Genomic DNA, 40,733 nt, shown 5'->3' with positions numbered 1-40,733 from the left:
TCACGTACGAGGTCGCAAGCGAGCCGAAGCCGCGTGGTTGCTCGCACTCGTCGCCCACAACCTCCTGCTCGCCATAGCGCAAGGCTGGTTCGACGAGTCGGAAGGCTCATTTCTTCTCACGCCCTGAGCCTTCGCGAGGTCAACCGGCCTTACTGGGCGTTGACGATGACCCAGAAGGCATCACCGAACTTGGTCCCGTTGTAATCCGCGACCTTGAAGTTGGCCGAATACTGCCCCGCGGTATTCGGGACGTTGCACGTCGCCCAGATCTCAGCGGTCGAGCCCGCGCTCATGCCGCTGGTGAGGGTGAAGGAGGTGCAGAACCCGGCGGAGCCACTCTCCTTCACCACCTGGTACGAGGTCGTCCAGTTCGTGGTTCCGCAGTTCTTGATCTTCCACTTCTTGGTGATGGTCGTCCCCTTCGTCACGTTGGAGTAGTCGAGGTAGTTGACGTCTGACACGTAATCGCTGCAATCACCCGCGATGGGTTGACTGTAGGTCTCCAATGACAGTGCATCATTGGGATCCGTGTCCGACTCGGCACCACAACCCACGACGGAAGAGAACAGCACGGCTGCCAGCACGGCCATTTGCTTTCGCATGTCTTGATCCCCTCAGGAGCAACGACGTGTCAGTTGCGGACGGCGTTGTCGCGCGAAAGGCCACAGAGAACGAGTTAAGCCGGGTTAAATCCGCGGCGGTCAGCCCTCCGAGAGGGTGAGCGACCCCGGCAGCTGTCCGCCGCCGTGGTTGAACTGGAAGGCGCTGAGCTTGGACATGCGCTCCGCCACCACGTCGGTGAAGTTGTTTGTCTCCGGCGTCAGCAGCAGGGCCATGGCCTCTTCAGGGGTCGCCGCGTTGGCGACATCCACCACCCAGCTCTCCGGCGTATTGCCCGCGTATCCGGGCTGGCCCTGCTCGATGGCCGTCAGCCAGTCCTTCGCGAGCTGCTGGACCTGCTGCGCCTCCGCGTGGGTGAAGGACACGGAGGCCGTGGTGCCAGTCCCCGTCGTGTTCGCGAAGGCGTCCTGGAGCCCGTTCGCGGATCCGGAGGCCAGGTCCGGCAGCGTGGCCGCGTAGGTGTACGTGGACGGGTCCTCGGGGTCCTTCCACTCGCCACTGACCGAGAAGGTGACGGGGCCCTTGGTGCCTGTGTACTGGAACTCCGTCGGGCCACCCGCGTCGTAGGTCGTGGCGACGTACACGTTGCTGTCGATCACGGCCGCGCCCAGGTCGATGGCGAAGGTGACCTCCCGCGTGAGCGTGTCGGAGGCAATCTGCACCGTCGCCGCGTTTGACGTGCCGTTCGCCGGGTCGTTCTTCGGCAGCTCGCCCGTGGCGAGGAATTGGTTGTAGGCCGCCTGTCCCGCCGGCGTGGAGATGTCGAAGTCCACCTGCCGTGAGCTCAGCTGTCCCTCCACGCGCCGCGTGTCCGTCGCTCCGAACGCGATATCGAACACGCCCAGCTTTCCCTCGAGCGTGCGCGACACCGCCTCCGTGGGACCGGCGGTGACCCGGACGGTCTTGTCGTCCAGCCGGGTGACGGCGAGGGACATGCCGCTGGCCTTCTCCGTGCTCATCCCCCCGATGGCGCCGAAGATGCCGGAGATGTTCTTGAACACCACCTCCATGCCCGTGCCCACGAAGGCCTCGCCGTTGAGCGTCACTGTGGCGCCCACCGGCAGGTTCTGGGGCAGGGACGGGTTGAGCTGCTGGGCGGCCTGTTCGGGCGAGGTGATGCCCGCCGCGGCCGCGGTCGGCAGCGTCACCTGGTAGCTGCCCCGCACACCCGCCTGGGCGGTGCCGGTGACGGTGACGTTCGGCGTGTCCGCCTGGAGCTCTCCCTTCACGCCGACCTCGGCGTCCACGCTGAAGGTCGTCATCTCCGCGTCCCGGCTGAAGCTCGCCCCCACCTCGGTGTACCCGGCCACCTTCATGGAGAAGATGCCCGCATCCACCTTCACCCCGGCCTCGAGGCTCGCGCTCCCGGAGATGCCATTGGGGCCCAGCATCACCGAGCCACTGGCGGCAAAGTCCTTGGCGGCGGTCGGCTTCGCGAGAATCGGCGTGTCGGTGGGGGAGGGCGCGGTGTCCGGCACGTTCAGCGGGTTGCGCTTCGAAGTCCCCGGCGTGCTCCCGCTGAAGCTGTCGGTGGACACGCCTCCCCAGGACGATGTGCCGCTCGACGGCCGAGGCGGACCTGCTGGCGCCTGCTGCGGTGCGCTCACGGCTCCGCTGCTGGACGGCTTCACGGTGTTGATGAACGGCTGAAAGCTCCGAATCGGCCACTGCATGTGGACTTCCCCCTCTGCGACAGTCAGAGGGGTTGTCGCGCGAACCGCCGCAGCGGACGAATTAAGCCGGGTTAAATCCGCGTCCGGCCGCGTTCTGGACAGCAGGGGCGGGTCGGGGCAGATGTAGGCGTACAGATGACATCCCGTCCGCCCCCTGCGCGCCCCTCCACCGTCCGGATGCAGAAGACGAAGCAGCCCTCCTCTGGAGCCCGGCGTCCCGCGGGGAAGCCCTCTGGAGGCCCGGCCTGGCGTCGCTGGGCGCTTGGCGGGTGGCTGATGCTGGCCCTCTGGTTCGGCGTGGAGGCCGCGCGGCTGCCCGACGTGGGCGCCCTGCGGACGCAGAACCCGCGCACCACCGCGCTCATGGCGCAGCGAGCCGAAGAGGCGCTCGAGTCGGGCACGAAGCCTCGCGTGCGCCAGGCCTGGGTGCCGCTCGGCGCGGTGGCCCCGCACGCCGTGGACGCCGTGTTGTGCTCCGAGGACGCGCGCTTCTACCGGCACGAAGGCGTGGACTGGACCGAGGTGGAGAACGCCTTCGAGCAGTCGGTGCGCGAGGCACGTCTGGGGCGCGGCGCCTCCACCCTCACGCAGCAGTTGGCGAAGAACCTCTACCTCTCCACGGACCGCAGCCTGCTGCGCAAGGGGAAGGAGCTGCTGCTCGCGCGCCAGTTGGAGTCACACCTGTCCAAGCAGCGCATCCTCGCGCTGTACCTGAACGTCGTGGAGTGGGGGGAGGGCGTCTATGGAATCGAGGCGGCGGCGCGCGAGCACTTCGGCGTCTCGGCGCGGTCGCTCAGCGTGGCGCAGGGCGCGATGCTCGCGGCCATGCTGCCCGCCCCGCGTCGCTGGCTGCCGGCGCAGCGGCCCGAGACCCTGCGCACCCGTGCTGGCGTCATCATCGGGAGGCTGGAGCGCGAGGGGCGCATCAGCGCGGCGCAAGCCCGCGAGGCCCAGGCCGAGCTCTCGCGCTTCTTCGGTGTGCAGCCCGCGCCCGGCCTGGTGGCGGACGCCAGCTGAAGAACTTTTCGCGGGGCCGTGCGTGGAAGGTGCCACGTCCTTTTCGTCGAGGTTCTCGTGCGTGCCCTCCGTCCGCTGTTCTGCTGCATTGCCTTCGTCCTGTCCGCCACTCCCGCCCTCGCGCAGTACAACAAGGCGGCAGGTGAAAACGCTCCCATGGAGAGCGTTCGCCGGGTGGTGACGCGCAACGACGGTTCCCAGGAGCTGCGCGAAACGGTGCGCCCCGCGGCCCGTGACGGCTTTGGCAACGCGAAGGGCAACCAGAACGACCTCGCGGTGGACGGCGCCTTCGAGGGGCAGACGGTGGCGGTGCTCCAGTTCTACACACAGGACTTCGACTTCTCGCTGCCGAAGGCCGCGCTGAAGGAGAAGGGCTTCTCCGTGTATCGCTGGGTCAACCAGGCGCCGGACCCCAAGGAGCTGCGCAAGGGGCTCCAGAAGGCGTGTCAGTTGTGGATCATCTCGGACCAGACGCCGCGCCTGACGCCCGAGCACGTGAAGGTCATCAAGGAGTTCTTCGACGCGGGACACGGCGTGTACATCTGGGGCGACAACGCGCCCTACTACGCGGACGCCAACGTGGTGGGCCAGGCGCTGCTGGGCACGGTCATGGTGGGCAACATCATCGGCGACCAGACGGTCGGCCTGCGCAAGGACGGGGAGGGCCCGGGCCTGCTGCGCCGGCACCTGCTCACCACCGGCCTGGAGTACCTCTACGAGGGCATCACCATCGCCACCATCCAGCCGAGCCAGCAGCTCACGCCGCTGCTCCATGGCTCCGCGGGCAACCTGGTGGCGGCCTTCTATGACAATGGCGGCAAGCGAGCCATCTTCGACGGTGGCTTCACGCGGCTCTACAACAAGTGGGACACGGCGGGCACCGCGCGCTACGTGAAGAACGCGGCGGCCTGGCTGACCAACGTGGAGCGCTTCGGCAACGCCGTGGTGCGCGCGGACCTGCGCAGCGCCCAGGAACAGAAGCCCGCGCCGAAGCAGTGACCCGGACTTGCTCCATACTGGAGCCACGATGCGACCCGACGAGCCTGGCCTGGTGGTGCTGCCCGCGAGGCTCGCGGGAGTGGAAGGGGTTCGCGTCACGGGTGACACGCGGCTGTGGTCCGGCGTCTCCACTCGCTACGGCGTCACGGTGGTCTACGCGGGCGCCTTCGACTTCTGGTACCGCGGGCGGGCCTGGACGCAGACCAAGGGCGTGCTGAAGCTGAAGGAACCGGGAGAGGTGCACCGCGACCTGCGAGTGCATGCGCCGGTGACCGCCCAATCGATGACCCTGGAGGTGCCGGTGGTGGAGGGGGCCGCACGCGAGCTCGGGCTGAGCGTGCCGCCCCACCTGCCCGCGCTCTCCGGCGGTGTCGGACGCGCCGAGGCGCTGGCCCTGCACGCGGCGCTGAGGGACCCAGGCAGTGACACGCTCGCGCTGCAAGGCCTGCTCGCCGGGCTGCTCGCGGCGCTGCTGGGGGCAAGCGCCAGTGCGTCAGCGGAGGCGGTGCCCCGGGCTCGCCGCGCGGCGCTGCGTGCACGAGACCTGCTGCACGCCTCGGTCGTGGAAGGCGTCAGCCTGGAGGCGCTGGCGGTGGCCTCGGGCCTGGGCCGCTTCCACCTGCTGCGCACCTTCCGTCAGGAGCTCGGGCTGACGCCGCATGCCTATCTCACGCACCTGAGAGTCTCGCGGGCGCGCGAACTGCTCGCCCGGGGCGTCCCCGCCGCACGAGCGGCCCTGGAGGTGGGGCTCTACGACCAGAGCCAGTTGCACCGGCACTTCGTGCGCATCGTCGGCACGAGCCCGGGGGCCTACGCGCGGGCCGTGCGCGGCAGGTCAACTTCGCCCAAGAAGGGCGCGGAGCGGGTGCCACATCCTCGTCGCTGAGCCCGCCGCCGGGTCGGTCCCGCCGCCGGAGCCTTCGCGAGGTCCCGCACCATGCTGCTCTCATTGTCCCTCCTGGCGGCGCTGCTCGGCGCCGCACCGACCCCACCGCCCCAGGAGTTCCGCGTCACCTGGCTCGGCCACGCCGGCTTCGAGGTCGTCTCGCCCGGAGGCACGCGCCTGCTCATCGACCCCTGGTTGAAGGAGAACCCGCGTGCGCCCGAAGCCTGGAAGGACCTCGCGCGCCTCGCGCGGACGCCGCCCGCGGCCATCCTGCTCACGCACTCGCACGGAGACCACGCGCAGGACGTGCACACCCTGGCGCGCCTGAGCGGGGCTCCCGTGGTCGGTACGGGGGAGACGCTGCGCTGGCTCAAGGTGCCGGAGGCCCAGCAGCTCACGGTGAACGTCGGCGGCTCCACGCGCATCGGCGACGTCACGGTCCACGCGGTGCCGGCCATGCACTCGTGCGAGCCCGACGGGCGGCCCCTGGGCTACGTCCTGGTGCTTCCCGGTGGGCGCTCGCTCTACCACACGGGCGACACCTGGCTGTTCGGCGACATGGCGCTGGTGCAGGAGCTGCTGCACCCGGACATCGTGCTCCTCAACGTGGGTGGTGGGCGCTACGGCATGGACCCCCGGACCGCCGCGCTCGCGGTGCGCAAGTACTTCCGCCCCTCCGTCATCGTGCCCATGCACTTCGGCACCTTCGAGCCGTTGGCGACCGAGCCCCAGGCACGCGAGGTCCTTGGAAGCGACCCGCGCGTGCGCTGGCTCACCCCGGGAGTCGCCGCGTCACTCTGAGGCAGGGCCTCCGCCGGAAATCAGGCGTCACGGGGAAGGGCGCGCAGGAACTGCGCATCCTTCCAATCCCAGACGCGCGAAGGATTCTTGTCCACGTCCACCGGCGAGGAGTTCCAGTTGTGGACGTCGTAGGAGTGCGAGGCTCGCCAGTGGACGAACACGCTGAACACGGCCGTCACGACGAGCGCGCCCGCGAGGACCCGGTGCCGTGAAGGGGCCTCCAGGACCGCCTGCACGGGGAACGCGAGGAAGTAGACGAGGTAGGGCAGCACGTCGGTGAAGAAGCGCGGGCCAATGGAGTGCCCGGCCCACCAGATGTAGAAAGAGGAGATGGCCGCCCAGTGCAGGACCAGGATGAGGGCGAAGAGGACCTCGTAGGGCTCCAGGCTTCGGCTGCGCCACCGCTGGACGAAGCCCACGACGCCCAGCACGAGGAACGGTGAGAAGGTGAAGATGCCTCGCGAGGGACTGACGAGGTTGGCGGCCAGAGCCATGAAGAACGGTCCGGCGAGCGGATCCACCGTGTGACGGTAGTAGGGCGAGAACACCGAGCCGTAGACAGACAGGTGGTACGCGCAGAAGGGAATCGCCACGAGCGCCGCGCCTGCGAAGTAGGCCGGCAGTTGGCGGCGGAAGCGCAGGGCCATGAACCCGGTGACCACCAGGATGCTGAGGGAGTGCGTGGGCCGGCAGGCATAGGCGGCCGCGACCCAGAGGCCCAACAGGAACGCGGTGCGCGCGGTCTGCGCGGGTCGGGCCAGCAACAGCATGACGCAGGCGATGGCGAGGAGCCCGGGGCCGTGCTGCCAGAGCACCCGGCTCGCGGTGGAGTACGCCGTGGTGCCCAGCCCGAAAAGCAGCACGGTGACGAGCGCCGCCCCCGGGGACACCCGCCTGCGCAGGGTGACGAGGAGCACTGCCGCGGCGGCGCAGACGTAGAAAGAGGCGATGAGCTGCTCGGTGAGGGCGAACGAGCCCAGGTACTCCCGCCCTGTGTGCCGGAACAGCGTCCGCCATGCCAGCGCATCGGCACCGAACGTCCCCAGGCGGGGCAGCACTGGCTCCATCAGGGAGATGAGTCCTTCGGCGGCGGCGAGGAACGGCAGCGCGGACACCATCACGCCCGGCGGGTACACGTAGTACGTGTGGCCGCCGGCCTCGTTGCGTGCATAGGCAGTCCCCGGGAAGAACCAGTGCCGGAACTCGTCCAGGTCGGTGTTGCCCTCGTGGAGGAGGCTGGCCGCGGAAGGGATGGACCACAGCGAGTCCGTCTGTAGCCGCGCCTCGCTCGTGGTGTAGATGCCGAACAGGGCCAGACACATCAACCCGAGCGCGAGCGTGGAGGACGCGAAGCCACCGCGCGATGAAAGGGATGGGGTCGGCACGGAGGGGTTTCTAGCGAATCCGACAGAAGAACCCCAAATCCTACCGCGATGGACCTCTACGACGGGGGGCGCCAGGCCGTGCCAGGCTGAGGGCGTGACATGAACAGGCTCAAGCCAAGCCGTGGGGCCAGGAATCGCGCGACGAGCTGTCCCTTGACGCTGTTGCCCGCTGTGTCGAGCAGCGGGGCGAAGGTGCCCAGCCCGCCCTTGCCCGGCGCGACGGCGACGATGCCGCCACCAATGCCACTCTTGCCCGGGACCCCCACGTCGTAGAGCCAGTCCCCGGAGGTCTCATACATCCCCGCCGTGGCCATCACCGCGAGCGTGTGATGACAGACCTCCTCGTCGACGACGCGCGTCCCGGTGAGCGGGTTGACGCCTCCGTCCGCCAGGGTCGCTCCCATCACGGCGAGCTCCCTGGCGGTTACCGCCAATGAACACTGGCGCGTGTAGAGCCCGGTCGTCAGGACCGGATCCGCCTCCAGGCGGCCCAGGCCGTGGAGCAGGAAGGCGAGCCCCTGGTTGCGGTGATGGGTCTCCATCGCGGAGGCATACACCTCTTCGTCGAGCGCGAGCGGGTGTCCGGCGAAGCGCGACAGCCCCTCCTGGATGAACCGCCACCGTGCCTCCGGACTGCTGCCTGGAACGAGCCCCGTGGTCGCCAGCGCTCCCGAGTTCACCATGGGGTTGGTCCGCCCGTCCGGGCTCAGGTCAAGGGCCATGGCCGAGTTGAACGGCAGGCCCGTGCCATTGACCCCCAGCTTGCGCCGCACCTCTTCGGGCCCCAGGGCCTGACAGACGAGCGCGAAGACGAACGGCTTGGAGACGCTCATGATGGAGAAGGGATGGTCCACGTCCCCGGCCCCATGGCTGCTGCCGTTGATGCCCACCACGCACGCGCCGAAGAGCCGGGGATCCACCCTGGCGAGCGCCGGGTAGACCTGGGAGCACTGGCCCTCGGTGTTCCCCTGGTGGCGCTGGTAGGCCTCGTCCACCAACGCCCGGACCTGCTCCGCCGCGGGGAGCTGCCCGGTGGAGATGAAGGGGGGCTCGCCTGTCGTATCCATGCGTGAAGGGGCTCGGCTTCCTGGAAGCAGGGGAGAAGCGCAGCTTCCTGTCTGGAAAGTTCGTCGCGCCCGGATGCGTGTCAACGTCACATGGACATCGGATTTGTTGCAGATTTCTTGTGTTGCAGGTTTCAGTGCTCCGGCACGCCGATTCGTGGGTGGTGTATGTTTCACCGAAACCGCCGGTTGAGACATCTCCCTCCATGTACACCCTCGACGAATCGCTCTGGCCCCTGGCCATTGTCCAGCGTAGCGACACCACGACGGACAGCGAGATGGAAAGCATCCTCCGAAGCCTTTCCAAGCTCATCCACCGGCGCGAGCCCTATGTCCTGATCATCGACTTCTCGCGGTCCCGCCCGCTGACCCATTCCCAGCGGATGCTGCTGGCGGATCATCAGGCGGAGATCGCCGACCTGGCTCGCGAGTACTGCAAGGGGTTCTTCGTGGTGATCAACTCGACCACCGCGAGACTCGCGAGGGCCGTCACCAGCTTCGTGCGTCCCGGCGCGGATCAACACGAGGAGGTCGCGTCGTTGACCGAGGCGCTCGAGCGCGCCGCGCTCCGCTTCGAGCAGGCCGGTGTGACGAGGGGGGCCATCATTGCCCGCGCCCAGGCGCGCCGTTAGAGGCGCGGTCCTGGCACGAGCCGCTCACGCCGCGGCTACAGAATCTCCTCGAGGGCGCTCTTCCAGCTGTAGTTCCCGGCCTGCTTGCCCGCGATGGAACTCTTCGCCGGGTCGATGTGGATGGTCAGCACGCTCCCGTCGAGCGAGACCTTGGTCCCTTCCGTCGACAGCTTGCAGACCGTCTGGGTGACGGCCTCCTTCACCGCCGCCTTGCCATCCGCGGTGCCGCAGACCTCGACCAGGGTGCCCACGGCCATCTGGCAGGCGCTCTGGGTCCGGTCCTTCATCGGGTCGAAGGCGGGGTAGGTCGACCTGTCGTAGCTGCTCTTCAAGGACGACCCGCAGGCCTTGTTGACCGCGTCCTCCTTCTTCTTCAGCTCCGTGTCGTAGGTGGCCCAGCCGTTCTTCTGGGCCACGGTGAGCCGCGCGGGCTTCGAGGACTCGTCGGCGATGGCGAGCGAAGCGAAGAGGCAGAGGCAGAGGGACGGAATCCGGAACATGAAGGCTCCTGGTGGAAGCGGCTCGCGGGAGTGCGAACCGCCGTTCCCCCAGGGAAGGAGCCCCCGGAATTCTTTTGCATTCTTCTTCGCGGGTATCAGCCCTTGCGCGCCGCGTTGATCGCCGCGATGTCGATCTTCTTCATCTCCATCATCGCGGCGAACACCCGCTTGCGCGCGGCCGGATCCGGATCGCTCATGCCGTCCGTCAGGGCGGCAGGGGTGATCTGCCACGAGATTCCCCACTTGTCCTTGCACCACCCGCACTGACTTTCCTGACCGCCGTTGCCGACGATGGCCTTCCAGTAGCGGTCCGTCTCCTCCTGGTCCCTCGTGCTGATCTGGAACGAGAAGGCTTCACTCTGCTTGAAGGTGGGACCGCCATTGAGGCCGATGCACGGAATGCCCAGCACGGTGAACTCCACTGTGAGGGCATCCCCCTCCTTGCCGTCCGGGTAGTCGCCCGGTGCGCGGTGCGTGGCGCCAACGGAGCTGCCGGGGAAGGTGCGGGCGTAGAATGCAGCCGCTTCCTCGGCATCGCGTTCGTACCAGAGGCAGATGAGGGTCTTGTTCACGCCGGTCGTCATGGTTGCGCTCCTTGGGCTCACTCGCCCTTGCTTCCTACAACACCAAATGCGGCTCCCGCAGGGTCCGTTGCGACGAGAACCCAGTCGCCGCCGGGCACCTCGTGCGGGCTTTGCAGCACCTTGCCCCCGTTGGCGGTGATGGCGCGCTGCGCCTCGGCGACCGAGGGCACGCCGAAGTAGAACAGCCAGCTGCCGGTGGGGCCCGGTTTCTCGGCGGACTTCTGCATGATGCCGCCAAGCCGAACGCCGTCGTGGTCGACGAAGCAGTAGTCGCCCATCGGGCCCATGGGCATCACTTCGTTGAACTGGAAGTGGAAGTGCTTCGCGTAGAACGTCTTGGCGCGCGCGAGGTCGGGGCTGGCCAGTTCGTTCCAGCGGATGCGCTGCGACGCCTTCACGTCGAAGACGTCGCTCTTCGCATCGGGCTTACCGGGCGGCGGAATGGGCGCCATCACGTAGAAGGGCGTGCCCATCGGGTCGGCGACCATCGCGATCTTGCCGACGGGCAGATCCATGCGCGGCATCAATACTTTGGCTCCATCGGCGACCATGGCCTTGATGGACGCATCGACATCGGCGACGTGCAGATAACCGAGCCAGCAGGGCTGTGCGCCGTGCTGCACCATGTCCTGTGAAAGGCGCAGCACGCCGCCAGCGGAGCCGCCATCGCCGCGCATGATCATGCGGTAGTCCTGTCCGCTCGGCATGGACTCGGACGGGGCCGAGATCTTCCAGCCAACGACGGCGCCATAGAACTTCGCGGCGGCGTCGGGGTCGTGGGTCATCAGCTCGTACCAGATGAAGCTTCCCGTGCTCATCGTGTCATTCCCTTCGCGAACGGATGGAACTCCGCACCGGACCGATGTGGAGGGTCCGCGCGTCCGCGTCGAGCAAGACCTTCGTTCCTTTGCATCCTTCCTAACGAAGCCGGGCTGCCATTGCGCAGTGCGGCAAGCTCTGCCGCGTCGGTGCGAACAGAGGAAACATTTCCTCTCGATGGTCGAGAATCAGGAAAACCATGCGAACCAACGCCCACCACCGCCCCCTCCACGTCGGCTCCACTGGCAACCGCGTTCAGAAGGTCGAGGAGCGCCTGAAATCGGCCGGTTACCTCAAGGGTGCCGCTGACGACCGCTTCGACGCCAAGACCGCCAAGGCGGTGGTCGCCTACAAGCGCGACAACGGCTGGGAAGGGAAGCCGCAGGGAGTCGTCGGCGAGCGGATGGACCAGTCGCTGAAGCGCGTCAGCGCCACCGCCACCCCCGGCACTGAAGGCACCACGACCGCCGAGGCCAGTGCGGCCGGTGGCAGCGACAGCAAGGGTAAGACCCCGTCGCAGCTCAAGGGCGCGACCTACAACGTCGAGCGCGACCGCAATCCCCAGGATGTGAAGAAGTGGCTGGGGGACTTCGCCAAGAAGAACAAGCTCGACTTCGTCCAGCTCCAGGAGATCAACGGCTACCACAAGGCCCTGGAGAACATCCCTGGCTACCACCTGGTGACCTTCCCTGGGGCCAAGGACCATGGCGAGACAGGCATCCTCGTGAAGGACAGCCTGCTCCAGGGGCAGAAGACGTCCATCCAGGGCGAGGGCGGCGGCTGGACCACCGTGCGCGGCGGCCATGCTCCGCCGCGGGCTGCCACCGCGGTCAAGCTCGCGGGATGGCTGCAGGTGGTCTCGGCCCACCAGCCGCCCTCGGTCGACTGGAAGGGCGGGGAGCCTGTTGGGCCGAAGAACCGCGTGAGTACCTACAAGTCACTCTCCGAGAAGCTGCTCGGCTTCGCGCAGCGGAAGATCGCGAAGAACCCTGACGAGGGTTTGCTCATCGGCGGCGACTGGAATGAGCCGGCGTCGACGAAGGGGAAGTGGTCGCCCGGCTGGATTGCCCAGCAGGCGGGCATGGCCACCCATGGCGGCGTGGAGAGCCACGGCCACGGCAAGATTGACTATGCGATGTCCTACGGGTGCAAGGTCTCGAACGTGAGGGCCGGTCCTACGGGCGGCTCGGATCACAACATCGTCATGTACACGGTGAGCCGCCCGAAGGGTAAGGGCTGAGACAGCCTCGGGAGCCCGTCTGGGCGGACGCCGTGACCGTCATCTTGGGTTTGATTTGAATTCTTGGCTGAGATCGAACCCGGGTTGCTCATTGATGCGCGAGCCGTCGAGCGCGACGAAGGCCGCACCGCCTGGGTAGGCGCACCAAGTGGCGCTACAGTGGGCGGGCAGATGCCCGAACCCACGTCACGGTTCTCCCGAGCACGGAGTCATCTCCCGAAGGCACTCCTGGTGCTGGCCTTGGCCTTGACGGCCGTCTGGTACCTCAGCCCCTGGTACTCTTTCTCGGTGGGCAGGACCTCCGCCCAGCCGCTGCGGTCTCCCCTCATCCGCGGCCGTTTATGGTGGGTGGGCTGGACCGACGCGCGATTGATCCGGCTTCACATCGCCAGCGCCATCGGGATCGGCCCCACGAAACCCGGGCCGACCTCGGATTGGGAGGTGAAGTTCCTCAGTCGCCGCGACTCCGCCAGTTGGACCTACCAGCTGCCCTTGAAGCGCCAGCTGAGCTTCTCCTTGGACACCCACCCCGAGCGTGGCAGTGCCGATGCGACGCGGCTCATCGTGGAGTTTCCAGCACTGCTGCTGGTCCTGCTTGCGTGGGTCGCGGTCGTCCGCGCCAGCAATCAACCCGACGCGCAGGCGTCTCCGGAGTCCGAAGCGTAGTGGCGCGACCTTGAAGTGAATGAGAAGGGAGCCCGTGCCCACTCCGCCCTGGAAGAGAGGCCGGAACAGCGTGGACTCGCGCAGGGACACGATGTCGGGAAAGGCTTCCTCGCTGTGCTGGACCTTCAGCCACCGCTCCTGGAGGAGCCTCCCCATGTCCTGGAAGATGCGCATGCGCTTTCCCCGCTCACCGGCGTGTCAGCATCCCATACGAAATGAGGCGGCAATCCTGGCTTGATTCCTTTCAAAAAAAGCCCTCATCGCGCTTGGGCATCCGAACCGTGTATAGGCTGGCGCGCGCATGACCATCCTCACGACGAAGCTGTGTGTCATTGGCGGCGGCCCCACCGCGGTGGCCGCCCTCTTCGAGGCCCGGGCACGTGGCATCCCCGCCATGGCCCTGGAGTCTGGCGCCACCCCGCTGGCCTCGCTGCATGCCCACATCGAGGGCCTCGTCTACCTGTCGCCCGCCTCGCACTGGGAGGTGGGCGGCCTGCCGCTGGACTGCCGCGACGCGCTGGAGTGCGAGCGCGAGGACGTGCTGCACTACTACGCACGCGTCATCCAGATGGGGCGCCTGGACATCCGCTGCCGCCACCGCTGCGTGGGCCTGCGCCCCGACGCGGATGGCGTGACGGTGGAGGTGGAGACGCCAGAGGGCCGCATCGAGGTGCGCGCCGAAGAGGTGCTCGTCACCGCCTGGTATGAGCGGCGGCCCCTGCCTCCAGACTCAGTGGAGCCCGGCTCGCATGTGGAGGTGCGGGAGGGGCTGCGCTCCGCGGCGGAGGTGGCCGGCCGGCGCGTGGTGGTCCTGGGCGGTGGCATCTCCGGCTTCGAGCAGGCCGGGGCTCTGATGATGGCGGGCCAGCCGGTGACGCTGCTGATGCGCGGCGAGGCGCGGGGCATGCACCGGTTGCCGCACTTCGCGCGGCTGGTGGAGGCGACGGGCTCGCGGCTGGTGCCGAACGCCAGCGCGGTGCGCGTCACCCGCGACGGCGTCACGTACCACGAGGGCGGCGAGGCCCGTCATCTGCCATGCGATGTGCTGGTGGCCGCGTGTGGCGCGCGCCTGTCCCCACAGGTCCTGGAACTGCTCACGCGCGCGGGTGTGCTGACGGGGGACGAGGTGCGAGGGCTGAGGGAGTCCGTCAGCCTGGAGGATGCGAAGCAGGCGCACCCGGATTGGACCGCGGCGGAGCAGGAGCGCCTGGCGGTGGAGTCCCGGCCGGACCTGTGGCCGCTCGTCTTCGAGGGCCGCCGCCGCGTGCGGCTCGCCGGTGGGCCCCTGCACGTGGGTGCCTCCAACGCGGGGGTGATGGTGTCCATCGCCACGGCCGTGTTCGCGGTGCGCGCGATGGCGGGCGCGCGGGTGCCTGCGGGCATGGCACCGCCGCTTGCGCGGGCCCTGCTCAACCTGGAGTCCCTCCTCCAGGTGCTGCGCGAGGACGTGCCGCCCGAACGTGTGGAATCGCTGCGCCCGCTGGCGGTGGGCTCCTGGAGCCGCGCGTGGGTGCACCCGCATCTCCTGGAGCGCCCCACGGCGCAGAGCGTGGAACGCACCACCGGCCTGGATCCGACCCGCTTCCTGCTGCCCCCCGGGCTCGGCGCCAGCGACATGGAGCGGGAACTGCTTGGGCTCGCGGATGGCACCACCAGCATTGCTGAGATTGCCGACGCCAACGAGATGACGGAACCCTCGGAGCGCGCAAAGCTTGTCGCCACCTTCCGCAATCTGTGGTCGCGCAACGTGCTCACGTGGCTGCCTCCACAGGACGCGGAACGCTGATAAGTGATTGGGGCAACGACCAGGAATTCCAGGTGGCTTCGTAATTCGTTTCGACCGCGCAATTCCGTGCGGCCTTACATCGAGAGACGAATCATGAAGAAGCCCACCAAGAAGCTGACGCTGTCGAAGGACACCCTGCGCGCGCTGAACGAGACCGAGATGAAGCAGGTTGCCGGTGGCGCCCCGACCTCCGTCGTCGCCTGCACTGGCACGGATCCGACCGAGGCCACCGTCTGCTACACGAACGCGCTCTGCCAGACGGGTGAGTTCTTCGGCTGCTGTTTCTGATGCGTGCGCCATGCGCTCGGAGGTGAGGTCCGCTTCCGAGCCATGGTGAGCGATTGCCCCGGGCCGGTGCTCGCCGGCCCGGGGCGTTTCCCGCACCTGATTCCGAGGTCCGCCGCGATGTCCCAGCTCCGCCGCCGCGCTCCCGAAGGGCAGCGCCCGCCTCCCGCCGAATTCCTGATGGACCCGGCGGACTTCTTCGTCCTGCGCACTCCGCTCCTGCCCTTCGACGCAATGGAGCACTGGAACTCGCGGCTGACCGCGCCGCACGCCACCGAATCGCTCGCGAAGGCGCTGGACGCGGATCGCGCGCTGTTGCGCACGAGGCTGCGCGCGTACGTGGAGCGGCCGGAGGTGCGTGAGGCCCTCTTCGTCGCGTCGCCTTCGCTGGAGGAGGAGCTGCCGCTCTGGTTCCAGGCGCCGGACAGCGAGTACGGCCTCAAGGTGGAGCAGGCCCTGGTGCGCTACTTCCTGCGCATGGCGGGGCGCTGCACGCCCTTCGGCCTCTTCGCGTCGTGCTCCGTGGGGCACCTGGGAGCGCGCACGCACCTGGCGGTGGCGGACGCGCGCGAGTGTCAGCGCGACACCCGCCTGGACATGGACTACCTCACGCGGCTGGTGGAGGCGCTGGTTCGTCACCCGGCCCTGCGCGACGTGCTCCGCTACCGCCCCAATGCCAGCCTGTACCGCGCGGCCGGGCGGCTTCGCTACGTGGAGACCCGGCACGTGGGCGCGGTGCGCCAGCACCACCTGTCCTCGGTGCGGCCGGATGTGTACCTGGAAGCGGTGCTGGAGCACGCGCGCGCAGGGGCCCGGCCGGAGCAGTTGGTGCGGACGTTGGTCGCGCTGGACGCGGAGGTGGATGCACAGGAGGCCGCCGGGTACGTGCGCACGCTCGTGGACAACGACCTGCTGGTGCCGGAGCTGGCCGTGCCCGTCACCGGACCGGAGCCGCTCCCGTACCTGGTGACGCGGCTGCGCGCGCTGGCGCATGAGGCGGGGACTGGCGAGGCCGCTCAGGTGGCGCTGGAGGCGGCCACATGTCTGGAGGACGTCGGAGATCAGCTGGCGAGACTTGATGCGGAGGGTCCCGGCCGGTCGAAGGAGGCCTACCTCTCCATCGCCACTCGGCTCGAAGCGCTTCCCGTGAAGGTGGAGCTCCCGCGCCTCTTCCAGGTGGACCTCTACCGTCCGGCGCCCGGCGCCACGTTGGGCCCGGAGGTGCTGGCGGAGGTGACGCGCGCGGTGGAGCTCGTCCGGCGCATGGGGCCCCAGGCGGGCCGCTCGCCGCTGAGCGCGTTCTGCGAGGCCTTCACTCGCCGCTACGAGGGCCGCGAGGTGCCGCTGCTGGAGGCGCTCGACGAGGAGTCCGGCGTGGGCTTCCAGGTGTCCAACGCTCCCGCCGCGGATGGGGCGCCGCTGTTGCGCGGGCTGGCCTTCCCCTCCTCGACGGATGCAGGAGGGACGTTTGGTGCGCGCGAGCTGCACCTGATGCGTCGGCTGACCGCCAGCCCGGGCGCCCGCGTGCTGACGCTGGGCGAAGAGGACCTGAAAGCGCTGTCCTCGGAGAAGCCCGTGCCGCCGCCAGACGCCATCTCCGTGGGCTTCAGCGTGTTGGCCGCATCGGACGAGTCCTTCGCGAGCGGGGACTTCTCGCTGGTGCTGCGCGGCGCGGCAGGACCCTCTGGCGCCAACACCCTGGGCCGCTTCTGTCATGGGGACCCGGCGCTGCGCTACGCGGTGGAGCGGCACCTGCGCGCCGAGGAGGCGCTCCGCCCGGACGCCGTCTTCGCGGAGGTGGTGCACCTGCCGGAGGGACGCATTGGCAACGTGCTGCTGCGGCCCCAGTTGCGCGGGCACGAGATTCCCTTCCTGGGGGCCTCTGGCGCGCCCGACGCGCAGCAGCTCCCGGTGGAGGACCTGCGGGTGTCGGTGGTGGATGGGCGCGTGGTGTTGCGCTCGAAGCGGCTGGGCCGCGAGGTGCTGCCGCGACTCACGACCGCGCACAACTTCGCCCGAGGCCTGGGCGTCTACCGCTTCCTGGGCATGCTCCAGCACGAGGGGCGCGCGGTGGGCCTGTCGTGGAACTGGGGCGTGCTGGAGGGCCTGGACTTCCTGCCGCGGGTGGTGTCCGGCCGGGTGGTGCTGTCGCTGGCGAGGTGGCGGCTGGGGCCGGACGTGCTGAAGCCGCTGGGCGCGGCGCGCGGCGAGGAGTGCTTCCGGGCCGTGCAAGCGCTTCGCGAGCGGCTGGGCCTGCCGCGCCACGTGGCCTTGGTGAATGGCGACAACGTGCTGCCGTTGGACCTGGACAACGTCCTGTGCGTGGAGACGCTCGCGTCGCTGGTGAAGGACAGCGCCCGCGCCGTGCTGCGCGAGCAGCTCGTCGGGCCGGACTCGCTGTGCACTCACGGTCCGGAGGGGAGATTCGTCCATGAGCTGTTCCTCCCCATGGTGCGGCGCCAGGAGCCCACGGCTTCCGTGCCTGCCCCGCGCGGTGGTCCATCCGCCGGTGTCCCCCGGCACTTCGCGCCGGGCTCGGAGTGGCTCTACGCGAAGCTGTACGCGGGCACCGCTGGCGCGGATGACGTGCTGTGCGACGCGGTGACGCCGTTGGTGGAGCAGCTCGTCCGCGAGGGCGTGGTGGACCGCTGGTTCTTCATCCGCTTCGAGGATCCGGACTGGCACGTGCGCCTGAGGCTGCACGGGGATCCGGCCCGCCTTCACCGCGACGCACTGCCGGCGCTCTCCGCCGCGGTGGCACCGCTGGCGCGGGCCGGTGTGGTGTGGAAGGTGCAACTCGACACGTACGAGCGAGAGCTGGAGCGCTACGGCGGTCCGGAGGGCATGGCCCTGGCCGAGGAGCTGTTCCACGCGGACAGCGAGGCGGTGCTGAAGCTGATGGCACTGTTGGATGGGGACGCGGGCGCGGAGGCCCGGTGGCAACTCACCCTGCGGGGCATGGATCTGCTGCTGGAGGACCTGGGCCTGGATGCGCGCGCGAAGCTGACGGTGGCCGAGCGTTCCCGCGACTTCTTCGGGCGGGAGTTCCGCATGGACACGGCCTTCACGCACCAGCTCGGTGCCCGCTACCGTCAGGCCCGCGCCGCATTGGCGGCGGCCTGGGCGCCGGACGCGGAAAGAAGCCCGCTGCTCAGTGAGGGGCTCGCCGTGCTGCGCGAGCGCTCGGAGCGGCTCGTCCCCGTGCGGCGGCGCCTGGAGGTGGCCTTGCGCGAGGGCCGGCTCGGCGTGTCCCTGCTCACGGTGGCCGGCATCCACCTGCACATGCACGCCAACCGGATGCTGCGCTCCGCGGCGCGCGCGCAGGAGCTGGTGCTCTACGACTTCCTCGCCCGGACCTACCAGTCCCAGCTCGCGCGCGCCCGCGCGCAGGAGCCACGCCCATGATTGCCCATTCCATCCGTCCCAATCAGGAGGCCCCCCGGTGGTGGCCGCTGCTCACTGGATCGCTGGCGGACCAGGCCGCGGAGACGGTGCGTGCCATCACCACCGAGCTGCACAAGCCCTTCACTCACAAGGGCATGCGCATCGCGGAGCGCTTATCGAGTCAGGCGCTGCTGCACGGCTACCTGGCGCGTGTGTGGCCCGGAGGGGATGATCCGGAGCACGCGGCGCGCTTCCTGGACGGGGCGCTGGAGGAGGTGGGGCGCCAGTGGATGCGCCCGGCGCTGCACGGCGGCTTCGTCCAGGTGTCGTGGGTGATGCACCACCTGGGCGCGCACCTGCTGCCGGATCAGCTGGGCACGGAGGAAGATCCGCTGGAGGAAGTGGAAGCGGCGCTGGAGGACGCCCTGGGCGTCGAGCATTGGGTGCAGCACTACGATCTCATCGCCGGGCTGGTGGGGTTGGGCGTCTTCGCGCTGGAGCGGCTTCCGGGGGCCCGGGCGCGCCGGTGCCTGGAGCGCGTCGTCCACCACCTGCTGGCCGTGTCGGAGTTGGGGCCGCAGGGACGGGCGTGGCGGACCCCTCCGGAGCTCATCCCCACGACCACCCGCAAGAAGCAGCAGGATGGCGGCTACAACCTGGGCGTGGCCCACGGCAACCCGGGCGTGGTGGGCCTGCTGGCGGCCGCGTGGGCGCACGACGTCGACCGGGCGCGGGTGGGGCCCGCGCTGGAGGAGGCGGTGCGGTGGCTGCTCGCGCAGCGGCAGCCCGCGAGTTCGCTGTCCGCCTTCGCCTACTACGCGGACAACGAGGTGCGGCGCTCCCAGGTGTCGCGGGGGGCGTGGTGCTACGGGGATCCAGGTGTGGCCGCGACGCTGCTGATGGCCGCGCGCGCGGTGGGCAACGCGGAGTGGGAACGGGTGGCGGTGGAGACGGGCCTGCGCGCGGTGCGCCGGCCCGAGGAGACGCGCGAGGTGATGGATGGCGGGCTGTGCCACGGCGAGGCGGGGCTGGCGCACCTGTTCCACCGCATGTACCGGCTGACGGGGGAGGAGGCCTTCGGCCGCGAAGCGCGCGAGTGCTTCGCGCGGCTCGTGGCGCGGCGCGTGCCCGGCGAAGGCGTCGGTGGCTACGCGGCGTGGTTCCCTCGCGAAATCTACACGGACCGGGTGGAGGACAACGCCAGCTTCCTGACGGGCTCGGTGGGCATCGCGCTCGCGCTGCTGGCGGCCATCAGCGACGAGGAGCCGGCGTGGGACCGGATGCTGCTCGCGTCCTTCCGCACGCCGCTGGAGTCACGACATGTCCGCTGAGGAAGGGAATACGCCCTTCAGGCGCGAGGCCCTGGAGCGCCATGCGCGCGGGCCCGCCGCGGAGCCGGTGCGGCTGGAGCACCCGAGCTGGGTGCGCTGGCTGCCGCTGCCGTTGGAGGTCGCGATCGCGCTCCTGGGCCTCTTCGTGACGCGCGTGCCGGTGGCCCGCGTGGTGAGCGTCCCAGGGGTGGTGGAGGTGGTGTCCCTGGGCTCGCCCACGGCTCCATCGCCCGGGAGCGACATGCGGACGCGGCTGTTCTTCACCGTGCCCGAACAGCACCAGGGCACGCTGCGTCCGGGGCTGCGAGTGCGCGCACGGACGGCGCAAGGCATGCGCGACTACGAGGTGGAGTGGGTGGATACGGGGACGCGAGTGCCAGAGGCGTTGAGCGGGAGGCTGGCGTCGGGCGTGCTCGTCCGTGCGCACGACATTTCGTCGGCCGGCGGCGACGCGCCGGGCACCCCGAACACGGTCGAAGTGCAGGTGGGAACGGAGTCGCTGGCGGCCGCGCTGTGGGCGCAGGCTCGCGGCGGGCGGAGGTGAGGCATGGGCGCGTGGCGTGAGCTGAGGCGGCGGTGGCGCCGGGTGCCGTTGCTTCAGCAGTTCACCGCGGCGGACTGCGGCCCCACCTGTCTGGCCATGGTGCTGGCGTACCACGGCGCCCCGGCGCGGCCGGCGGAGGTGCGCGAGGCGGTGGGGGCGGGGCGCGGAGGCGCGCACGCGCTGGCGCTGGTGGAGGCAGCGAAGCGCTTCGGCCTGGACGCGCGTGGCGTGAGCCTGGGCATGGACGAGGTGCCCGTGCTGGACCGCGGCTCCATCCTCCACTGGGAGTTCAACCACTACGTCGTCTTCGACGGGCTGTGGCGGGGTGGGGTGGACGTGGTGGATCCGGCCCTGGGACGCCGGCGTCTGTCCTGGGACGAGTTCCGCGACGCCTTCACCGGCGTGGCCCTGCTGTTCGAGCCCACGTCCGCGCTCCGGGGAGGCCACACGCGGCCGGCCCTGCTGCGCCGCCTGCCAGCCCTGCTGCGCGGGCACGCAGGCAACTGGACGCGCATCTTCGCGGTGTCGCTGGTGCTGCAGGTGCTGTCCCTGCTGCTGCCCTTCTTCATGGGCATGGGGGTGGACCGGGTGGTGCCACGGCAGGACACGAGCCTGCTGGCGGCGCTGGGGGTGGGCGTGGGGCTGGTGTTGGTGTGCCACGTCCTGGCCACGTCGCTGCGCTCGGCCCTGCTGGTGCGGCTGCGCGTGGAGCTGGACGTGGGCATGGCGGGCCAGCTGGTGCGGCACCTGCTGTCGCTGCCGTATGCCTTCCTCCAGCAGCGCTCGTCGGGCGACCTGATGATGCGCATCAACAGCCTGGCCATCATCCGCGAGGCGTTGGGCGCGGCCACGTTGGCCGTGATGTTGGACGGGCTGCTCATCCTCTCCTCGGTGGGAATGCTGGCGGGCTTGAGCCGGCCGCTGCTCCTGGCGGTGGGGGCCGTGGCGGCGGCGCAGGTGCTGGTGCTGCTCTCGACGCGGCGGCGGCGCGAGGAGCTGCTGGCCAGCGAGATGCACGCGCAGGCCAAGTCCCAGGACTTCACGGTGGAGATGCTGTCCGGCCTGGAGGTCCTGAAGTCCTCGGGCGCGCAGGGACAGGCGGTGGGGCACTGGGAGGAGCTCTACACGCGGCAACTCAATGCCTCCTCGCGCAAGCGCTACTACCAGGGCGTGGTGGAAGCGCTGGCGGCGGGGCTCCAGGTGGGCGCGCCCTCGCTGTTGCTGGGCACGGGGCTGTGGCAGGTGCTGCGCGGCGAACTGACGCTGGGGGCCATGCTGACGGCGCAGGCGCTGGCCCTGGGCGCGCTGGCCCCCCTGGCCTCCCTGGTCGCGGTGGGCGGGCAGTTGCAGTTGGCCGGCAGCTACATGGAGCGCATCGACGACCTGCTGGAGACGGCTCCGGAGCAGGACGCGCGAAAGGTGCGGCCCGCGCCGAAGCTCAAGGGTGGCATCACGGTGGAGGGCGTCCGCTTCCGCTACGGCGCGCTGGAGTCACCGTCGCTGCAGGACGTGTCGCTGAGAATCGCCCCGGGGCAGTGGGCGGCCATTGTCGGCCCCTCCGGCGGTGGCAAATCCACGCTCGCGCGCGTGCTCCTGGGGTTGTACCGGCCGGAGGCGGGGCGGGTGCTCTTCGACGGGATGGACCTGACGGAGCTGGAGAGCGACTCGGTGCGCCAGCAACTGGGCATCGTGGTGCAGGACACGCGGCTGTTCAACGCGTCGGTGCGCAGCAACATCGCCTTCGCGGATCCGTCCATCCCGCTGGCGGCTGTGGTGGACGCGGCGACGCGCGCGGGCATCCACGAGGACATCCTCGCGCTGCCGCTGGGCTACGACACGCCCATGGGAGATCAAGGGGCCAGTCTCTCCGGAGGGCAGCGGCAACGGCTGGCCCTGGCGCGCGCGTTGGTGCGCCGGCCCTCGGTGCTGCTCCTGGACGAGGCGACGAGCGCGCTGGACGCCGTCACCGAGCGGCGCGTGCAGCAAGCGCTGCAATCCCTCTCATGCACCCGCGTCACCATCGCCCACCGGTTGAGCACCGTGGTGGGCGCGGACATCCTCTTCGTCATGGAGAAGGGCCGCATCGTGGAGCAGGGCACGCACGCGGAGTTGCTCGCTCGAGGCGGGGCCTACACGCGGCTCGTGCAGGCCCAGCTCGAAATGCCCTCACGCCCTCAGGCCCGCGCTCAAGGCGCGTAGGTCTCCGTGTGGTCGAGGGGGCCGCCATTGAAACCTCCGACCACGAGCACCTTGCCAGAGGAGAGCAGGGTGGCGGTGTGATGGTAACGGGCCGTGGCCATGGAGGCCGCTGAAGACCAGGCGTGGGTGGCCGGGTCATACAGCTCCGTGGAGGACAGGTAGTTATTGAAGCCGCCTGTGACGAACACCTTGCCAGAGGTGAGCAAGGTGGCGGTGTGGAGGGCGCGGCCTGTGACCATGGTACCGGCGGAGGACCAGGTGTTGGTGGCCGGGTCATACATCTGCGCGGCGGCGAAGTAGCCCGTGTAACCCCCGGCGACAAGCACCTTGCCGGAGGCGAGCAGGGTTGCGGTGTGCTGGTAGCGGGCCGGGGTCATGGGGCTTGCGGAGGACCAGTCGCGGGTGTCCGGGTCATACAGCTCCGCGGAGTCCAGTGCGTTGCCATGGAGGCCCCCCGTGACAAGCACCTTGCCGGAGGGGAGCAGGGTGCTTGTGTGCTGGTAGCGGGCCGTGGTCATGAGGCCCGCGGAGGTCCAGTCGTGGGTGTCCGGGTCATACAGTTCCGCGGAGTCCAGTGCGCTGCCATTGAAGCCCCCAATGACAAGCACCTTGCCGGAGGGGAGCAGGACGGCGGTGTGCTGATAGCGGGCCGTGGTCATGAAGCCAGTGGTGGACCAGGTGTCGGTAACCGGGTCGTACACCTCCGCGGAGGCCAGGGCGCCGCCATCTCCGTAGCCCCCCGTGACGAGCACCTTGCCGGAGGGGAGCAAGGTGGCGGTGTGCTGGTAGCGGCCCGTGTCCATGGAGTCCGCGGAGGCCCAGGCGTGGGTCTCCGGATCGTACACCTCCGTGGAGGAGCCGCCGTTGTAGCCCCCCGTGACGAGCACCTTGCCGGAGGCGAGCAGGGTGGCGGTGTGATGGTAGCGGCCCTTGTCCATGGAGCCCGCGAAGGACCAGCCCACCTCGCACGCCTGCAGGCCGGAGAAGGAGAAGGACCTGGAGGCCGAGATTCCGTAGGCATTGGTGACGACAGCGGTGACGGAGGGAGGCGGGCCCGTCACCGCGCAGGGGGGCGCTGTCCAGAGGGCCCGGCTGGCGCTGGCGGTGCTCTGTCCCGCGGCCAGCGAGCCCATGTTGCTGGTCCAGGCGAACGTCATGGCGCTGGACTGCGGGTCCATGGCCGTGACGTCCAGGGTCACCGTCTGGCTCGGAGCGGCGGAGGTGGCGGACTGGTAGGAGTGGGTGAAGAGAGGGGCGAAGCGCTCGGTGGATGAGGCTGCGACGCAGAGGTTGAGCGAGCCCGTGGTCTGCCCACCCCGGTTGTCTTGCACCGTGACGGTGAGCCGGCAGTTGTTACATGCACCGGCTGGAACGGAGGACGGGATGAAGGACGCGGCGCTGGACGTCGCATTCGTCCAGGTCCCGGGGCAGGTCGCGGCCCACTGGTAGGAGAGCACATCGCCATCCGCATCCAATGCATTGGCGGAGACGGCGGTGGACTGCCCCGCATCGAGCCGGGCGATCGAGGCCGAGACCTTGGAGACCACCGGGAAGTGGTTGAAGGAGACGTCGATGAGCGCGTCGCCGATGGAGCTGCCGGAGACGACGTTGACGGCGAGGGTGACGGAGGCGGCTGCTCCCTGGGAGTCCGTCACGGTGAAGACAAGGGTCCGGATGCCAGCGGAGGCCGGCGCCGTCCATGAGGAGGTGCCGTCCGCAGGGGCGGAGAAGGTGCCGCTGGAGGCCGTCCACGCATGGGTGAGGGTGTCCCCGGGGTTGGGATCATGGGCGGTCGCGCTCAGCGAGAGTGAGCCGCCTGTCTGGACCGTGGTGGTGGAGGCGACGACGGAATCAATGAGAGGGGCTTCATTGCCGTACGGAGGGGGCGGGTCGAGCTCCTGGAGGGTGATGGCCACGGTGGTGGTCTGGTTGGCGGTGATGGTGACGCCAGACGCCTGACCCTGGAACCGCCGGGTGCCGGAGGTGTCGAAGGCCTCGGCAAGGAACGTGTGGTTGGCGCCAGCGGGGATGTCACTGATGAGTCCGCCCCAGGAGCCGTGGGTCTGGCCCAGGTCGATTTCGCGGGGAGGCATCTCCGCCGTGGAGAGGGTCACCTTGATTCGAGTGACCTCCTGGGAAGAGAGGGCCCGCTGGACGGAGGCCGCGAATTGGACGGAGCCGGTGGGCCGCTCGGTACAGGCTGCCAGGGAGATCAGGAGGACGGCGGCCAGAAGAGGGATACGCCTGGGGAAGGGCATGCATTGAAGAGTCCAATGCGGAGGAGGAGATGCAAGAAACCCGAGGGAACCCGATGAAAGGCGAAGCCGTCTGGGCCTGTCGCGACAGCAGCGAGGGGGCGCTTGACAGCATCACTGACACGCGGTGAGGGTGCGTGCCCGGCGCCCCCTCCCGTCCCTTGCGCCCCTCGCCTGAAAGGTCCCGCGTGTCCGCCTTCTCCGCCGCCCACCTCGCCACCCTGGGGTTGCTGTTGCTCGCCGCGCCCCCAGCCCGCGCCCAGGCGACCGAGCCCGAAAAGGCCCCGGAGCCTCCCAGCGTCCAGCTCTCCGAGGAGGGCTACATCTTCTCCACCGCCGACAAGGCCTTCGTGCTGAAGATCCGCGGACAGCTTCAGGGGGACGGCCGCTTCTACCTGGCGGACTCGGACCGGAGCGGCACCAACACGTTCCTCATCCGGCGCCTGCGTCCCTTCCTGGACGGGACGCTGTTCGGCTTCGTGGACTTCCGGCTCATGCCGGACTTCGGCGTCAATCAGCCGCTCATCCAGGACGCGTATATCGACCTGCGCCCCGTCGAGTGGCTGCGCCTGCGCGCCGGCCGCTTCAAGACGCCCTTCGGGCTGGAGTTGCTCCAGGCCAACACGGACGTCCCCTTCATCGAACGCTCGCTCACCTTCGACCTGGTCCCCATCCGTGACGCGGGCCTGCAACTGTACGGCGACATCGCCGGAGGGCGCCTCTCGTATGCGTTCGCGGTGGTCAACGGCGATCCCGACGGCGCCAGCATCGACGTCAACACCGACGACAGCTTCGACATGGTGGCCCGCGTCTTCGCCCAGCCCTTCAAGGGCGATACGGACTCCGCGCTCCAGGGCCTGGGCCTGGGCGTCGCCGTCTCCCGGGGCCTCCAGTTCGGCACGCCCTCCACCAACACCTCCACGACCGTCCTGGTGCCGCAGCGCAGCACCGGCCAGGAGATCATCTTCAGCTTCCTGAACAACGGAACCACTGGACCGACCGTCGTCGCGGACGGAGAGCACGTGCGTCTGTCGCCCCAGGGCTACTTCTACTGGGGCCCGGTGGGGCTCCTGGCGGAGTACGTCCTGTCGTCACAAGAGGTGAGCGTCGGTGACCAGCGCGCGCGCCTGCGCCACCACGCGTGGCAGGCGTATGCGTCGTATGTGCTGGGCGGGGACGCGTCCTTCACGGGCCCCAAGCCCCACCAGCCCTTCAACCCCAAGACAGGCAAGGGCGGCGCGCTGGAGATCTCCGTGCGCTACCAGGGCCTGGACATGGACGACGACGCGTTCCCCCTCTTCGCGGACCCCACCCGCTCCGTGAGCCAGGCCCGGGGCTTCGGCGTCGCCACCCTCTTCGCCTTCAACCGGCGCGTGCTCGTCGCGTTGAACTACCACCACACGACCTACGAGGGCGGGGCGGTGGAAGGCGACCGGGAAGCCGAGAACGTCGTGATGTCCCGGTTCCAGGTCGCGTTCTGAACTCAGGGTTCGCTCTGCGGCGTCAGCGTCCAGGTGAAGACGGCGTCCGCGTAGGGGAACGTCCCGGACAGCTCGCCATTGGGCTTCGCGAGCGGCGGTGAACCCGAGTCCGTGAAGAGGATGTTCCCGGGGGCATCCTTTTCCGGACCCCGGCAGTCCGGGCCGCCGCCGACGGCGATATCCACGATGCGGCCATCACCAATCGCCGACGTGTACGAACGCGACGCATGCGACAGCCAGTCCTGGGTGTCGGGATCCGGTGACTTCAACTCGTTGAAGGGGTTCATCAACATCACCCCTCCATTCGCGACCAGCGCGTACTTCGTGGGCCCGTGCGTGTACCGGCAGCCTCCGAAGTTGTAGTCGACGTCGAGCGTGAAATCGCCAATGACGGGCATGATCATGAAGGCTCCCAGCCGCTTCGTGTGCGGGATGCTCGGATGTTCGTAGTCCGCGGTCGCGAAGGCTCCCAGCACCTGGTACTCCAGGTTCGAGTCGAGGATTTTTCCCCGGCCCGACCAGCCCGCCCCCGTCAGCACCGCCTTCGAGGTGCCCTTGTACTTCCAGCAGCCCAGGTTGCTGCGCTTGAGGTAGGGCGTCTTCGCCGCCTTCAGGCTCCCGCCGCCATTGGGTTCGAACTTCGCGTTGCTGGTGATGATGATCAGGTCCTGTGCCCGCTGCGACTTCATGTCACGGCAGAGGCCCACGTACTCGTAATCGCTCCAGTCTTCCTCGTGCCACGTCCCGTTCGCGTCGTTCCAGAGCGCGAACACCTTCACCGGCTCCTTCGACTCGGTGATGTTCTTGAACCACCCGTTGTGGAAGATTAGGGAGCGCGTGTTCGGGTCGCTGAACGTGAAGTGCTCGTAGTGGTTGGACAGGTTCTTCAGCTCGTCGTGGAGCTCTTCCTTGTGCTCGGGCGCGCCGGACAGGTCGCCGTTGAGTGCGTGGGACTTCACCTTCTCCGTGAGCTGGTCCCACTTCGCGAAGGACTCCGCCTTGGCGTCGATGGGCGCCTGGTTCCAGAGCACCTTCGCGAACTCCGGCCAGGTCTTCTCCAGCTTGCCGGGGACGGAGGAGTCCACCGCGGTGAGGCTGGAGGTCTCCGTGGTCAGCTTCTCCAGCGCCGCCACCACGACGTTCGGGCCGTGCTTCTTCGCCAGGTATTGGAAGAACAGGTAGGCGCCGTAGTCGCGTGCCGCCAGCGGGCCCGCCGCCGGCGACTTGCAGTGGCCCGGGGAGCGGTCCTCCAGGGACAGGGCCGGGCTGCTCATGAAGCAATCGGCGTAGTCGTGCTCGAGCTGCGGCGCTTGTCCATACACCTGGTCGATGGCCCAGTTCGCGGTCGCGTCGCGGATCCATCCGTAGCTGTTCTGCGGGCCCTTCGTCTTGTAAGACCATTGGATGGCGTGCATCAGCTCGTGTGCCGCCGCACCCTTGAGCTCGTCATCGCCAAGCCCATCCCACAGCAGGATGTAGGTGGCGGCCTGCGTGTTGTCCAAGCCTTCCGGGAGGGTCAATCCCCGGCCGTTCATGTTGCGAGACAGGTAAAGATCGAGCTGGGCGCTTCCTCCGTTGCAGCTGTAGGCCCCGTCGGTGAGGGGCTCCTTGAGGCCCAGCGCCATCAGCTTCGGCCAGATCTCATTCTCGATCGCGTTATCGAGCAGGGCGGCCTGCTCGCGCTGACCCGCGATGGCGAACTCGAACCAGACCTTCACCTTCGCGTAGGACGGCGAAATGGAGTGCCACCCGTCGGAGCTGGGCTTGCAGGAGGGCCGCTTCATGCTGCTCAGCCGGGCGTCGGGCAGGGGCGTGTTGAGCCAGCTCCCCGGGTCATCCGGGCGCAGCATGTACATCCCGAGCGCGTCCTGCATCGGCGCGGAGAGGTCATCGAAGCGCGCGTGCAGCTCCTCGAGCGGGGTGACGTCGAAGCCCGGTTCCACGCGGGCCTTGTACTGGAGGGGCAGCCGGGGGTCGCTGAACGCGGCGTACACCCGGTAGGCCAGCAGCTCTTCGTCGTTGATGAGGCCTGCCTCATGGGCGGACGCCAGGACCTCGTCGCTCGACGGACGGGACGCGTCGTCCGGCATCACGAGCACCGTCAGGGTCGTGCTCACCGACCCCACCTTGGCCGTGATGACCGAGCCGCCCGGGGCCACGCCAGTCACCCGGCCGCCGGCCACCGTGGCGTACGCGGGCAGATGGGAGGACCAGGTCACCTGGACGTTCTGGAGCGCGTGGCCGCTGTCGTCGAGCGCCTGGGCGGCCAGGGTCAGCGATTCGCCCACCAGGAGCGTCGCCCCGTTCGGAGAGAGGGTGAGCGCCGCGACCTTGTCGTTGTCCTCCCCAGGCTTCGGATCGGGTTCGGTGGAACCGCAGGCGAGGACGAACGTGAGCAGGCACAACGCGAGCCGGCGGGCTCCATGCAACACAGGCATTTCCAGGCCTCGAAGTGTCGAGCCGCGGGGTGCGGGCTGCAACAAATCTTTATCGCCATGACCCCAGGTGAAGTTTCTCCAGGTCATGGATTGACGTCTGTTGTTGCCTGGGAGGCCACAGTTGCCTGACAGGCAACAACGGCGCTGCAGGGTTGGCGGTTGCGGCATTGGGGCTCGGCACCACGGCCTGGGCCGCGATGGGCAGCCCGGAGCCGGGCGATGGAGCGAGACGCAGCGCCAGGAGCTGCGCGCGCTGCTGTCCCAGCTCAATCAAGAGCTGCGGCAGGAACTCATCCGCACGCTCGTCGTCCACATCCACAGCGGCTCCGCGGAGGGCCTAACAGGAGGTGCGGATGTCGTAGATGCTCGAAATCTGCCCCCAGTGGATCCAGTCCCCGCAGTCGCACCCGCGCTCTCCGATGACCGTCGTGCGGGTGGCGTCGTAGTAGATTCTGATGTTGGTCGGGCTGGTGGAGCAGTCCGGGAGCGGCGCCTCCTGCGAGGCCAGGTTCGGCTCCTCTTCCTGCTCCATGGGACCGCCACAGCCCACAGCCATCGCCAGCAGACCACCAATCAGGAACGTGCGCATGCGTCCTCCGTGAGGGTTGCCGCGCAATCATACTCAGGTGCGTCTGTCTTTGGAATGCTCGGCGTCTGATTCTGGTGTCGCTGTCGAGGAGCGTGTCTGGTTGTAAAAGATTGCAGGGGGCGTGGACAGTTCCTCGGCGAGCGCCGCCAGCACGCGGGCGCCGGTCCGGTCCGTGAATCGCTCCCGGGCGAAGCGCAGGGCCTCGGTGGCCAGCCGTTGTCGCTCCTCGGGAGCGTCCAGGATGGAGCGCAGGGCGCGCCGCCATTCCTCCACGTCCCCCATCTCGACGAACCAGCCATTCGCTCCGTGGCGGATGTAGTCCTCGGTCCCGATGCAGCGCGTGGCCACCACGGGAACGCCCAGCGCCATGGCCTGGATCAAGGTCATCTGTCCGCTCGCCGTCTCCCGGTTGTTGACGGGGATGGCCACCAGCTCCGCCTCCGCGATGATTCGCAGGTAGTCCTGCTGGGGGATGCTGGTGAGGACCTTGACGTTCGGAGGCACGGGCCCGGGCGGGAGCGCATGGGGGTGCGCGACGATGACGAGTTGCAGGGACAGTCCTTCGACGGCCCGCAGGAGGGTGCCGTAGTCGCGGCCCGACGAGCCCAGCGCGGCGATGTAGCGCGGTGCCAGCCCGAAGTCCTCACGCGCCCCGCGGAAGTCCTCCGCCTTCAGCTCCGCGCCGGTCAGGTGCGTGAACTGGAAGCGGGACTTCGGCAGGGCGAAGACGCGCGCATAGACCGAGCGCTCGTGCCGCGTGTAGACGAGGCACCGGTCAACGCCCCGGTACGCGAGCCGCGACAGCCACTTGCGGAGCCCCCGGTATTCGTGGCCGCAGTTGAAGTACCAGATGACGTGCGGAGTGCGCACGAAGGTCAGCAGGTTCACGAGCCCCACGGTGAAACCCACCTGTGGGAAGGCCGTGACGATGAGATCCTGGGGATGCCGGGCCAGCTCCCGCCGGGCCTTCAGCGCCAGGCGGAAGAACTGCCACCACTTCTTCCAGGGCGTGCGCTTCCGGGTCGAGTCGACAGCCTCCTCCAGGCCCACGTAGGAGCACTCGAAGCGCCCTGGCGGGAGGAACGCGCCCAGCCACCGCCGGTCCTCGCGGAGAAACCAGGCAACGAAGAGGACCCGCACCTTCGCCGGGTCCTTCGTGCCGTCCTGGATGTGATTCATGCGGTGCGCCCCGGGCTGGAATTCACCGGAGGCGAGAGCACGAACCGCGCCGCCGCCGCGTGCACGAAGCCGTGGCGCGAGCGTGTCTCGGCTGTCTCAAGTTGAGATGAAAAGCGTCTCGAAAACGGAAGCGCGGACGTCAGTTCCCCTTGTGTTGCCACCCCTTGAGCTTCGCGTAGAGCGAGCTGCGAGAGATGCCCAGCTTCGTCGCCGCGCGCTCCACGTGGCCGCCCTCACGCGCCAGCACGCGCTCGATGTGGCGGTGCTCCAGCTCCTCCAGCGTGAGGTCCTCGCCCAGCGGTTCCTCCGTAGGGAGCAGGGACTCGAAGCGCAGGGCGCTGCGGGACAGTCGCGACGTGCCGGACAAGAGCACCGCGCGCTCCAGCACGTTGCGCAGTTCGCGGATGTTGCCCGGCCAGCTGTAGGCCATGAGGGCTCGCTCCGCGTCGGGCTCCAGCTCCACCTGGCCGCGGCCGCGGTGCGCGCCCATCTCCGCCAGGAAGTGGCTCGCGAGCACCGGCACGTCCTCCGTGCGCTCGCGCAATGGCGGCACGTGGAGGATGAGCGTGCTGATGCGGAAGTACAGGTCGCTTCGGAAGCGCTTCTCACGCGCGGCCAGCTGCAGGTCCTGGTGCGTGGCGGCCACGAGCCTCACGTCCACGCGCCGGTCCTTCACGTCGCCCAGGCGCCGGAAGCGCTTCTCCTCCAGCACCTTGAGCAGCTTGGGCTGGACGGCCACGTCCATGTCGCCCACTTCATCCAGGAACAGCGTGCCCCGGTCCGCCACCTCCAGCAGGCCCGGCTTCGCGGCCACCGCGCTGGTGAAGGCGCCCTTTTCATGGCCGAACAACTCCGAGTCCAGCAGGTCCTTGGACAGCGCCGCGCAGTTCAGGTCCACGAAGGGGGACTCCTTGCGCGGCCCGCCTTCATGCAGCCAGCGCGCGAGCACGCTCTTGCCGCTGCCCGTCTCGCCGGTGACGAGCACCGGGCTGTCGCTCTCGCGCACGCGCTCCGCCTGGTCGCGCAGCGCGCGGATGGCGAGGCTGTTGCCCAGGAAGGGGTCCACCTGCGTGCGCACCGCGCGCGAGCGGTCCGCCAGCAGCCGCTGCCGCTCGCGGCGCTGGGCCACGAGCCGCTCCAGCACCACCTTGAGCACCGCCAGCTCCAGCGGCTTGGTGAGGAATTGCTCGGCGCCCTCCTTCACGGCCTGGACCGCCAGTTCGATGGAGCCGTGCCCGGTCAGCACCACCAGGGGCACCGCCGCGTCCAGCTCCTTGAGCCGGGGCAACAGCTCCAGCGCCGTGCCGTCCGGCAGGCGGTAATCAATGACGGCCACGTCGGGCCGGTGTGAGCGGAAGCCCTCCTGGGCCTCGGCGACGCTGGTGGCTTCATCCACGTCGAAGCCATGCTGGGTGAGGTATCCCTTCATACCCAGACGGACGCCGGGCTCGTCGTCCACGAGCAGGATGCGGGTGCGGGTCATGACACCTGTGACTGCGGAGTAGGGCCGGTGTGAACGGCGGGGGAAAGGGCGGGCAGCAGGATGGTCACCTCTGCGCCTCCCTGGGGGTGATTGGACAGGCGAATGCGCCCCTGGTGCTCCTCCAGGATGCGCTGGACGATGGACAGCCCCAACCCTGTCCCTCCTCGACGCTTGCTGAAGAAGGGCTCGAAGACGTGGGGCAGGTCCTCGCTCTTGAAGCCGGGCCCTCCGTCGTGGACTGTGCAGCGCACCCAGGGGCGCCCTGCTTCCTCCACGGCTTCCGCTGTCACGTGAACGGTAGTGCCCTGGGGGGAGTGCTGCACGGCATTCTCCACCACGTTGCGGAAGACATGGAACAGGCGGCGCGCGTCCATGCGCACCGGGGGCAGCGCGTCGGACACCTCGCGCTCGAGCGTCACGGCCGCCTTGTCGCTCGTGAGCGTGCAGGCGGACAGGGCCTCGAAGACCACCGAGCCCACGGCGCCGTCCGTCCACTCGCCGCGCGTGGGACGGCCATACTCGAACAGCTCCTGGGTGAGGTGCGTGAGGCGGCGCACCTCGCCGCGCAGCACGTCCAGATAGGGCTTCAACTCCGGCTGGGCGCCGGAGGTGGCCTCCACCGCGTCCACGACGGCGGAGATGGAGAAGAGGGGGTTGCGCACCTCGTGGGCCACGCCCGCGACGATGGCGCCCATGGCGGCCATCGTTTCACTGCGGCGCACGTGGGCCTGAAGCTCCAGCAGCCGGGTGACTTCGCTGGCCACCAGGATGATGCGAGGGTCCTCGCTGGCCTTCTCGTCCACCCAGGAGGCCGAGACCTCCCAGGTGCGCCCGGACTCCGCGTCGTGCACCTCGCGGCGGGTTCTGCCGTGCGTCGCGCGCAGCTCCTCCACCAGCGGTCCCGCGCTGGACCAGGGCGGCGCCCCGGCGGTCGCGGAGAGCCGCTGGCCGGAAGGGTCCATCTCCTGGAAGAACACGCGGGCCGCGTCGTTGAGGCGGTGGATGATGCCCTCCGCGCTCAGTACCAGCAGCGGCGAGGACACCGCGTCGAAGGTGCGGCGCCACTCCGTCGCGGAGCGGCGGAAGCTGTCGTTCAGTCGCTGGCGCAGTTCATCCGCGAGCCGCCGGTCGGTGACGTCCGTGACGACGCAACCCAGGTGCACGCCACCCCGGTCATCCAGGCCGGAGGCCGCGGCGCGGCTGCGCACCCAGCGCACGCGCCCGTCCGCGCAGATGATGCGGTGTTCGATCTCCACCTCCGTGCTCGGGGCCAGGGCCAGCGACTCGATGCACTCGCGGTAGCGCGCCCGGTCCTCCGGGTGGATCATCTCCGCCCACAGCGGCGAGGGCGTGCCTTCCGGGCCGCCGCCGCCGGTGAAGGCGCTGGCTGGATAGCCGGTGGTGCGCTCCACGACGGGGGTGCAATAGAAGTCACGCAACACGCCGTCCCGCAGCTTCCCACCCCACAGGTAGTCCGGCAGCGACCGGGCGAGCACGTCCAGCCGCCCTTCGTGCTCCTGGAGGGACGCCTCCGCGCGCACCCGCTCGGTGACCTCCGTCAGGGACGCGATGACGCCCAGCACCGCTCCGCCGGAGCCGCGTACGCGCGAGTAGCTCCCGAACCAGAAGCGCGCCTCGCCGGGCGCGGCGGGCGTCTCCACCTGGAGGCCGAGGTCCTGCAGGGGCACGTCCGACTCCAGCGCGAGGGCGAGCCGGGGCGCGAGCATCGTGCCCAACTCCGGCAGCACCTCCGAGACATGGCGGCCCAGGTGCTCCTCCACCGGCAGGCCGTTCATCGCGGCGAGCGCTGCATTGACGTGCACGTAGCGCAGGTCGCGGTCGTAGAACGCGAAGCCCACCGGTGTGATGTCCATCACCGCGTCGCGCAGCGCCCGCGCATCATCCGCGTTGTCGTGCAGCCGGACGCGCTTGCGCTCGCTCCGGGCCCTTTCGCGAAGCGCGGCCCCCGCGCCCACCGCCGCCAGTCCGAAGGCGCTCGCCACCAGCAGGGCGATGCGGACACCCGCCGACTGGCTTTCGCTCCAGGCAGCGACCAGTCCCATGAGCACCGCGCAGGCGGTGGCGATGGAGGCGATCCGGAGCGGGGTGGATGTCGAAGGGAGCGTGGACATGGCGCGCGGCGAACGCGCACCAGTCTACGGTTTCCTGCATCCTGAATGCATTGTTTGTGTTGCTTCTTGGAACCGTCCAACGCAGACGTTGGACGAAGGTCCAGGAAGGGGTGCAAGCCATTCTCTTCAAGTGAACAGGAATGGACTGCCGGTATGTCAGTATTGTGGTGATCCACGAGGCGGGCGGGCGCTCTCCCGCCGTGCCGTACGGGTCAGCACAAGCTGGCGGTCACGCGATGATTGTCGGCGGCCCCGGATGGTTGGGGTCATGCGCCGGTGGGTCCTGGATGCCCGGCTCCACCTCCGGGTCCTGCTGGGGCGGAGGGGGCTCCCGGCGTTTGGGCTCGCCCGGAGGTGGATCCTTCTCCGGCGCGGGCGGCCGGGGCGGATCAATCTCAGGCGTGGGCTTCGGTTCCGGCTCCTTCACCGGCTTCGTGGGCGGATTCGTCTGTGGATTCGTCGGCATGTGCTTCCACACTGCGCATGCCGCTCCCACAGGGAACCACCGCGTCCGCCTCCCCCGAAGCGGGTGCCTGGTTTTCGACAGGTCCGGGGGGCTCCTCGCGACGGGCGTGGGCCCAGACCTCCACCACCGGCTCGATGCGCGGGGTGAGCTGGAGCATGGAGCTGGGGAAGCACCGCGCCGGCAGCCGGGCGAAGAGCTGGCGCGCGTCCTCCGCCTCCCGTGGACTGCCCACGGCGACGTGCGGCCGGACGATGAGGTCGGTGAAGTGGGCGGCCTCTTCAGGGCTCCCGCTCACCAGCCGGGCCGTGGCGGAGCTCTGGTAGAAGAGCACTCCCACGCCTGCCTCCCGGGCCCCGTCCAGGAACGCGTGCAGCGTGCGGCCCTCCACCGCGCCCACGAGCAGCGCCTCCGGGTCCCACCGTCCGTCCACGGGCCCGTCTTGCTGGCCGCAGAGCGGGCGGCCAATCGGAACGGGGGGCGCATGGTCGCTCGTCAGCACCGCGCCCCGGTCCCCCTGCCAGTAGAGGCGCGTTTCGTACTCGGTGATGGAAGCGGAGGTCATCGGGCATCTCCTCGGCGAAGGGGGGCATGCACCATGCGCTTTCAACAGCCATGCCTGGGCAATGCTTCACATCCCGCCAGACCATGCCCCGCGGGGCGAGTCCCCCCAGGTGGGCCGGTGATCGCGGGGCCACACGCAGACTGACCCGGGATGCGGAGCGCTTACAACAGCCCTTTCGGACGATTCCGACTCCGCTGCCGTTGCTCCACATCACGCGCCTCAATGCCTGACATGGGGGGCGGCATGAATGCGATGCGATGCGGTGGGGGATCGGGTCCGTTGACTGTATGGCTTTACGAGGGCTTCCAGGGCCGTACGGCCTGAGGGAAGCGCGCTCCGCCCCAGGGGCCCGCCCTACGCCCGGAGGCCCGCCCGTGGACGGTGGGGCGCCCTCCAGTCGCATGGCCGCCCTGGGGGTGGAGCCCCTTCTTGAGCATGTCCATGCACGAACGACCTGAGGCACTGATGGCCGAGGCCTATGCGAGTCAGCTCATCCAGGCACCCGCGGACGTGGTCTGGGACCGGGTGGGAGGCTTTGACAGCCTCCCCCGCTGGCACCCGGGCGTCGTCTCCAGCGAGCGGGTGACGCGTCCCGACTCCGGCCCCTTGCGCCGGCTCACCACGCGCGACGGCGAGGTGTACCTGGAGGCGCGCTTGGAGCACGACGCGCATGCGCGCAGCTATGCGTACGCGATGGTGGAGGGCCCGCTGCCCGTGCGCGACTATGTGGCGAAGCTGCGGGTGACGCCGGTGACGGCGACCGGGCAGACTTTCGTGGAGTGGCACGCGACCTTCGGCCTGACGCCCGGCCACGAGGGCGAGGCGGCGGCGCTGAGCGAGTGGATCCGCGATGAGTTCTTCGCGCGGGGCCTGCGGGGACTGGCGCACACCTTCCTGCCGCCTCCGCCCCGGGTGTCGGCGCCGGAGCTGGAGTGGCGGCGCTGAACGGCGGCGTTCACAGCCGCTGGAGGAAGCGCAGCAGATCCTTCTTCTGCGCGGGGCTGAGGGACTCCGGCGGCCCGCCCGGGAACTCGGGTGGGTGCGCCGGCAGTCCGCTCACGGAAGGGATGCCCGGGAGGATGAAGCGGCTGTAGGTGTCCACCGTCTCCGCGAGCGTGGCGTGGCTGTTGTCGTGGAAGTACGGCGCGGTGCGGGCGATGCCGCGCAGGGACGGCACGTCGAAGGACTCGAACTCCGCGGGGTCTCCGCTGATCAACGCGCGCCCGGGGTCGGTGGAGTACCACTGGGCCGCGAGCGCGGGGCCCACGATGGGCGCGCCGTTCTCATCCAGCGCGGGGTTGATGTCATCCGGGTCGCCGCTCGCGGTGACGGGGATGGGGGGCAGGTCCGTGACGGCGTGCTGGCGCGTGCCGTCCGTGTAGAAGCGGAAGCGGTACTGGGGGAAGTCGACGGACGTGTTGTAGAGGGGCACGACGCCGCGCTGACCCAGGTAGGTCATGTATGCGTAGCCGGCGTTGAGGAACTCGCTGTGCGGGCGGGGTACGCGCACGGGTTCGGCCGTGCCGCCGGGCGTGACGGTGTACTGGATGTTGCCGTCGGGCTTGAGCGCGTAGAAGAGCGCGTCGTGCGTGGCGCGGTTCACGACGCGGTTGCGCGTGCGGTCGCCGTGGCAGGCCTCGCAGGCCAGGTTGTAGACGTCGCGGCCGCGCCGCTCGGACGCGTCGAGCAGGAGCAGGGCGTCCGGATCCGGGATGGCGCTCAAGGGCCAGCCGCGCTCCAGCAACTCCGAAACGAAGCGGGCGCGAGGGGAGCTGAACACGCCGCGCTCGAACGCGGCGATGCGCTGGAGCACGGCCGGAGCCACCGTGCCGCCCTGGCTGTGGCTGGTGACGGCGCTCTGGGCCTGGGTGACCAGGTCGGTTTCGCGGCCGTCGAACTGGAAGGGGCCGGAGAAGCCGGTGTCGGCGATGCTCGGCACGCCGCGCCAGACGGACACCTTGCGGTCCGGGGCGGTGATGACGTTCCCCTGAACATCGATGACGTCCATATTCGCGGGGAGGGGGAGCACCACGCGCACCAGGCCCTTCTTCAGGTGCTCGTAGGTGGGCACGGGGGCGGCCGGGTCATCCGCGTCGATGCGATTGAACAGCGGATCCGCGGGGTTCCGGGCCCAGAGCGCCTCCACGTGCGCGGGCTTGAGCGCGGTGTCGTCCGCGAACACGTGGCACGTCGCGCAGGAGCGCCCGTTGGTGCCGGGCAGGGCCTCCTGGAAGTGCTTCCTGCCGGCGGCCGCCTGGGCCACGGACGCCAGCTCCGCCTGGGACGTCACGGGCCCGGCGGTGGCTTCCACGTTGGCCGCGGTGTCGGTGCAGCCCGCGAGCCCGGCGAGCGCGAGGGCGCCCAGGGTGCTCGCGATGAATCGATTCCCTGCCATGTGTTCCCCTCCCGGTTGCTGCGATGGGAGGGGAACACCGCGCGCCCCGCTTCGTGTCACCGCGAAGGCGCGCGGGGGAATGCCGTCAGTCCTTCCGGATCCAATTCGGACGGTGCTCGAACGTCCGCAAGTGGAGCCCCCGGAGCAGATGCTTGAAGACGTCCTCCCAGGCGGTGAAGGCCCGGAAGAAGACGCACGTCAGGCAGAAGACGAAGGGCGTGCGCACGGCCGCGCGGATCAACATCAGCTTCGTGGGGGAGCTATCCGCGGGGATGTGCTCCGTCACCCGAAACGCGATCCACAAGAGTCCCACGAGAATCGGGACGAGCAGGGTGGCGACGAAAGCGTCAACGAGATGCGCGCGAAAGCGGAGGTCGGTAGAGAGAGGCATACGGCTCACACGCAGGTTGGAGTGAAGGCAGGCACCGGGCGGCACGACTGACCGCCCCGTGCGGTTTGACTGCCAAAGCGGGGGTGAAGCTCAGGACTTGCGGCTGCGGGCACGCGCCATCAGGCCCGCGAGCAGCGCGCCGACCCACATGGCCGGAGCAGGGGACGTGGCGCCGCATCCCAGTCCGCCGCCGAGCATCTCGTCGTCGGGCGTGCCGCCAATCACTCCGGGGTCGTTCGGATTCTGGCCACCGCCGGTGCCCGGGCCCGGGTCCGTGGTGCCGCCGCCATCGGTGTTGCCGCCGGTGCCGGTGCCGCCATCGGTATTGCCGCCGTTGCCGGTGCCGCCATCGGTGTTGCCGCCGTTGCCGGTGCCGCCGTCGGTGCCCGTTCCGCCGTCGGTGCCCGTGCCGCCGTCAGTGCCCGTGCCGCCGTCAGTGCCACCGCCGGCCGGGGTCATCTCCCACGTGTAGGCCACCGCGACGCCGACGTTGCCGGCCGCGTCCACCGCGCGGACCTGGAGGGTGTGCGTCCCGGGAGCCAGGTTCTCCAGCGTGATGTTCGCCATGCAGTCCTGGAACTCCGTCCCGTCCACGCTGCACTGGAACGTGACCAGCACCTCATTCGCCTCGAAGCCAAAGGAGGCAACCGTTCCGGCCAGCACCGGCGGCGGCGACGTCACCACTGAAGCCACCGGCGCCACCGTGTCCACCCTCCAGGTGTGCACGGCCGGCGTCAGGTCCGGCACCCCGTTGGGCGCGACGGCGAACACGCTGAACACGTGCACGCCATCCGCCAGGCCTTGATACGCCGCCGGGTTGGTGCAGGGCGTCGCGAACAGCGCGTCCAGGTTGCACCGGAAGGTGGCGCCCGCGTGCTCCGACGTGAAGGCGAAGTTGGCGCTGCTGCTCGGGCTGAACAGCGGCGGGCCCGCCACGATGCGCGTGTCCGCCCCCGTGCTGTCTAGCGTGAAGGAGACGGTCACGGGCAGGCTGGAGTTGCCCGCCGCGTCCGTGGCCGACGCCGTCAGGAAGTGCACCCCGTCCACCAGCGTGCCCGGCACCGCGACCGTCCACTGGCCCGCGATATCCACCTCCGCCGTGCCCACCAGGACGCCGTCGATCATCAGGCGCACCACCGACCCGGGCTCACCCTGGCCGCTCACCTCCGAAGGCGAGACGGCCACCGTCGCGCCCGGCGTCACCGACGTCACCCGCGGAATCGCCGGCGCCACCGTGTCCACCGTCCACGAGTAGGTCGTGGCCTCCGTCTCCTGGTTGCCCGCGGCGTCCCGGGCGCGAACCGCCAGCGTGTGCGGCCCGTCCGCCAGCAGGAGCGTCAGGTACGGCGAAGCGCACGGCAGGGTCAGGCCGCTGTCCAGCGCGCAGGTGAACGTGGAGTTCGGCTCCGAGGACTTGAAGGCGAACGTCGAAATCAGGGCGTTGGTGAAGGCCGGCGGCGTGGACGTGAAGGTCGTCTTCGGCGGCGTGAGGTCGATCGTCCACGAGTAGGTCGCCGGCGTGGGGTCCGTCAGCAGCCCGAGCAGGTCCTTGGAGCGCACCAGGAACTGGTGCGGGCCCTCGGCCAGGTTCGTGAAGTCGCGAGGCGTGCCACACGCCACGAAGTTGTCGTTGTCCAGCGCGCACTGGTACGACACCAGCAGCGCCGACGAGCCGAACGTGAAGCGCGCCGTCGTCTGTACGGTGGAGAGCGCCGGGCCGCTGAAGATGACCGTCTCCGGCCCCAGGGCCAGGATGCTGAACTGCACGCTCGCCGCGGGGCCCGTCTGGCCCGCGAGGTTGGTGCTCACCGCCACCAGCGAGTGCACCCCGTTGGACAGGAACTCCAGCAGGGACGGTGTGTAGCTCCAACGGCCATTCAGATCCGCCGTCACCGTCGCGGCGATCTTCCCATCCAGGGTCAGCGTCACCTTCGCGCCGGCCTCCGCGGTGCCGCTGTAGAACGGCAGCGCGGTGGACAGCAGCACCCCCAGCGTAGGGGTCAGGATGACGGGCGCCGCGGGGGGCGCGTCAGGCAGCGCCGCGGCCAGCTGGCCCGGCGACACGGCGGGGGTGAGAGACGACGCTTCGGCGGTCGCACGCGTATTCAGGCAAAGCGCGGCCAGGGCCCCCACGAGGAGGCGATAGGAAGAGGTAGTCATTGAATTTCCGGAAAAGAAGGGTGCGGTGAAAGAGTTGTGAAAGAGTTGTGAAAGGGATTGGACCGCGGCTCAGTCGCGCGAGACGTGGCCGGAGGTGGGCTCCGACTCGATGTGGAACTCCACGCGGCGATTGAGCTCACGGCCGGACGAGGTGTCATTGGACGCGACGGGAGCGTCCGGGCCACGGCCGGCGGCCATCAGCCGGTCCGCCGGGACACCGCGGATCGCCAGGCGCTGGACGACCGCGGAGGCGCGTTGCTGGGACAGCGTCCGGTTGGTCTCCGGACGGCCGCGCGAATCCGTGTGGCCCTCCACCAGGATGTGTTTCAACTCCGGGTGGCTGATGAGCACCTTCGCCACCTGGTCCAGCAGGTTGAACGAACGCGGCAGCACGCGCGCCTCGCCAGAGGCGAAGTAGACCTTCTCGCGGATCTCCAGCCGGTCCTGGGTGATGACCACCAGCTGCTTCTGCTTCGCCGGGCAGCCCTGGTTCGACGCGGGACCGGCCACCATCGGGCAGTTGTCCACCACGTCCGCCACGGCGTCGCCGTCGTTGTCCGCCTCCGGGCAGCCATCATCGTCGAGGAAGCCGTCGCGGTCCTCGGGGTCCACCGGGCAGTGGTCCTTGGCGTTGGCCACGCCGTCGTTGTCGTCATCCAGGTCCGGGCACTGCTCCAGCGAATGACTCTGGTTCGGGGCGCACACGTCCACCACCGCCACCGGCGGGGCCACCGGAGCCGGCTCCGGAGCTTCGGTGACCACCACCGGGGCGGGGGCGGGCGTGGG

Annotated in this window: 35 protein-coding genes; 16 read left to right on the top strand and 19 right to left on the bottom strand. The window is 69.4% G+C overall.

The window, feature by feature from the left end:
* Positions 1–149 precede the first annotated feature (149 nt).
* Both D7Y04_RS41815 and D7Y04_RS41810 read right to left on the bottom strand, forming a co-directional pair.
* A complete protein-coding gene (locus D7Y04_RS41815; RefSeq protein WP_121762972.1) occupies positions 150–602 on the bottom strand; it encodes an NBR1-Ig-like domain-containing protein in 453 nt (150 codons plus the stop codon).
* Between the two features lie 99 nt (positions 603–701).
* Entirely contained in the window at positions 702–2,099 is a 1,398-nt protein-coding gene (locus D7Y04_RS41810; protein ID WP_120596729.1) for a hypothetical protein, read from the bottom strand.
* Between D7Y04_RS41810 and D7Y04_RS41805 the strand changes: the two genes are divergently transcribed.
* The 5 genes from D7Y04_RS41805 (at position 2,089) to D7Y04_RS41785 (ending at position 5,997) form a co-directional block, all read left to right on the top strand.
* Entirely contained in the window at positions 2,089–2,271 is a 183-nt protein-coding gene (locus D7Y04_RS41805) for a hypothetical protein (protein ID WP_147454607.1), read from the top strand. The two genes, D7Y04_RS41810 and D7Y04_RS41805, sit on opposite strands and share 11 nt — an antisense overlap.
* Positions 2,272–2,429: 158 nt before the next feature.
* Complete coding sequence (gene mtgA / locus D7Y04_RS41800; protein ID WP_120596731.1) at positions 2,430–3,311, top strand: monofunctional biosynthetic peptidoglycan transglycosylase; 882 nt, start codon at positions 2,430–2,432, stop codon at positions 3,309–3,311.
* A 57-nt stretch (positions 3,312–3,368) separates the two neighbouring features.
* Positions 3,369–4,310 carry a hypothetical protein gene (locus D7Y04_RS41795; RefSeq protein ID WP_120596732.1) on the top strand — a complete coding sequence of 314 codons (942 nt, stop codon included), beginning with the start codon at positions 3,369–3,371 and terminating at the stop codon, positions 4,308–4,310.
* A gap of 28 nt (positions 4,311–4,338) precedes the next feature.
* Positions 4,339–5,196, top strand: coding sequence for an AraC family transcriptional regulator (locus tag D7Y04_RS41790; RefSeq protein WP_120596733.1), 858 nt, complete (start codon positions 4,339–4,341; stop codon positions 5,194–5,196).
* 51 nt (positions 5,197–5,247) lie between these two features.
* On the top strand, positions 5,248–5,997 hold the full coding sequence (locus D7Y04_RS41785; RefSeq protein ID WP_121762969.1) for a metal-dependent hydrolase: 750 nt from the start codon (positions 5,248–5,250) through the stop codon (positions 5,995–5,997).
* 20 nt (positions 5,998–6,017) lie between these two features.
* Here D7Y04_RS41785 and D7Y04_RS41780 read toward each other — a convergent pair whose 3' ends face one another.
* Positions 6,018–7,382, bottom strand: a complete 1,365-nt coding sequence (locus D7Y04_RS41780; protein WP_121762968.1) for a hypothetical protein — start codon at positions 7,380–7,382, stop codon at positions 6,018–6,020.
* 56 nt (positions 7,383–7,438) lie between these two features.
* Positions 7,439–8,449: a glutaminase A gene (glsA, locus tag D7Y04_RS41775; protein WP_121762967.1), complete on the bottom strand. Its 1,011-nt coding sequence runs from the start codon at positions 8,447–8,449 to the stop codon at positions 7,439–7,441.
* A gap of 203 nt (positions 8,450–8,652) precedes the next feature.
* On the opposite strand from glsA, the gene D7Y04_RS41770 reads away from it, so the two are divergent.
* Positions 8,653–9,078 (top strand): hypothetical protein, encoded by a 426-nt coding sequence (locus D7Y04_RS41770; RefSeq protein ID WP_120596737.1) that lies wholly within the window; start codon positions 8,653–8,655, stop codon positions 9,076–9,078.
* A gap of 35 nt (positions 9,079–9,113) precedes the next feature.
* On the opposite strand, the gene D7Y04_RS41765 is transcribed toward D7Y04_RS41770, so the two are convergent.
* The 3 genes from D7Y04_RS41765 to D7Y04_RS41755 all read right to left on the bottom strand — a co-directional run bounded on the left by D7Y04_RS41765 (position 9,114) and on the right by D7Y04_RS41755 (position 10,980).
* Positions 9,114–9,578 (bottom strand): hypothetical protein, encoded by a 465-nt coding sequence (locus tag D7Y04_RS41765; RefSeq protein WP_121762966.1) that lies wholly within the window; start codon positions 9,576–9,578, stop codon positions 9,114–9,116.
* A gap of 95 nt (positions 9,579–9,673) precedes the next feature.
* Positions 9,674–10,162, bottom strand: coding sequence for a VOC family protein (locus D7Y04_RS41760; RefSeq protein WP_121762965.1), 489 nt, complete (start codon positions 10,160–10,162; stop codon positions 9,674–9,676).
* 17 nt (positions 10,163–10,179) lie between these two features.
* Positions 10,180–10,980 carry a VOC family protein gene (locus D7Y04_RS41755; protein WP_121762964.1) on the bottom strand — a complete coding sequence of 267 codons (801 nt, stop codon included), beginning with the start codon at positions 10,978–10,980 and terminating at the stop codon, positions 10,180–10,182.
* Positions 10,981–11,180: 200 nt separating this feature from the next.
* Between D7Y04_RS41755 and D7Y04_RS41750 the strand changes: the two genes are divergently transcribed.
* From D7Y04_RS41750 to D7Y04_RS41715, 8 genes are all read left to right on the top strand, one after another.
* Positions 11,181–12,221: a peptidoglycan-binding protein gene (locus D7Y04_RS41750; protein WP_120596741.1), complete on the top strand. Its 1,041-nt coding sequence runs from the start codon at positions 11,181–11,183 to the stop codon at positions 12,219–12,221.
* Between the two features lie 441 nt (positions 12,222–12,662).
* Positions 12,663–12,887, top strand: a complete 225-nt coding sequence (locus D7Y04_RS44250; RefSeq protein WP_147454608.1) for a hypothetical protein — start codon at positions 12,663–12,665, stop codon at positions 12,885–12,887.
* Between the two features lie 301 nt (positions 12,888–13,188).
* Positions 13,189–14,673 (top strand): NAD(P)-binding domain-containing protein, encoded by a 1,485-nt coding sequence (locus D7Y04_RS41740; protein ID WP_120596743.1) that lies wholly within the window; start codon positions 13,189–13,191, stop codon positions 14,671–14,673.
* Between the two features lie 93 nt (positions 14,674–14,766).
* The gene (locus D7Y04_RS41735) at positions 14,767–14,961 is read left to right on the top strand and encodes a class I lanthipeptide (protein WP_120577331.1); all 195 of its coding nucleotides are present in this window, start codon (positions 14,767–14,769) and stop codon (positions 14,959–14,961) included.
* A gap of 117 nt (positions 14,962–15,078) precedes the next feature.
* Complete coding sequence (locus tag D7Y04_RS41730) at positions 15,079–18,363, top strand: lantibiotic dehydratase (RefSeq protein WP_233601831.1); 3,285 nt, start codon at positions 15,079–15,081, stop codon at positions 18,361–18,363.
* The gene (locus D7Y04_RS41725) at positions 18,360–19,673 is read left to right on the top strand and encodes a lanthionine synthetase C family protein (RefSeq protein ID WP_120596744.1); all 1,314 of its coding nucleotides are present in this window, start codon (positions 18,360–18,362) and stop codon (positions 19,671–19,673) included. The genes D7Y04_RS41730 and D7Y04_RS41725 overlap by 4 nt, the downstream gene beginning before the upstream one ends.
* Positions 19,663–20,217, top strand: coding sequence for a hypothetical protein (locus tag D7Y04_RS41720; RefSeq protein ID WP_120596745.1), 555 nt, complete (start codon positions 19,663–19,665; stop codon positions 20,215–20,217). The genes D7Y04_RS41725 and D7Y04_RS41720 overlap by 11 nt, the downstream gene beginning before the upstream one ends.
* A gap of 3 nt (positions 20,218–20,220) precedes the next feature.
* A complete protein-coding gene (locus D7Y04_RS41715) occupies positions 20,221–22,416 on the top strand; it encodes a peptidase domain-containing ABC transporter (protein ID WP_121762963.1) in 2,196 nt (731 codons plus the stop codon).
* Here D7Y04_RS41715 and D7Y04_RS41710 read toward each other — a convergent pair.
* Complete coding sequence (locus D7Y04_RS41710) at positions 22,404–24,530, bottom strand: kelch repeat-containing protein (RefSeq protein ID WP_368666438.1); 2,127 nt, start codon at positions 24,528–24,530, stop codon at positions 22,404–22,406. The genes D7Y04_RS41715 and D7Y04_RS41710 overlap by 13 nt on opposite strands.
* Positions 24,531–24,859: 329 nt before the next feature.
* Between D7Y04_RS41710 and D7Y04_RS41705 the strand changes: the two genes are divergently transcribed.
* Positions 24,860–26,152 (top strand): OprO/OprP family phosphate-selective porin, encoded by a 1,293-nt coding sequence (locus D7Y04_RS41705; protein WP_120598070.1) that lies wholly within the window; start codon positions 24,860–24,862, stop codon positions 26,150–26,152.
* Positions 26,153–26,154: 2 nt separating this feature from the next.
* On the opposite strand, the gene D7Y04_RS41700 is transcribed toward D7Y04_RS41705, so the two are convergent.
* The 7 genes from D7Y04_RS41700 to D7Y04_RS41670 all read right to left on the bottom strand — a co-directional run bounded on the left by D7Y04_RS41700 (position 26,155) and on the right by D7Y04_RS41670 (position 35,001).
* On the bottom strand, positions 26,155–28,590 hold the full coding sequence (locus D7Y04_RS41700; protein WP_158627684.1) for an Ig-like domain-containing protein: 2,436 nt from the start codon (positions 28,588–28,590) through the stop codon (positions 26,155–26,157).
* Positions 28,591–28,927: 337 nt separating this feature from the next.
* On the bottom strand, positions 28,928–29,179 hold the full coding sequence (locus tag D7Y04_RS41695; RefSeq protein ID WP_121762960.1) for a hypothetical protein: 252 nt from the start codon (positions 29,177–29,179) through the stop codon (positions 28,928–28,930).
* Between the two features lie 33 nt (positions 29,180–29,212).
* Positions 29,213–30,358 carry a glycosyltransferase family 4 protein gene (locus D7Y04_RS41690; protein WP_121762959.1) on the bottom strand — a complete coding sequence of 382 codons (1,146 nt, stop codon included), beginning with the start codon at positions 30,356–30,358 and terminating at the stop codon, positions 29,213–29,215.
* Between the two features lie 139 nt (positions 30,359–30,497).
* The gene (locus tag D7Y04_RS41685) at positions 30,498–31,841 is read right to left on the bottom strand and encodes a sigma-54 dependent transcriptional regulator (RefSeq protein ID WP_121762958.1); all 1,344 of its coding nucleotides are present in this window, start codon (positions 31,839–31,841) and stop codon (positions 30,498–30,500) included.
* Complete coding sequence (locus D7Y04_RS41680) at positions 31,838–33,973, bottom strand: ATP-binding protein (protein ID WP_121762957.1); 2,136 nt, start codon at positions 33,971–33,973, stop codon at positions 31,838–31,840. Before D7Y04_RS41680 ends, D7Y04_RS41685 begins: the two co-directional genes overlap by 4 nt.
* 229 nt (positions 33,974–34,202) lie before the next feature.
* The gene (locus tag D7Y04_RS41675; protein ID WP_233601830.1) at positions 34,203–34,400 is read right to left on the bottom strand and encodes a hypothetical protein; all 198 of its coding nucleotides are present in this window, start codon (positions 34,398–34,400) and stop codon (positions 34,203–34,205) included.
* Entirely contained in the window at positions 34,369–35,001 is a 633-nt protein-coding gene (locus D7Y04_RS41670; RefSeq protein WP_121762956.1) for an OsmC family protein, read from the bottom strand. The genes D7Y04_RS41675 and D7Y04_RS41670 overlap by 32 nt, the downstream gene beginning before the upstream one ends.
* Before the next feature lie 441 nt (positions 35,002–35,442).
* Between D7Y04_RS41670 and D7Y04_RS41665 the strand changes: the two genes are divergently transcribed.
* Positions 35,443–35,946: an SRPBCC family protein gene (locus D7Y04_RS41665; protein ID WP_158620762.1), complete on the top strand. Its 504-nt coding sequence runs from the start codon at positions 35,443–35,445 to the stop codon at positions 35,944–35,946.
* 10 nt (positions 35,947–35,956) lie between these two features.
* Here D7Y04_RS41665 and D7Y04_RS41660 read toward each other — a convergent pair whose 3' ends face one another.
* The 4 genes from D7Y04_RS41660 to D7Y04_RS41645 form a co-directional block, all read right to left on the bottom strand.
* The gene (locus D7Y04_RS41660; RefSeq protein WP_121762955.1) at positions 35,957–37,396 is read right to left on the bottom strand and encodes a cytochrome-c peroxidase; all 1,440 of its coding nucleotides are present in this window, start codon (positions 37,394–37,396) and stop codon (positions 35,957–35,959) included.
* A gap of 85 nt (positions 37,397–37,481) precedes the next feature.
* Positions 37,482–37,682 carry a hypothetical protein gene (locus tag D7Y04_RS41655; protein ID WP_147477314.1) on the bottom strand — a complete coding sequence of 67 codons (201 nt, stop codon included), beginning with the start codon at positions 37,680–37,682 and terminating at the stop codon, positions 37,482–37,484.
* A gap of 195 nt (positions 37,683–37,877) precedes the next feature.
* Positions 37,878–39,947, bottom strand: coding sequence for an Ig-like domain-containing protein (locus tag D7Y04_RS41650; protein WP_121762953.1), 2,070 nt, complete (start codon positions 39,945–39,947; stop codon positions 37,878–37,880).
* 69 nt (positions 39,948–40,016) lie between these two features.
* On the bottom strand, positions 40,017–40,733 hold a 717-nt coding region (locus D7Y04_RS41645), incomplete at its 5' end, for an OmpA family protein (RefSeq protein WP_147477313.1).

The organism is Corallococcus sp. AB038B (assembly GCF_003668955.1).
Lineage (GTDB): Bacteria > Myxococcota > Myxococcia > Myxococcales > Myxococcaceae > Corallococcus > Corallococcus exiguus.
This window is presented reverse-complemented; position numbering and strand designations above follow the sequence as displayed.

What these genes read in the sequence shown, in the direction of transcription:
- D7Y04_RS41690 (WP_121762959.1), bottom strand. Translation starts at nt 30,358, where the DNA reads ATGAATCACATCCAGGACGGCACGAAGGACCCGGCGAAGGTGCGGGTC.
- D7Y04_RS41720 (WP_120596745.1), top strand. Translation starts at nt 19,663, where the DNA reads ATGTCCGCTGAGGAAGGGAATACGCCCTTCAGGCGCGAGGCCCTGGAG.
- D7Y04_RS41725 (WP_120596744.1), top strand. Translation starts at nt 18,360, where the DNA reads ATGATTGCCCATTCCATCCGTCCCAATCAGGAGGCCCCCCGGTGGTGG.
- D7Y04_RS41695 (WP_121762960.1), bottom strand. Translation starts at nt 29,179, where the DNA reads ATGCGCACGTTCCTGATTGGTGGTCTGCTGGCGATGGCTGTGGGCTGT.
- D7Y04_RS41680 (WP_121762957.1), bottom strand. Translation starts at nt 33,973, where the DNA reads ATGTCCACGCTCCCTTCGACATCCACCCCGCTCCGGATCGCCTCCATC.
- D7Y04_RS41715 (WP_121762963.1), top strand. Translation starts at nt 20,221, where the DNA reads ATGGGCGCGTGGCGTGAGCTGAGGCGGCGGTGGCGCCGGGTGCCGTTG.
- D7Y04_RS41730 (WP_233601831.1), top strand. Translation starts at nt 15,079, where the DNA reads ATGTCCCAGCTCCGCCGCCGCGCTCCCGAAGGGCAGCGCCCGCCTCCC.
- D7Y04_RS41755 (WP_121762964.1), bottom strand. Translation starts at nt 10,980, where the DNA reads ATGAGCACGGGAAGCTTCATCTGGTACGAGCTGATGACCCACGACCCC.
- D7Y04_RS41815 (WP_121762972.1), bottom strand. Translation starts at nt 602, where the DNA reads ATGCGAAAGCAAATGGCCGTGCTGGCAGCCGTGCTGTTCTCTTCCGTC.
- D7Y04_RS41660 (WP_121762955.1), bottom strand. Translation starts at nt 37,396, where the DNA reads ATGGCAGGGAATCGATTCATCGCGAGCACCCTGGGCGCCCTCGCGCTC.
- D7Y04_RS41700 (WP_158627684.1), bottom strand. Translation starts at nt 28,590, where the DNA reads ATGCCTGTGTTGCATGGAGCCCGCCGGCTCGCGTTGTGCCTGCTCACG.
- D7Y04_RS41750 (WP_120596741.1), top strand. Translation starts at nt 11,181, where the DNA reads ATGCGAACCAACGCCCACCACCGCCCCCTCCACGTCGGCTCCACTGGC.
- D7Y04_RS41685 (WP_121762958.1), bottom strand. Translation starts at nt 31,841, where the DNA reads ATGACCCGCACCCGCATCCTGCTCGTGGACGACGAGCCCGGCGTCCGT.
- glsA (WP_121762967.1), bottom strand. Translation starts at nt 8,449, where the DNA reads ATGGATACGACAGGCGAGCCCCCCTTCATCTCCACCGGGCAGCTCCCC.
- D7Y04_RS41740 (WP_120596743.1), top strand. Translation starts at nt 13,189, where the DNA reads ATGACCATCCTCACGACGAAGCTGTGTGTCATTGGCGGCGGCCCCACC.
- D7Y04_RS41760 (WP_121762965.1), bottom strand. Translation starts at nt 10,162, where the DNA reads ATGACGACCGGCGTGAACAAGACCCTCATCTGCCTCTGGTACGAACGC.
- D7Y04_RS41665 (WP_158620762.1), top strand. Translation starts at nt 35,443, where the DNA reads ATGCACGAACGACCTGAGGCACTGATGGCCGAGGCCTATGCGAGTCAG.
- mtgA (WP_120596731.1), top strand. Translation starts at nt 2,430, where the DNA reads ATGACATCCCGTCCGCCCCCTGCGCGCCCCTCCACCGTCCGGATGCAG.
- D7Y04_RS41770 (WP_120596737.1), top strand. Translation starts at nt 8,653, where the DNA reads ATGTACACCCTCGACGAATCGCTCTGGCCCCTGGCCATTGTCCAGCGT.
- D7Y04_RS41670 (WP_121762956.1), bottom strand. Translation starts at nt 35,001, where the DNA reads ATGACCTCCGCTTCCATCACCGAGTACGAAACGCGCCTCTACTGGCAG.
- D7Y04_RS41765 (WP_121762966.1), bottom strand. Translation starts at nt 9,578, where the DNA reads ATGTTCCGGATTCCGTCCCTCTGCCTCTGCCTCTTCGCTTCGCTCGCC.
- D7Y04_RS41735 (WP_120577331.1), top strand. Translation starts at nt 14,767, where the DNA reads ATGAAGAAGCCCACCAAGAAGCTGACGCTGTCGAAGGACACCCTGCGC.
- D7Y04_RS41785 (WP_121762969.1), top strand. Translation starts at nt 5,248, where the DNA reads ATGCTGCTCTCATTGTCCCTCCTGGCGGCGCTGCTCGGCGCCGCACCG.
- D7Y04_RS41790 (WP_120596733.1), top strand. Translation starts at nt 4,339, where the DNA reads ATGCGACCCGACGAGCCTGGCCTGGTGGTGCTGCCCGCGAGGCTCGCG.
- D7Y04_RS41650 (WP_121762953.1), bottom strand. Translation starts at nt 39,947, where the DNA reads ATGACTACCTCTTCCTATCGCCTCCTCGTGGGGGCCCTGGCCGCGCTT.